This is a genomic window from Sinomonas sp. T428B (assembly GCF_056780155.1).
Genome location: NZ_JBRAZR010000001.1, coordinates 3,707,654 through 3,763,193, shown reverse-complemented (window position 1 = coordinate 3,763,193; position 55,540 = coordinate 3,707,654). Strand labels below are relative to the sequence as shown.

The 55,540-nt window shown below is 70.2% G+C and carries 55 protein-coding genes and 1 pseudogene (2 of these 56 cut by a window edge); 30 read left to right on the top strand and 26 right to left on the bottom strand.

From position 1 onward, the window contains the following. The 4 genes from ACUYMY_RS17430 to ACUYMY_RS17415 all read left to right on the top strand — a co-directional run. Positions 1–117, top strand: partial view of a bifunctional polysaccharide deacetylase/glycosyltransferase family 2 protein gene (locus ACUYMY_RS17430; RefSeq protein WP_481705094.1) — the 3' end only. The gene continues 2,109 nt to the left of window position 1, outside the view; 117 of the gene's 2,226 nt are visible here — the last part of the coding sequence; its start codon lies off the left edge, out of view; the stop codon is at positions 115–117. Positions 118–165: 48 nt separating this feature from the next. Continuing rightward, the gene (locus tag ACUYMY_RS17425; protein ID WP_481704776.1) at positions 166–510 is read left to right on the top strand and encodes a hypothetical protein; all 345 of its coding nucleotides are present in this window, start codon (positions 166–168) and stop codon (positions 508–510) included. A gap of 56 nt (positions 511–566) precedes the next feature. After that, positions 567–1,493: a helix-turn-helix transcriptional regulator gene (locus ACUYMY_RS17420; RefSeq protein ID WP_481704775.1), complete on the top strand. Its 927-nt coding sequence runs from the start codon at positions 567–569 to the stop codon at positions 1,491–1,493. 115 nt (positions 1,494–1,608) lie between these two features. Next, positions 1,609–1,878 (top strand): hypothetical protein, encoded by a 270-nt coding sequence (locus ACUYMY_RS17415; protein ID WP_481704774.1) that lies wholly within the window; start codon positions 1,609–1,611, stop codon positions 1,876–1,878. Between the two features lie 190 nt (positions 1,879–2,068). Here ACUYMY_RS17415 and ACUYMY_RS17410 read toward each other — a convergent pair whose 3' ends face one another. Further along, positions 2,069–3,316 carry an ROK family protein gene (locus tag ACUYMY_RS17410; RefSeq protein WP_481704773.1) on the bottom strand — a complete coding sequence of 416 codons (1,248 nt, stop codon included), beginning with the start codon at positions 3,314–3,316 and terminating at the stop codon, positions 2,069–2,071. Between the two features lie 134 nt (positions 3,317–3,450). Between ACUYMY_RS17410 and ACUYMY_RS17405 the strand changes: the two genes are divergently transcribed. From ACUYMY_RS17405 to ACUYMY_RS17380, 6 genes are all read left to right on the top strand, one after another. Next, positions 3,451–4,767 carry an extracellular solute-binding protein gene (locus ACUYMY_RS17405; RefSeq protein ID WP_481704772.1) on the top strand — a complete coding sequence of 439 codons (1,317 nt, stop codon included), beginning with the start codon at positions 3,451–3,453 and terminating at the stop codon, positions 4,765–4,767. Beyond that, a complete protein-coding gene (locus tag ACUYMY_RS17400) occupies positions 4,764–5,708 on the top strand; it encodes a carbohydrate ABC transporter permease (RefSeq protein WP_481704771.1) in 945 nt (314 codons plus the stop codon). Before ACUYMY_RS17405 ends, ACUYMY_RS17400 begins: the two co-directional genes overlap by 4 nt. A gap of 107 nt (positions 5,709–5,815) precedes the next feature. After that, entirely contained in the window at positions 5,816–6,616 is an 801-nt protein-coding gene (locus tag ACUYMY_RS17395) for a carbohydrate ABC transporter permease (protein ID WP_481704770.1), read from the top strand. Between the two features lie 40 nt (positions 6,617–6,656). Beyond that, positions 6,657–8,354: a glycoside hydrolase family 13 protein gene (locus tag ACUYMY_RS17390; protein WP_481705093.1), complete on the top strand. Its 1,698-nt coding sequence runs from the start codon at positions 6,657–6,659 to the stop codon at positions 8,352–8,354. A gap of 5 nt (positions 8,355–8,359) precedes the next feature. Beyond that, positions 8,360–9,265: an ROK family protein gene (locus tag ACUYMY_RS17385; protein WP_481705092.1), complete on the top strand. Its 906-nt coding sequence runs from the start codon at positions 8,360–8,362 to the stop codon at positions 9,263–9,265. Positions 9,266–9,452: 187 nt separating this feature from the next. Continuing rightward, positions 9,453–9,887 carry a VOC family protein gene (locus ACUYMY_RS17380; protein ID WP_481704769.1) on the top strand — a complete coding sequence of 145 codons (435 nt, stop codon included), beginning with the start codon at positions 9,453–9,455 and terminating at the stop codon, positions 9,885–9,887. 9 nt (positions 9,888–9,896) lie between these two features. Here the strand turns inward: ACUYMY_RS17380 and ACUYMY_RS17375 are convergent, their stop codons facing one another. From ACUYMY_RS17375 to ACUYMY_RS17345, 7 genes are all read right to left on the bottom strand, one after another. Then, positions 9,897–10,289, bottom strand: a complete 393-nt coding sequence (locus tag ACUYMY_RS17375; protein ID WP_481704768.1) for a cupin domain-containing protein — start codon at positions 10,287–10,289, stop codon at positions 9,897–9,899. Positions 10,290–10,419: 130 nt separating this feature from the next. Next, positions 10,420–10,821 (bottom strand): cytochrome c oxidase subunit 4, encoded by a 402-nt coding sequence (locus ACUYMY_RS17370; RefSeq protein WP_481704767.1) that lies wholly within the window; start codon positions 10,819–10,821, stop codon positions 10,420–10,422. Between the two features lie 104 nt (positions 10,822–10,925). Next, the gene (locus ACUYMY_RS17365) at positions 10,926–11,444 is read right to left on the bottom strand and encodes a putative immunity protein (protein WP_481704766.1); all 519 of its coding nucleotides are present in this window, start codon (positions 11,442–11,444) and stop codon (positions 10,926–10,928) included. 63 nt (positions 11,445–11,507) lie between these two features. Next, positions 11,508–11,888: a lipopolysaccharide assembly protein LapA domain-containing protein gene (locus ACUYMY_RS17360; protein ID WP_481704765.1), complete on the bottom strand. Its 381-nt coding sequence runs from the start codon at positions 11,886–11,888 to the stop codon at positions 11,508–11,510. Then, entirely contained in the window at positions 11,885–12,121 is a 237-nt protein-coding gene (locus tag ACUYMY_RS17355) for a hypothetical protein (protein ID WP_481704764.1), read from the bottom strand. The genes ACUYMY_RS17360 and ACUYMY_RS17355 overlap by 4 nt, the downstream gene beginning before the upstream one ends. A 120-nt stretch (positions 12,122–12,241) precedes the next feature. Next, a complete protein-coding gene (locus ACUYMY_RS17350) occupies positions 12,242–12,493 on the bottom strand; it encodes a hypothetical protein (protein ID WP_481704763.1) in 252 nt (83 codons plus the stop codon). 169 nt (positions 12,494–12,662) lie between these two features. Next, positions 12,663–14,564: an FAD-binding monooxygenase gene (locus ACUYMY_RS17345; RefSeq protein ID WP_481704762.1), complete on the bottom strand. Its 1,902-nt coding sequence runs from the start codon at positions 14,562–14,564 to the stop codon at positions 12,663–12,665. A gap of 247 nt (positions 14,565–14,811) precedes the next feature. Between ACUYMY_RS17345 and ACUYMY_RS17340 the strand changes: the two genes are divergently transcribed. Beyond that, entirely contained in the window at positions 14,812–16,101 is a 1,290-nt protein-coding gene (locus ACUYMY_RS17340; protein WP_481704761.1) for a bifunctional glycosyltransferase family 2/GtrA family protein, read from the top strand. Between the two features lie 52 nt (positions 16,102–16,153). Beyond that, positions 16,154–18,172 (top strand): ArnT family glycosyltransferase, encoded by a 2,019-nt coding sequence (locus ACUYMY_RS17335; protein ID WP_481704760.1) that lies wholly within the window; start codon positions 16,154–16,156, stop codon positions 18,170–18,172. 85 nt (positions 18,173–18,257) lie between these two features. On the opposite strand, the gene ACUYMY_RS17330 is transcribed toward ACUYMY_RS17335, so the two are convergent. Then, positions 18,258–18,755 (bottom strand): flavin reductase family protein, encoded by a 498-nt coding sequence (locus ACUYMY_RS17330; protein WP_481704759.1) that lies wholly within the window; start codon positions 18,753–18,755, stop codon positions 18,258–18,260. A gap of 402 nt (positions 18,756–19,157) precedes the next feature. Between ACUYMY_RS17330 and pcaH the strand changes: the two genes are divergently transcribed. The 9 genes from pcaH to ACUYMY_RS17285 are packed head-to-tail and all read left to right on the top strand — an operon-like array spanning position 19,158 to position 26,957. Further along, on the top strand, positions 19,158–19,976 hold the full coding sequence (gene pcaH / locus ACUYMY_RS17325) for a protocatechuate 3,4-dioxygenase subunit beta (RefSeq protein WP_481704758.1): 819 nt from the start codon (positions 19,158–19,160) through the stop codon (positions 19,974–19,976). Continuing rightward, on the top strand, positions 19,969–20,538 hold the full coding sequence (gene pcaG, locus ACUYMY_RS17320; protein ID WP_481704757.1) for a protocatechuate 3,4-dioxygenase subunit alpha: 570 nt from the start codon (positions 19,969–19,971) through the stop codon (positions 20,536–20,538). Before pcaH ends, pcaG begins: the two co-directional genes overlap by 8 nt. An 11-nt stretch (positions 20,539–20,549) precedes the next feature. Then, positions 20,550–22,067 carry a lyase family protein gene (locus ACUYMY_RS17315; RefSeq protein ID WP_481704756.1) on the top strand — a complete coding sequence of 506 codons (1,518 nt, stop codon included), beginning with the start codon at positions 20,550–20,552 and terminating at the stop codon, positions 22,065–22,067. A 4-nt stretch (positions 22,068–22,071) separates the two neighbouring features. After that, positions 22,072–22,923 (top strand): alpha/beta fold hydrolase, encoded by an 852-nt coding sequence (locus tag ACUYMY_RS17310; RefSeq protein ID WP_481704755.1) that lies wholly within the window; start codon positions 22,072–22,074, stop codon positions 22,921–22,923. Continuing rightward, positions 22,920–23,423: a 4-carboxymuconolactone decarboxylase gene (gene pcaC, locus ACUYMY_RS17305; protein ID WP_481704754.1), complete on the top strand. Its 504-nt coding sequence runs from the start codon at positions 22,920–22,922 to the stop codon at positions 23,421–23,423. Before ACUYMY_RS17310 ends, pcaC begins: the two co-directional genes overlap by 4 nt. Then, positions 23,420–24,652, top strand: a complete 1,233-nt coding sequence (locus tag ACUYMY_RS17300; RefSeq protein ID WP_481704753.1) for a thiolase family protein — start codon at positions 23,420–23,422, stop codon at positions 24,650–24,652. Before pcaC ends, ACUYMY_RS17300 begins: the two co-directional genes overlap by 4 nt. Positions 24,653–24,685: 33 nt before the next feature. Next, positions 24,686–25,345, top strand: a complete 660-nt coding sequence (locus tag ACUYMY_RS17295; protein WP_481704752.1) for a 3-oxoacid CoA-transferase subunit A — start codon at positions 24,686–24,688, stop codon at positions 25,343–25,345. Between the two features lie 4 nt (positions 25,346–25,349). After that, positions 25,350–26,072 (top strand): 3-oxoacid CoA-transferase subunit B, encoded by a 723-nt coding sequence (locus ACUYMY_RS17290; protein WP_481704751.1) that lies wholly within the window; start codon positions 25,350–25,352, stop codon positions 26,070–26,072. A gap of 60 nt (positions 26,073–26,132) precedes the next feature. Next, the gene (locus tag ACUYMY_RS17285) at positions 26,133–26,957 is read left to right on the top strand and encodes an IclR family transcriptional regulator domain-containing protein (protein ID WP_481705091.1); all 825 of its coding nucleotides are present in this window, start codon (positions 26,133–26,135) and stop codon (positions 26,955–26,957) included. A gap of 256 nt (positions 26,958–27,213) precedes the next feature. On the opposite strand, the gene ilvD is transcribed toward ACUYMY_RS17285, so the two are convergent. Continuing rightward, positions 27,214–29,097, bottom strand: a complete 1,884-nt coding sequence (ilvD, locus tag ACUYMY_RS17280; protein ID WP_481704750.1) for a dihydroxy-acid dehydratase — start codon at positions 29,095–29,097, stop codon at positions 27,214–27,216. A 113-nt stretch (positions 29,098–29,210) separates the two neighbouring features. Between ilvD and ACUYMY_RS17275 the strand changes: the two genes are divergently transcribed. Further along, positions 29,211–30,056: a helix-turn-helix transcriptional regulator gene (locus ACUYMY_RS17275; protein WP_481704749.1), complete on the top strand. Its 846-nt coding sequence runs from the start codon at positions 29,211–29,213 to the stop codon at positions 30,054–30,056. Positions 30,057–30,092: 36 nt separating this feature from the next. Here ACUYMY_RS17275 and ACUYMY_RS17270 read toward each other — a convergent pair whose 3' ends face one another. From ACUYMY_RS17270 to ACUYMY_RS17255, 4 genes are all read right to left on the bottom strand, one after another. Beyond that, a complete protein-coding gene (locus tag ACUYMY_RS17270) occupies positions 30,093–30,605 on the bottom strand; it encodes a DUF3592 domain-containing protein (RefSeq protein WP_481704748.1) in 513 nt (170 codons plus the stop codon). Between the two features lie 159 nt (positions 30,606–30,764). Further along, the gene (locus ACUYMY_RS17265; RefSeq protein WP_481704747.1) at positions 30,765–31,514 is read right to left on the bottom strand and encodes a GAF and ANTAR domain-containing protein; all 750 of its coding nucleotides are present in this window, start codon (positions 31,512–31,514) and stop codon (positions 30,765–30,767) included. Positions 31,515–31,672: 158 nt separating this feature from the next. Beyond that, a complete protein-coding gene (locus ACUYMY_RS17260) occupies positions 31,673–32,290 on the bottom strand; it encodes a HutD/Ves family protein (RefSeq protein WP_481704746.1) in 618 nt (205 codons plus the stop codon). Positions 32,291–32,413: 123 nt separating this feature from the next. Beyond that, positions 32,414–33,652, bottom strand: a complete 1,239-nt coding sequence (locus ACUYMY_RS17255) for an MFS transporter (protein WP_481704745.1) — start codon at positions 33,650–33,652, stop codon at positions 32,414–32,416. Between the two features lie 170 nt (positions 33,653–33,822). Between ACUYMY_RS17255 and ACUYMY_RS17250 the strand changes: the two genes are divergently transcribed. The 6 genes from ACUYMY_RS17250 (at position 33,823) to rlmN (ending at position 40,503) form a co-directional block, all read left to right on the top strand. Then, positions 33,823–34,569 (top strand): IclR family transcriptional regulator, encoded by a 747-nt coding sequence (locus ACUYMY_RS17250; RefSeq protein ID WP_481704744.1) that lies wholly within the window; start codon positions 33,823–33,825, stop codon positions 34,567–34,569. 149 nt (positions 34,570–34,718) lie between these two features. Continuing rightward, positions 34,719–35,909, top strand: coding sequence for a 4-hydroxybenzoate 3-monooxygenase (locus tag ACUYMY_RS17245; protein WP_481704743.1), 1,191 nt, complete (start codon positions 34,719–34,721; stop codon positions 35,907–35,909). 28 nt (positions 35,910–35,937) lie between these two features. Beyond that, positions 35,938–36,417, top strand: a complete 480-nt coding sequence (locus ACUYMY_RS17240) for a carboxymuconolactone decarboxylase family protein (RefSeq protein WP_481704742.1) — start codon at positions 35,938–35,940, stop codon at positions 36,415–36,417. A gap of 223 nt (positions 36,418–36,640) precedes the next feature. After that, positions 36,641–37,249, top strand: coding sequence for a PadR family transcriptional regulator (locus ACUYMY_RS17235; protein WP_481704741.1), 609 nt, complete (start codon positions 36,641–36,643; stop codon positions 37,247–37,249). Between the two features lie 19 nt (positions 37,250–37,268). Then, positions 37,269–39,188, top strand: a complete 1,920-nt coding sequence (locus tag ACUYMY_RS17230; RefSeq protein WP_481704740.1) for an ABC transporter ATP-binding protein — start codon at positions 37,269–37,271, stop codon at positions 39,186–39,188. A gap of 103 nt (positions 39,189–39,291) precedes the next feature. After that, a complete protein-coding gene (gene rlmN, locus ACUYMY_RS17225) occupies positions 39,292–40,503 on the top strand; it encodes a dual-specificity RNA methyltransferase RlmN (protein ID WP_481704739.1) in 1,212 nt (403 codons plus the stop codon). Between the two features lie 10 nt (positions 40,504–40,513). On the opposite strand, the gene ACUYMY_RS17220 is transcribed toward rlmN, so the two are convergent. The 3 genes from ACUYMY_RS17220 to ligD form a co-directional block, all read right to left on the bottom strand. Further along, positions 40,514–41,014, bottom strand: coding sequence for a GNAT family N-acetyltransferase (locus ACUYMY_RS17220; protein ID WP_481704738.1), 501 nt, complete (start codon positions 41,012–41,014; stop codon positions 40,514–40,516). Positions 41,015–41,133: 119 nt separating this feature from the next. Then, the gene (locus ACUYMY_RS17215; protein ID WP_481704737.1) at positions 41,134–41,337 is read right to left on the bottom strand and encodes a hypothetical protein; all 204 of its coding nucleotides are present in this window, start codon (positions 41,335–41,337) and stop codon (positions 41,134–41,136) included. Positions 41,338–41,449: 112 nt separating this feature from the next. Beyond that, positions 41,450–42,478 (bottom strand): non-homologous end-joining DNA ligase, encoded by a 1,029-nt coding sequence (gene ligD / locus ACUYMY_RS17210; RefSeq protein ID WP_481704736.1) that lies wholly within the window; start codon positions 42,476–42,478, stop codon positions 41,450–41,452. Between the two features lie 67 nt (positions 42,479–42,545). On the opposite strand from ligD, the gene ACUYMY_RS17205 reads away from it, so the two are divergent. Continuing rightward, the gene (locus ACUYMY_RS17205; RefSeq protein WP_481704735.1) at positions 42,546–43,541 is read left to right on the top strand and encodes an aldo/keto reductase family protein; all 996 of its coding nucleotides are present in this window, start codon (positions 42,546–42,548) and stop codon (positions 43,539–43,541) included. Between the two features lie 3 nt (positions 43,542–43,544). On the opposite strand, the gene ACUYMY_RS17200 is transcribed toward ACUYMY_RS17205, so the two are convergent. From ACUYMY_RS17200 to ACUYMY_RS17175, 6 genes and pseudogenes are all read right to left on the bottom strand, one after another. Then, on the bottom strand, positions 43,545–45,074 hold the full coding sequence (locus tag ACUYMY_RS17200; RefSeq protein WP_481704734.1) for an FAD-dependent oxidoreductase: 1,530 nt from the start codon (positions 45,072–45,074) through the stop codon (positions 43,545–43,547). A 397-nt stretch (positions 45,075–45,471) separates the two neighbouring features. Continuing rightward, positions 45,472–46,530: a PfkB family carbohydrate kinase gene (locus ACUYMY_RS17195; RefSeq protein WP_481704733.1), complete on the bottom strand. Its 1,059-nt coding sequence runs from the start codon at positions 46,528–46,530 to the stop codon at positions 45,472–45,474. Between the two features lie 12 nt (positions 46,531–46,542). After that, positions 46,543–47,547 (bottom strand): NAD(P)-dependent alcohol dehydrogenase, encoded by a 1,005-nt coding sequence (locus tag ACUYMY_RS17190; protein WP_481705090.1) that lies wholly within the window; start codon positions 47,545–47,547, stop codon positions 46,543–46,545. Positions 47,548–47,645: 98 nt separating this feature from the next. Then, complete coding sequence (locus ACUYMY_RS17185) at positions 47,646–48,542, bottom strand: carbohydrate ABC transporter permease (RefSeq protein ID WP_481704732.1); 897 nt, start codon at positions 48,540–48,542, stop codon at positions 47,646–47,648. Beyond that, a complete protein-coding gene (locus tag ACUYMY_RS17180) occupies positions 48,539–49,507 on the bottom strand; it encodes a carbohydrate ABC transporter permease (protein ID WP_481704731.1) in 969 nt (322 codons plus the stop codon). The genes ACUYMY_RS17185 and ACUYMY_RS17180 overlap by 4 nt, the downstream gene beginning before the upstream one ends. Before the next feature lie 73 nt (positions 49,508–49,580). After that, positions 49,581–50,934, bottom strand: a pseudogene (locus ACUYMY_RS17175) (ABC transporter substrate-binding protein). A 269-nt stretch (positions 50,935–51,203) separates the two neighbouring features. On the opposite strand from ACUYMY_RS17175, the gene ACUYMY_RS17170 reads away from it, so the two are divergent. Next, complete coding sequence (locus ACUYMY_RS17170) at positions 51,204–52,073, top strand: AraC family transcriptional regulator (RefSeq protein WP_481704730.1); 870 nt, start codon at positions 51,204–51,206, stop codon at positions 52,071–52,073. 1,025 nt (positions 52,074–53,098) lie between these two features. Here ACUYMY_RS17170 and ACUYMY_RS17165 read toward each other — a convergent pair. The 3 genes from ACUYMY_RS17165 to ACUYMY_RS17155 form a co-directional block, all read right to left on the bottom strand. Further along, positions 53,099–54,004 carry a glycosyltransferase family 4 protein gene (locus ACUYMY_RS17165; protein ID WP_481704729.1) on the bottom strand — a complete coding sequence of 302 codons (906 nt, stop codon included), beginning with the start codon at positions 54,002–54,004 and terminating at the stop codon, positions 53,099–53,101. Positions 54,005–54,874: 870 nt separating this feature from the next. Beyond that, positions 54,875–55,507, bottom strand: coding sequence for a LutC/YkgG family protein (locus ACUYMY_RS17160; RefSeq protein ID WP_481704728.1), 633 nt, complete (start codon positions 55,505–55,507; stop codon positions 54,875–54,877). Then, a protein-coding gene (locus tag ACUYMY_RS17155; RefSeq protein ID WP_481704727.1) for a LutB/LldF family L-lactate oxidation iron-sulfur protein crosses the window boundary here: on the bottom strand, positions 55,504–55,540 show its 3' portion. 1,484 nt of this gene lie beyond the right edge of the window; only the last 37 of its 1,521 coding nucleotides appear in the window; the start codon falls outside the window, past its right edge; its stop codon occupies positions 55,504–55,506. Before ACUYMY_RS17155 ends, ACUYMY_RS17160 begins: the two co-directional genes overlap by 4 nt.

Below are 55,540 nucleotides of genomic sequence, written 5' to 3'. Positions count from 1 at the left end.
CACCGCATGGAGCGCTACGGGAGCCTCCGCGTTCCCCGCGCCGAGCGGGACTCTGGGGAGCGGGTGCCGGCGGAGGAGCCCTCACCGCCGGCGATTGACGCCCTCGGCCGGGGGTAGTCCTCCCGCGTGAGGGGGAGCAGCCCCACCCGAGCGCAGGAGGCCACGATGGCGGTGAAGCTGAACAAGAAGGCGTACGAGCACGCCAAGGCGCTCGTCCGCGAGGGCAAGGTCGTCTCGGACGTCCGCGACGACTGGAGCGAGCACGCGCCGTCGGCCGAGGAGCTCAGCACACTCCTCGACGAGGAGGGCGAGGGCGAGTACTCGAAGTGGTTCCTCGGGGTCGACGACGAGGAGGGCGGCACGAAGGGGCGCTACAAGTTCCCCTACAGCGACCTGAGGAAGGTGCACCGCTGCGCGGTCATCTCCGGGGAGAGCCGCGCGGGCCAGTACGACCACGACGACATCAGGGACGCGCTCAAGGACCTGCTCAAGCGGATCGACGAGGGCTGAACGGGGGTCCAGCAGGGCCTCCCTCCGCCCGAGGCTCGCGTCGTAGCGTGGTGTGCATGGACAACCGAGCCGAGGTGCGCGAGTTCCTCATCTCCCGCCGCGGACGCATCACCCCCGAGCAGGCCGGCATCGAGCCCATCGGCGGGCGCCGCCGCGTCGCGGGCCTCCGGCGCGAGGAAGTCGCCCGCCTCGCCGGCGTCAGCGTCGACTACTACACGCGGCTCGAGCGCGGGAACCTCTCGGGCGTCTCGGACAGCGTCCTCGACGCGATCGCGCGCGCGCTCGGGCTCGACCGCGCCGAGCACGACCACCTGTACAACCTCGCGCGGGCCTCGAGCAGCCCGGCACGGCGACGGACGACGGCGGCTGCCGCGCCGGCGTCGTCCGTCCGGCCCGTCCTCCAGCACCTCCTCGACGCGATCACGGGGGCTCCCGCGCTCATCGGGAACAACCGGATGGACATCGTCGCGGCCAACCTGCTCGGCTATGCGCTCTACTCGGACATGTACCGGGGCTCGACCCGGCCGGGCAACCATTCGCGGTTCATCTTCCTCGACCCGCGCTCGCAGGACTTCTACACGGACTGGAACGCGGCCGCCAACGCCAACGTGGCCATCCTGCGCCGCGAGGCGGGCCGCAGCCCGCACGACAAGCAGCTCGCCGAGCTCATCGGCGAGCTCTCCATGCGCAGCGAGGAGTTCCGCCCGCGCTGGGCGGCGCACAACGTGCGGCGGCACTACACGGGCGCGAAGGCCTTCCGGCACCCCGTGGTCGGGCTCCTCGAGCTGAGCTACCAGGTCCTCGATCTCGAGGAGGACCCGGGGCACACGCTCACGGTGTACCCTGCCGTCCCCGGGAGCCCCAGCGACGAGGCCCTGCGGCTCCTGGCCTCGTGGGCGGCGAGCGAGAACATCGCCGAGGTGGCGCGGATGGCCCCGGCGGCCCAGACCGGCCGGGCGACGTCGGGGCAGGCGACGGCGTAGGCTGTCCGCATGGCGCCGGGGGCGTGAGCCGTTTGGGTGCAGACGCCGTCGGGTACGGCACAGGCGGAGCCGGCGGCCCCCGCCGGCGACCGTGGCGAGGCGAAGGAGGCAGGACATGACTCACGAAGTGCCTGAAGCGGACGCGGTGGAGCAGAGCATCCCCGCGCGGCCGGCCGCCCAGGACGAGCCCGACGCCGGAACACCTGTCGAGGCGCCGGAGGCGGACTACCTCGAGCAGCGGCAGCCTGCCGTGCCGGACGAGGCTTCCTGGGAGGTCAACCCGGAGGCCGAGGCCTCCGAGGCGGACCTGCTCGAGCAGGCCCAGGGGCTGACGGTCGATGACGAGGACTACCCACCCGCGGGCGAGGGCGAGTTCGAGGAATAGCTGCGTCGAACGGCGTCGGTAGGTCCCCTGCCCGGCCCCCTGCTCGCCGCGGAATTGTCGAGTTGGGGTCGGTGGCGGGACTCCGCACCGGCCCCAACTCGACAATTGCGGGCGCAGAGACCAGAACCGGGGTGGTGCGCTCCTTGGGGGCCTGGGCCAGGATCCGGAGCCTCCGCCGGCCCTTGAGTGTTTACCCCGGAAGGGCCGCCGCAGGCTGATCGGGCAGGGAGTTCGGGCGCAGCTCCAGGGCGTGCTCCTCCACGTAGTCGAGTGCGTGGCGGACGGCGCCGATCGAGACGATGCTGTCGCCGAGGGTCGAGGCCTTCACGCGGGGCGGGGTGGCGGTGAACGAGGGAAGGTACTCCTCGATGGCGGGGATGATCGCGTCCGCGGACGCTGCCACGGCCCCGGCGATGACGACGAGCTCCGGATTGACGATCGTGCTCATCGATCCGATGACGCGGGCCATGCGCTCGGCGATCCGGTCGAGGATGCCGACGGCGGTGCGGTCGCCGTCCGCGGCGGCGGCGAAGACCGCCTCGGCTGAGAGCTGCTCCGGGTGGCCCCCACAGAGCTCGCGCAGCCGGGTCTTCGCGCCAGACTCGATGGCCTCCTGCCCCCACAGCTGAGCACAGGTCGCGATGCCCATGGGATCGCCGACGCCCTCCAGCTGGAAGAGGTAGCCGAGCTCGCCGAACGCGCCGCTGCTCCCATGCAGGAGGCGCCCGGATTCGAGGACGCCCGAGCCGAGGCGGTCTCCGGCCAGCACGACGGCGAGATCGTCGACGCCCTGGGCGGTGCCCCGCCAGCGCTCGGCGAGGGCGGCGAGGTTGGCGTCGTTCTCGAGGAGCACGTGCGAGCCGTGGCGCGCGAACACGGCCTTGCGGACGTCGAAGGACTTCCAGAACTCCTGGGCCGTGAGGATCTCTCCATCGCGGCTGACCGGGGCCGACACCCCCGCCGAGACGGCGAGGACGCGCTCCGGAGGCACCCCCGCCCGCTCCAGGGCATCTCTGACGGTCTGGTCCAGCACGCCGGCTCGCTCTCCGGCCGGGACATTGATCGTCCGGAAGGGCTTTGCGGCCTTGGACAGGATCGTCCCGGCCATGTCCGCCACGACGGCGGTGACCTTCCAGTTGCCGATGTCGATCCCGAGGACGAAGGCGGCCCGCTCGTTGAAGGCGAAGCGGCGGGCGGGGCGGCCCTTGACGTAGTCTCCGGCGGCGCGCTGGTTCTCCAGCTCCTGGACCCAGCCGCGGTCCATGAGGTCCTCGCAGATCGCGATCACCGTGGCCCGGGTGAGGCCGGAAAGGTCTATGAGCTCGCTTCCGGTCATGGGACCGGATTCCCGCAGGAGCCTCAGCAGCATGCCCGCATTGACCTCCCGCAGGTACTGCTGCGATGCCGCCGTAACACCCCTTGACCGCGACTCGTTCATCGACCCATACTATCTGCACCCGATATATTTACCCGCTAAATTTAGTGGCTTTCGGTTTAGCTGGCGTGCCTCTGTGGGGCATCATCCAGCCCCTCCCCATGCCCGGAGTCCCCCTCTCGGAAGGATTGACGACGATGTCCCAGCCCTCTCTCTCCCGCGCCCTCGACCGGCGCACGGTGCTGCGCACCGGCCTCCTCGGCGCCCTCGGTTTCGCCGCGGCTCCCGCCCTCGCGGCCTGCGGAGGCGGTTCTGCCCCCGGTGCATCCGGCGGCAAGGTCACGTGGGGGGCCTGGGCCAACCCCGGCGAGGGCGAGCGGTACAAGCAGTTCGCGGCGGAGCTGTCGACGAAGCTCAATGCCAAGGTCGAGTTCCAGGCCGTTGTAGGCGACTACGAGGCCAAGCTCCTCTCCCAGCTCGCCGGCGGCTCCGCCCCGGACGCCTTCTACGTCGGCGACGGATCGATGGCCAAGTTCATCGAGTCCCAGCAGATCGCGGACCTGAGTGAGTACCTGGACAGCGGGTCATCTCCCGTGACGCTCGCGGACTTCCCCGAGGGCCTCTACCAGTGGTGCAAGCCGGCCGAGGGATCCGGCATCTACGGACTCCCGGTGGACTGCAACCCCTCGGTGCTCTGGTTCAACAAGGACGTGCTCCAGGCCGCGGGTGTGTCGCAGGACCCGGCCCTGGCGTTCGAGGCCGGCTCGTGGGACTTCAACGCCCTCACGGACCTCCTGGACAAGGTCCGCGCCTCGGGCAAGAAGGGCCTCATCCTGGCCAACTGGTGGTTCAACTGGGTCTGGTCGATCACAGCCTTCGGCGGCACGCTCCAGGACGGGTCCGGCACTCTGGTCTTCGCCGACGATCCCAAGGCCCAGGAGGGCCTCGGCTGGCTGCTGGAGCAGTTCGCGTCCGGCAACATCACCTACGCGGGCTCCCTGCCCAAGGGCCAGAGCGGCGACGCCCTCTTCCTTGCGGGCCAGCTCGCGCTCAACAACGTGGGCCGCTGGGCCCTGCCGACGCTGAAGGACGCGAAGTTCGCCTACGACATCGCGCCCCTGCCCTCGCCCTCGGGCCGGGAGATCATGCCGGCGCCGGTCGCCACCGCGGCCATCGCCCTCAACGCGAAGGCGAAGAACCGCGAGAAGGCCCTCGAGCTGATCGGCAACTACGTCAGCCGGGACGGGCAGAAGTTCCGCCTCTCCGGCGGAGGCAACGCCGTCGCGTCGATCAGGGGGCTGGACGAGATCGCCACCGAGGGCGGCGTGCCCGCCCACGGCCAGTGGTTCAGCGACGTCGTCGCCAAGGGCTACGCCATGCCGACCTCCTTCATCCGGGACGTGAAGGTCTCCACCGAGCTTCCGGTCCTCGTCGACAAGCTGTTCAAGGACCCGGCGACGACGGCGGCGTCGTTCAGCGCCGCTGTCACCCGGCTGGTGGGCTCGGCCAAGTGAGCGCGCTCGCCGAGGCGCCTGCCCGCAAGCAGGCCACACCACCGCCCGCGGTGCGCCGTCCGTCCCGCCGGCGCCGCAAGGACGCCGTCGCCGCCCTCGTCTTCCTGTCCCCGCAGCTCGTCGGGCTCGTCGCCTTCATGGCCGGCCCCCTCGTGTTCGCCCTCGTGCTGGCCTTCAGCGACTGGGACGGCTTCGGCGCGGCGAGTTTCACTGGCCTGGCGAACTTCGCCGACGTCCTCTCGAACCCCCGGATCCAGCGCTCGGCCCTGAACACGCTCTGGTTCACAGCCCTGCAGGTCCCGGGCCTGATGATCTCGAGCTTCCTCTTCGCCCTGCTCATGCAGCGTGCCGGGAAGATGACGCAGGTCTACCGGCTCGCCTTCGTCGCCCCCGTCGTGACCTCCTCGGTCGCGGTCGCCGCGGTCTGGCTGTGGCTCTTCAACCCCGACATCAGCCCGGTGAACAGCGCCCTGCGGGGCCTCGGCATCCAGGCCCCGGACTGGCTGCAGGACCCGGCCTTCATCATCCCCGCCTTCGCCATCGTCGCCGTCTGGCAGGGCCTGGGCTACCAGCTCGTGATGTTCATGGCCGGCCTGCAGAGCATCGGCTCCTCGTTCCTCGAGGCCGCCGAGCTGGACGGCTGCACGGGCTGGCAGAAGCTCGTCCACGTCACGATCCCGCTGCTGTCCCCGACGATTCTGTTCCTCTCGATCACCTCGGTCATCGGCTCCTTCCAGATCTTCGACTACATCTACGTCTTCATGGATTCCAACGCCCCCGAGGCCGCCCGCACGATCGTCTACGAGATCGTCCAGATCGCCTTCCGCGAATTCAGCTTCGGCCAGGCCGCGGCGCTGGCCTTCCTCCTCCTGCTGTCCCTCCTCGGCGTCACCGCCCTGCAGCTGGCAGCCCAGAAACGATGGGTGCACTACGCAGAATGAGCACACTCACCACATCCCGAAGCACTCGAAGCGCCAGGACCGCCCGGACGTCCACCGCCCCGCCGGCGCCCAGGACCACGCCCCTGGGGCGACTCGCCGGCCGCGCCGTGCTGCACCTCGCGCTCGCCGCCTGCGCCGTTGTCATGGCCCTGCCGTTCGTCTGGATGCTGCTGTCCTCGTTCAAGCCCATCGCCGAGATCTTCGCCCAGCCCCCGGCGCTCTTCCCCGTCGAGTGGACGATGGAGGGCTACGACAAGGCCCTGGGCGGGGCCGACTTCGTCCGCGGCTTCTGGAACAGCACGTACATCGCCGTGACCGTCACCGTGGTGTCGCTGCTGACCTCGGCCATGGCTGCCTACGCCTTCGCCCGGATCGAATTCCGCGGCAGCAAGCCCCTCTTCATGGTGTTCCTGGCGACGATGATGGTCCCCGCGCAGCTGACCATCATCCCGCTGTACATCATCATGGGCTGGCTCGGCTGGGTGGACACCCACGCCGCCCTCATCGTCCCCGCGGCCCTGTTCAACGCGTTCGGCGTCTTCCTGCTGCGCCAGTACGTCAGGGGGATCCCGAAGGAGCTCGAGGAGGCCGCCGAGATCGACGGCGCGAGCCGCTTCCGGATCTTCACGACGATGATCCTGCCGCTGCTGCGCACCCCGCTCACCGCCCTGGGGATCTTCACCTTCCTGGGCCAGTGGAACAACTTCTTCGGCCCGCTGATCTTCCTCAACAGCGATGCGAACTTCACCCTGCCGCTGCTCGTGAACCAGTTCAAGGGCCAGTACGGCGCCGACTGGACCGCCCTCATGGCCGCCACGACCCTCGCGGCCGCCCCGCTGCTCGTCGTGTTCGGCGTCGCGCAGCGCCAGATCGTGGAGGGCATCGCCCTCTCCGGCTCCAAGTCCTGAATCGCCCACCCCCCAGTCCAAGGAGACTCCAGACGTGTCCATGACCAGCACCTTCACCGCCCCGAACCCCGTGGGCACGGCCAGCGACGCCGACTGGTGGCGCCAGGCGGCGGTCTACCAGATCTATCCGCGCAGCTTCGCGGACGCGAACGGCGACGGCGTCGGCGACCTCAAGGGGATCATCTCGCGGGTGCCGTACCTCAAGGAGTTGGGGGTCGACGCCGTGTGGCTGAGCCCGTTCTACCCCTCGGCCCTCGCGGACGGCGGCTACGACGTCGACGACTACCGCGACGTCGACCCCCGCATCGGCACCCTGGCGGAGTTCGACGAGATGGTCGCGGCCCTCCACGAGGCCGGGATCAAGGTCATCGTGGACATCGTCCCGAACCACTCCTCGGACCGGCACGCGTGGTTCCAGGAGGCCCTCGCCTCGCCGAAGGGGTCGCCGGCCCGCGACCGGTACATCTTCCGCGACGGCAAGGGCAAGGACGGCGAGCTCCCGCCCAACGACTGGACCTCGATCTTCGGCGGCGGCGCGTGGGAGCGCATCACCGAAGCTGACGGCAGCCCGGGTCAGTGGTACTTCCACCTCTTCGCCAAGGAGCAGCCCGACCTCAACTGGGACAACCCCGAGGTGCGCGAGGACTTCCTCACGACCCTGCGCTTCTGGGCCGACCGCGGCGTCGACGGCTTCCGCATCGACGTCGCGCACGGGCTCACGAAGAACCTCGACCCGGCCTTCGACGCGGTCAGGACCATCCTCGGCGGGCACGACGCCTTCCGCGACGGCGAGCACCCCATCTGGGACCGCGACGAGGTGCATGAGATCTACGCCGAGTGGCGGAAGGTCTTCAACGAGTACGACCCGCCGCGCACCGCCGTCGCCGAGGCCTGGGTGCAGAGCCACCGACGCGCCCGGTACGCCTCGCCCGAGGGGCTGGGCCAGGCCTTCAACTTCGACCTCCTCCAGGCCGACTTCGACGCCGCGCAGTTCCGGAAGATCATCGAGGACAACCTGGCCTTCGCCGAGGAGTCCGGCGCCTCCTCGACCTGGGTCTTCTCCAACCACGACGTCGTCCGCCACGCCACCCGCTACGCGCTCCCGAAGGCGTCCGGCGCCGGCGGAACGGACGGGAAGTCGTGGCTCCTCGACGGCGGTGACCCCGCCGAGCTGGACATCCCGATGGGCCTGCGTCGGGCCAAGGCCGCGACCCTGCTCATGCTCGCGCTTCCCGGCTCCGCCTACCTCTACCAGGGCGAGGAGCTGGGCCTCCAGGAGGTCGGCCGGATCCCGGAGGCCGACCGCCAGGACCCGTCCTTCTTCCGCAACAGGGGCGTCGAGATCGGCCGGGACGGCTGCCGCGTCCCCCTGCCGTGGGAAGCCGCACCTACCGAGGGTTCCTCGTTCGGCTTCGGCCCTGGCGGGGCCCACCTTCCCCAGCCGCGGTGGTTCGCCGACTTCGCCGCCGGCACCCAGGCGGGGGACCCGGCGTCGACCCTCTCGTTCTACCGCTCGGCGCTCGCCCTGCGGCGCGAGCTCCAGGGCGAGGAGCGGCTCGACTGGATCGAGTCGGACAGCCCCGAGGCGCTGCACTTCGCCCGCCCGGGCGGCTGGCACGTCGTCGCCAACTTCGGCGACGCCCCCGTCGAGCTGCCCGCGGGCGAGGTGCTCCTCGCGAGCGCGGCGCTCGAGGACGGCAGGCTCCCGGGCCAGGCCACCGCCTGGATCCGGACGTGACGTCGATGGCCTGCTCGCTCGGCCTCGACGTCGGCGGCACCAAGATCGCTGCGGCGATCCTCGACGGAGACGGCACCGTCCTGGAGACCGCCACTGTTCCCACTCCGCGCGAGGGGGACGCGGTCGTCGACCTCATCGCGGACATCGTCGCCGCCCACGCCGCGGCAAGGCCGCTGGCCGGGGTCGGTCTGGCCGTCCCGGGCGATGTCGACCCGGCCACGGGAGTTATCGCCTCGGCGCCGAACATCGGCTGGGCCGACGTGGATATTGCGGGGCGGATTGCCGACCGTGTCCCCGAGGGCGCATTCATCCACGTGGCCAACGACGCGAATGCGGCGGCTTGGGCGGAGTACCGCTTCGGCGGGCACCGGCGCGGTGACGCCTTCGCGCTGATCACGGTCGGGACTGGGCTCGGGGGCGGCTTCGTCCTCAACGGGCGGCTCCTTTGCGGGGCCACCGGGGCCGCGGGGGAGATCGGCCACCTGCCGCTCGTGCCCGGCGGGGAGGCGTGCACGTGCGGGTCCCGGGGCTGCTGGGAACGCTATGCGAGCGGCGGCGCCCTCCACCGGGCGGCCGTGGCGGCGGGATGGGGTGGCCCGAGCGCGAGCCACCACGTCCTCGCCGCCGCCGACGCCGATCCGGCGGCCCGCGCCGTCGTCGAGGCGGTCGCGGGGCACCTCGTGCGCGGGATCTCCTTCCTCGCCGCCGCCCTGAACCCCGACATTGTGGTCCTCGGCGGTGGACTCGGCACTGACCCGCGGTTCCTCGCCGTCGTGCAGGAGGCCCTCACGGCCGTCGAGGTCACCCGGCCACGCTCCCGCCCGACGCTCCAAGCCGCGACCCTCGGCCCCCTCGCCGGGGCCATCGGGGCCGCGGATCTCGCCCTCGCGCCCCAGCCGGCGGCCGCCTGACGAAGCGGCCGAGCGGCGTCGTCGGCCGCATCTGCTGCCTTTCGCCGCATCTGCTGCCCTGATCAGGGCAGCAGATGCGGGCCAGGGAAGCACATGCGGGCCAGGGAAGCACATGCGGGGGAGGGCAGCTGGGCTGGCGGTCTGAAAGGCTGTCCGATAAGGATCTGGCCTACGAGAGGAAAGCCCTGTGGCTATTGAGCGGATGGACAACGTCGCGATCGTCGTCGATGACTTGGACGCGGCCGTCGCATTCTTTACCGACCTCGGCATGGAGATGGAAGCGAGGGCGCCGATCGAAGGCGTCTGGGCGGACCGCACCGTGGGGCTCGACGGCGTCCGCAGCGAGATCGTGATGATGCGGACGCCGGACGGCCACGGCAGGCTCGAGCTGACCAAGTACCACGCCCCCGCCGCACTGGCCGCGCCGGAGAGTCCGCCGAACACCCTGGGCCTGCATCGCGTCATGTTCGCCGTCGAAGACATCGACGGCACCCTCGCCCGCCTGCGAGGCCACGGCGCGGAGCTCCTCGGCGACGTCGTGCAGTACGAGGACGTGTACCGGCTCTGCTACCTCCGCGGCCCGGCGGGCATCATCATCGCCCTAGCGGAGAAGATCGGCTGAGGCGGGCCGTCAGTCCGCCTTGGCGTAGGTCGCGGCGCTGACGAACTCGAGGCCGACGAACTTCTCGTCGCCGTTGACCCACGCGTCGTGCCCCGGCGGGATGGTGTAGGAGTCGCCGGCCTTGACCGTGGCCTCCTCGCCGCTGACGAGGCGGACGGTGAGCGAGCCCGAGACGCAGTACCCGACGTGATTGTTCTGACAGCTGTCAGTGCCCACGACCGGCTTGATGCACTCCGACCAGCGCCAGCCGGGCTCGAAGGTGAACCGGCCGATCGTGTAGTCGCCCACGTGGACGATGTCGATCTGGGACTTCTCGGGGCTCCGCCGCTCGTCAGGCTCGTCGTGGGACTTCTTGCTCAGGGTCGTGACGAGGATCGGGGTGCTGCTGGGGTTGGTGGACATGGCGCGCTCCTTCGGCGTCGACACCGCCTCGCCGGGCCCCAGCGTCCCAGCGGGCGATTCACTCGGGACCGCTACAGGGTAAGGGAGGCCGGGCCCGCCACAGAAGGCCCCGCGCAGGTCCGGCGTGGGCTCAGTGCGCGTGGTCTCCGCGGCTGTACTCGAACACCCAGCCGATGAGCCCCACGAGTGCTACGCCTGCCCCGATGAAGAGGAGCCACCAGCCGATGGCCACGCCGAGGAGCGAGATGGCGGCCGCGCCCCCGAGGGTGATCGGCCACCAGCTCCACGGGCTGAAGTGGCCCTGCTCGCCGGCGCCCTCATGGATCTCGGCGTCCTCGCGGTCCTCCGGCCGGCTTCCGACGCGCCGGGAGGTGACCATGAGGTAGGAGCCGATCATGATGGACAGTCCGCCCAGCAGGAGCAGCCCGATGATGCCGACCCACTCCGACCAGTCGGTGAGCCATCCGTAGATGGCCGCGAGCGGGATGAAGATGAACGCTCCCGTCCCAAAGAGCCAGGATTCGACCTTCATGGGTGGCCGTCCTTCCGGTCGTCTACGCCACCGACGATACGCCGGGGCGCCTCCCGCGTCAGCCCTCCGATCAGCCGAGCACAGCCCTGGGGCGTTCGCCAGGCTCAGTCGTCGAACGCGTTCCAGCAGATCGAGCTCCGGCGCCGCTGATCATCGAGGACGAGGTCCCGGACCTCGAGGGGGATGCGCTCCCGCTGCCAGTCCCTTTCCCGAAGGCGGGCTGACTCTCCCTGGCCTGCCGGCGCTGAGGCTGCGGCGGCCCTGATGGCATAGGCTGCGGCCCCGAGATCATGGGCCGCGACATGGGCCACGGCCACCGCCTGGCCGGCAGCAAGGGCCGCGAACTTCGCCGGGTCGGGCAGCCCGCGCCCAGCGGCGTTCGCCACGAAGGCGGCCTGATGCGCGCTGCGCATGTGCACCTCGCCGCGGATCCAGGAGCGTGCGATCGCAAGGGCGTCACGGGGCCTCGAGTCCTGAGGCTGCTCGTGCTCGAAGAGGGGAAGGACGTGCTCGGCGCAGAGGGCCGCCCACGCGGCGAGGAGCCTATGGTGCTCGTCGGTCAGAGTACCGCCCCGGCGCAGGGTGATGAGGCGGGGGTCACGATCTGCGGGGAGGATGGGCACGAGGGCATTCTCTCCCGCATTGGGGCCAGCCGGCGGCATATAGCGCCCGGCCAGGCCGATACGTCAGGCTGTGGGCTTGTGGTGCAGCGCCCGCCGGGTGGCCGCGCGGAGCTGGATGATCCGCACCGCGCCGACGACGGCGACGAGGACTCCGCCGGCGACGGCGGCGATGAACAGCGCGAGGCCGAGGGGAACGGCGCCGTCGAACCCGAGGAACCGCACGAGCACGAGGTCCTGGTTCTGGATGAAGAACACGACCAGGAGGACGAAGAGGACCAGGGCCCCGACGACGGCGACCCACATGACGCTGGCCCTCGTCACGCGCGGCTCGGCCGGGCGGCGCGGGGTGGGGCCCGTGCCGGACCCGGCGCCGGAGCCCGCGCCTGGCCCGCCCCCGGACGGGGGAACCGGGCGGTCGGGGCTGCCGGGATTCGAAGCCGTCATGGCTGCCCCTCCTCGGCGCCGCTGTCCGTCTCCAGCTGCGCCTGCTCTATGGGGATGGTCTGGTTGACGTTCGCGGCCGAGATGTGCCGGCGGAGGCGGGCGGGGCCAGGCGTCGAGGTGTCCACGTCCAGCTCCTCGTCGGAGCCGTCCGGGGCCGCGACGGGCTCGTTCGTGGACGCCTCCTCACCGGCGGTCCCGTAGGGGTCCTTGCTGTCGTCGTGTGCGGAAGCCATGGCTCCTCCTCAGGCGAGTTCTGGGCGCGTCGTCTGGACTCGTCCACCCGTCTTTCCCCGCGCGCACCTGGGGCAAACGGTCGGCCCCCCTCCGGCCGTGACCCCGCCCGATGCCGAGGCTCACTCGATGCTGGGCTCGCCCTCGGGTCCCTCGGGCCCCTTGGATGCGGATTCCTGCATCCCGGCGTCCGGGCCGAGGTCCCGCTCCATGGCGGCGCGGGTCTCGACGTCGTCCGTGTCGTCCGGGAAGGGCTCCGTCTGGCGGAACTCCTCGCGGTGGGCCGGCTGGCCGCCCTTCACGGCCGGGTCCGACTCGTGCTTCATCTGGTCGTCCAGATGCGGTCCGTGCTTGTCGCTGCCGCGCTCGATCATGGCGCACTCCTTCGGCTCATGCCTGTCCTGCCGGTGTCTGTCCCTGCTGGGAGGCCGGCGGCGTCGCCCCCATCCTGCGACGGCAGCCGCCGTCGGCCTCCCGCACGCGACCGTTACCCCGGCCACGGGCTCCCAAGCCCCCGCGGCACATCCGGCGAAGCGGCAGGGGTCAGGCGGAGGCCGTGGCGCGGCCCTTGAGGATGCCCGCGAAGAACGCGCCGAGCTCCGCCGTCGCCGTGAGCGGCAGGACGTTGGCCACGTACTGGTCCGGGCGCACGACGACGACAACGCCGCCGCGGTCGATCCCGCGCACCTCGAAGATGTCCTCGCCCGGCAGCGTCGCGTAGACCTTCTCGAGGTACGTGAGCTGGAACGGCCCCACCGAGGGCTTGAACACCGACGGGACGGCGTTGATGTCGACGTCCGCGTGCTTCTGCTGGTACACCACCTTGACGTCGAACCACGCGTCGCGGTCCAGGTCCTCGGGCGTCGCGGCGAGGGGCGACTCCGGCGAGGCCGAGAGCCACTCCGCGAAGTCGGCGACGGCGGACTGCTCGCCTGCCGCGGCGGCGTCGGCGAAGACGTAGATGCGCCAGCGGCCGTCCGCCGTCGCCTGGTGGCCGAGGTGCAGCGGGTTGGTGTCGCAGACCCGGGCCACGCGCGCGGACTTGAAGCGTTTGCCCACCGGGAAGCCCGTCGCGAGGTCCTGGTGGGTGGCCTCGGCGGTGAGCATGGACGGCGCGTACTGCGTCATGAATCCGGCTGGAAACTCGGCGGTGCGCACGTAGAAGTCGGCGAGGTCCGAGGGGTTCTCGAACTCCTCCGGCTTCTTCGCCATGAGGGTGGACCACTCCTTGTCGAAGTCGATGAGGTTCTGCGCGATCACCTGGCGCTCGGCCGAGTAGGTCGCGAGGAGGCTCTCCGGGCTGCGGCCCTCGAGCACGTGGCCGAGCTTCCAGCCGAGGTTGAAGCCGTCCTGCATCGAGACGTTCATGCCCTGGCCGGCCTTCGCGCTGTGCGTGTGGCACGCGTCGCCGGCGATGAACACGCGCGGTGTGCGCGCCCCCTTCTCGGCGGGCACGACGTCGTCGAACCGGTCCGTGAGGCGGTGGCCCACCTCGTAGACGCTGTGCCAGGCGACGTTGCGCACCTCGAGCGTGTAGGGGTGGATGATCTCATTCGCCTTGCGGATGACCTCCTCGAGCGGGGTCTTGCGGATCGCGCCGTGGTCGTCCGCTGGCACGACGCCGAGGTCCACGTACATCCGGAAGAGGTGGCCGCCCTCGCGCGGGATCAGGAGGATGCTGCCGCCGTCGTGCGACTGGATCGCGCACTTGGTGCGGATGTCCGGGAAGTCGGTCACCGCGAGGACGTCCATGACGCCCCACGCGTGGTTGGCCTGGTCCCCGGCCAGCGTGCAGCCGATCGACTCGCGGACCTTGCTCCGCGCGCCGTCGGCCCCCACGACGTACTTGGCGCGCACCGTGCGCTCGCGGCCCTCGAGCTCGCCCGCCGTGTGCAGGAGGGTGACGACGACGGGGTACTCGCCCTCGCCGGTGACCTCGAGGGAGCGGAACTCGTAGCCGTAGTCCGGCGTCAGGCGAGTGGGCGAGTTCTTCGCGAACTCGGCGAAGTAGTCCAGGACGCGGGCCTGGTTGACGATCAGGTGCGGGAACTCGCTGATGCCCATCTCGTCGTCGACCGCGCGGGAGCTGCGGACGATGTTGGAGGGGTTGGCCGGGTCCGGGACCCAGAAGTTCATCTCGGTGATGTGGTAGGCCTCGGCGGTGATCCGCTCGGCGAAGCCGAAGGCCTGGAAGGTCTCGACGCTGCGGGCCTGGATGCCGTCCGCCTGGCCGATCGCGAGCCGCCCGGGGCGGCGCTCGACGATGCGGGTGGTCACGTCGGGGAACTGGGCGAGCTGCGCGGCGGCGATCATGCCCGCGGGGCCGGTGCCCACGATGAGGACGTCGACCTCGTCGGGGAGCTCCTCGGGCCGGTCGATGCCGACGCCGGCGGCCGGCTGGACGCGCGGGTCGCCGGATACGTAGCCGTGGTGGTGGAACTGCACGGGGTTTCCTCACTTCTCTGTGGGGTGGCGACCTCTCGCCAGCCAAGCTGTGCTCGATTCAACGTGTTCGATAATAGAACTCAACGTTCTAATATCGCTCACACAATGCTAAGCCTGACCAGCCCCCGCGACAAGACGCCGTCGTGAACCAGCCCACACTGAGGCGACCTCGTCGGCCTCGGGGAGTCACAGCGGCCGCACAGCTGGGGGATACGCGAGGCACAACCCGGGCCCGGACAGTCGAGGCATGACACTCACGGACTCCCCGTCCCAGGCAGGCCGGACGCTCCCGTCGACGCCCGGGACGGCGCTCGACCTCGCCGCGCTGGCCGAGCTGGGCATCCCAGTCCTCGACGTCACGATCCCGGTGTACAACGAGGAGAAGGACCTCGAGGAGTGCATCCGCCGCCTCCATGCCCACCTCTCGCGGGACGTCCCGCTCACCTTCCGCATCACGGTCGCGGACAACGCCTCGACGGATGGGACGCTGCGCGTGGCGGAGCGGTTGGGCCGCGAGCTGCCGGAGCTGCGGGTGGTCCACCTGCCCGAGAAGGGCCGCGGCAACGCCCTGCGCCAGGTCTGGCTGTCCTCGGACTCGCCCGTGCTCGCGTACATGGATGTGGACCTCTCCACGGACCTCAACGCGCTGGGGCCGCTTGTCGCCCCGCTCGTCTCGGGCCACTCGGACCTCGCGATCGGAACCCGGCTCGCGCGGACGTCCCGGGTCGTCCGCGGCCCGAAGCGCGAGTTCGTCTCCCGCTCCTACAACTTCCTCCTGCACTCGGTGATGGGAGCCCGCTTCAGCGACGCGCAGTGCGGCTTCAAGGCGATCCGCGCCGACGTGGCCCGCCACCTCCTGCCGCACACCCTGGACAAGGCCTGGTTCTTCGACACCGAGCTGCTGGTGCTGGCCGAGCGCTGCGGGCTGCGCTGCCACGAGGTCCCCGTGGACTGGACGGACGATCCGGACTCGAAGGTGGCCATCGTCCAGACCGCCGTGGACGACCTCCGCGGCATGTGCCGCATGTCCGTGGACATGGCGCGCGGCCGCATCCCCCTCGGCCAACTCCAGGCGGCGCTCGCGCGAGGGCCGCTGCCCGCCGTCGCGCGCACCGAGGAGGCCGGCGTCCGGCAGAGCCTGTTCGGCCAGCTCGTGCGCTTCGGCGCCATCGGCGTCGTCTCCACGCTGGCCTACATGGGCCTCTACATCCTCGGGCGCGATTTCTTCGACGCCCAGGCCGCGAACTTCGCCGCGCTGCTGATCACCGCCGTGGCCAACACGGCCGCCAACCGCCGATTCACCTTCGGTGTCCTGGGCGCCGCACAGCTTGCCCGACAGCATCTGGAGGGCCTCGTCGTCTTCGGCCTCGGGCTTCTGCTCACCTCGGGCGCGCTCGCCTGGGTCCACGGGCTCACGACGCCGGGACGCTGGCTCGAGATCGGAGTGGTCACCGCCGCGAACCTCGCCGCGACCGCCGTGAAGTTCCTCCTCTTCCGGCTCTGGGTCTTCCGGCGCCGCCGCACAGCGGCCCGATGACGCCCGCTGCCTCCCTCGCCCAGACCCGTCCCCAGCAGACCGAAAGAAGGACATGACTGCCGACCTCGCCCGGGAGCCCCTGCGCCCCGTGGACAGCCCCGCCCACGCCGATGCCCGCCCTCGACGCGAGGCCGCGGCGCGGCCCCGGTGGGTCCGGCCCTCCGCCGCCGCCCTCCTCGTGGCCACGGGCCTGCTCTACCTGTGGAACCTCACCAACTCGGGCTACGCCAACAGCTTCTACGCCGCCGCCATCCAGGCCGGAACCAAGGACTGGACGGCCTGGTTCTTCGGCTCCCTCGACGCCGGCAACGCGATCACCGTGGACAAGCCGCCGGCCTCCCTGTGGATCCCCGGCCTGCTCGGCCGGGTCTTCGGCTTCAACTCCTTCACGATGCTCCTGCCCGAGGCCCTCATGGGCGTGGCCGCGGTCGCGCTGCTGTACGCGGCCGTGAAGCGGGTCGGCGGCCCGGCCGCGGGCCTCATGGCGGGGGCCGCGCTCGCGGCCACGCCCGTCGCGGCGCTCATGTTCCGGTTCAACAACCCCGATGCGATGCTGACCTTCCTCGTCGTCCTCGCCGGATACCTGACGGTGCGCGCGATCGAGAAGGCCGGCTGGACGTGGCTCGCTGCCGCCGGGGCCGCGATCGGGCTGGCCTTCCTGACCAAGATGCTCCAGGGCTTCATCGTGGTCCCGGGGCTCGCCCTCGCCTACCTGTGGGCCGCCCCGACCACCCTCGGCCGGCGCCTCGCGCATCTGGGCGCGGCCCTGGCCGGAATCGTGGCAGTCGCCGGCAGCTACGTCCTCGCCTTCCAGCTGACACCGGCCTCGGCGCGCCCGTACATGGCGGGCTCGCAGACCAACAGCTTCCTCGAGCTGACCTTCGGCTACAACGGCCTCCGGCGGATCTTCGGCGGCGGCAACGGTGATGCGGACTTTGCCGGCAGCGGCGACTTTGCCCGTGGTGCTGCCCAGGGCGGTGTGGACCCGGGGAGTGCTGAGGCCTTCGGGGGCCTGGGAGTGCATGGCGGGTTCGGGGGCTCGCCGGGGCTGACACGCATGTTCGGCCCCGCCTTCTGGCTCGAGATCTCGTGGCTGCTGCCCGCCGCACTCATCCTGCTCGCCGCCGGGCTCTGGTTCACGCGCCGCGCCCCGCGGACCGACCTGGTCCGCGCCTCCCTCGTGCTCTGGGGCGGCTGGACGCTGCTGACCGCGACGGTCTTCAGCTTCATGAGCGGCACGATCCACTCGTACTACTCCATCGAGCTCGCCCCGGGCATCGCCGCCCTCGTCGGCATCGGCGCCACCGAGCTCTGGAGGCGGCGCGCCGGCTGGCCCGCCCGGGCGACCCTCGCCGCCGTCGTGCTCGCCGCGGGCATCTGGAGCGGGATCCTGCTCGGCCGCGAGGAGACGTGGCTGCCGTGGCTCAAGGTCGTCGTCATCGCCCTGGGCGTCCTCGCGGCCCTCGGCCTGCTCGTGCGCTTCGACCGGCTCCGGCTCGGCGCCGTTGCCATCGCCGTGTCCGCGCTGCTCGCGGGGGGCCTCGGCTCCGCCGCCTACGCCGTGGCCACGGCATCGGTGGGCCATACCGGCTCCAGCCCCGCCTCGGGCCCCACCGGGGCGAGCGGCCTCGGCGCGATGGGTGCACGTGCAGGAATGACCGACGGCGGGACCCTCCCCAACGAGGGCTCGGGAGAGCGCGCCGGCGGTGCGCCCGGCGGGTTCGGTGGCGAGACCGCCTCGAACGCCGAGCTGAACGCGCTGCTGGCGTCCACCACCACCAAGTGGTCCGCCATCATCACGGGCGCGCCCTCCGCGGCGAGCCTCGAACTCGCGACGGGCACGAGTGTGATCGCCCTCGGCGGCTTCAGCGGCGGGGACCCGTACCCCAGCCTGGACCAGTTCAAGCAGATGGTGGCCGACGGGCAGATCGGCTACTTCATCGCCGGCGGCGGCATGGGCGGCATGCGCGGCGGCCCCGGCAGGAACTCCGAGATCGCGGCCTACGTCGCGGAGAACTACGAGGCGACCGCGGTCGGGGGCGCGACCGTCTACCGGCTCACGCCGCGGTAGGCCTCCTTCTGGGCTGCCGGCTCCCCGGCGGGCACGACGGCGGGTGCCGCCGCCCGCCGTCGTGCGCGCGGGGGTAGGCGCCCCCTCAGGCCAGCGGGCGGAAGGACGACTCGTGGTAGACGAGCGGGGCTGACGGCCCGACAGGGAGGCCCTTGACCTCGAGGACGACGATCTGATGGTCGCCCGCGGGGATCTCGGACCGGATCTCGCAGTCGAGCTGGACTGCTGCCCCCGCGATGAAGACGGCGCCCTGGTCGGTAAGCCTCGTGTCGATCCCGCCGAACCGGTCCCCGGTGCGTCGGGCCAGCTGGAGGCAGGCCGCGGCCTGGTCATGGGCCAGCACCGAGACGCCGAGCCGCGGGGCCAGACGCAGCCTGGGCCACGTCGTCGACGTGTTCTGGACGGCGAACGTGACGAGCGGCGGTTCGAGCGAGACGCCGACCGTGAACGACGAGGCGACGAGGCCGGCCTTCTGGCGTCCGTCGACGGCGGCGATCGCGACGACACCGGTCGGGAACCGTGCGAAGGCCTCCTTGACGTCTGCGGCGTCGAGTGTGGTGGCCTCTTCCATTGCTGCGGCCATGTGGGCCTCCCATCGGCATTCTCGGCTTCTGTGCTCTTGCCGGGAATTCTCGCGCGGGCTGCGGCGCGAGCCGAGGTGGATGACGGGCGAGGTCTCGCGATGTAGTCCCGTGACGTGTGCATGACGAAAGGCACGACGCCCCGCGGCGAATCGTTGCCTCGCGTGACTCCAGATCACCTGCGCGCCCATCCCCTCGAGGATTTCCGTTGAACGGAAGATCCATAGCCCCCACCGTGAGCCGCGGCCTACGCTGACAGGACCGCCCCGAACCCGCCCGGGCTCCTCATTGCGTTCGCATCGCGAACACTTGTGCAGAATGCGAACAGCGGTCTACCCTGAACGAGGATGCCGTGCCAAGCGCGGGGCAGTTGGCAATGAAGCAAGCAACCGTGAGGAGAGTCCATGGGCGAGCCCGTCAAGTCGTCGGACGCCGCGGCTGACAATCAGGCGATTGTCAGCCGCGAGATTCGGGACATCGAGGAGTCCTACAAGGCGTCGGTCGCAGCCGGCGCGCCCGCGGAGACGCAGCCGCGCGTCGACTACCCGCCCTACCGCAGCTCGATCCTGCGGCATCCCACCAAGAGCCTGCACCACGCGGACCCGGAGACCATCGAGCTCTTCAGCCCCGCGTTCGGCCACCAGGACGTGCACGAGCTCGAGTCGAACCTGACCATCCAGCACGGCGGCGAGCCGCTCGGGGAGCGCATGATCCTCAAGGGCAAGGTGCTCGACGGGGACGGGCGCCCCGTCGCGGGCCAGCTCGTGGAGATCTGGCAGGCCAACTCGGCCGGCCGCTACATCCACAAGCGCGACCAGCACCCGGCCCCGCTCGACCCGAACTTCACCGGCGTCGGCCGCTGCATCACTGGCCCCGACGGCTCGTACGAGTTCCTCACGATCAAGCCGGGCGCCTACCCGTGGAAGAACCACCTCAACGCGTGGCGCCCCGCGCACATCCACTTCAGCCTCTTCGGCACGGAGTTCACGCAGCGCATCGTGACTCAGATGTACTTCCCGGGCGACCAGCTCTTCCCGCTGGACCCGATCTACCAGTCGATCGTGGACCAGGACGCCCGCGACCGCCTCGTGGCGACGTACAACCACGACCTCACCTCGCCCGAGTGGGCTCTCGGCTACGAGTGGGACATCGTGCTCACCGGCCCGAAGCGGACGTGGACCGAGAACGAAGCCTACGGAGAGCAGGGCGAAGACCATGAGTGAGCAGGCACAGAAGCTGACCCCGACCCCCGGCCAGACCGTCGGCCCCTTCTTCGGCTACGCGCTGCCGTACGAGAAGGGCGGCGAGCTCCTGGCGCCCGGCACGCCCGGCAGCATCCGCCTCACCGGCACGGTCTACGACGGCAACGGCCAGCCGATCCCGGACGCGATCCTCGAGATCTGGCAGGCCGACGCCGAGGGCAACATCGTCAAGGAGACCGGCTCGCTCGTGCGGGACGGCTACACCTTCACGGGCTTCGGCCGCACGCCCGTCGGCAACACGGGCAAGTACACCTTCACGACGGTCAATCCGGGCCCGACCGAGCCCGGCAAGGCGCCGTTCATCGCGATGGCGGTCTTCGCCCGCGGCCTCATGAACCGCCTCTTCACCCGCGTGTACCTCCCCGAAGACGCCGAGGCCCTCGCGAACGACCCGCTCCTGTCCTCCCTCGAGCCGGCCCGCCGGAAGACCCTCGTCGCCGAGCGCCTCGCCGACGGCTCGCTGCACTTCGACGTGCGCCTCCAGGGCGAGGACGAGACCGTCTTCCTCGAGTTCCAGGGCTAGGGCTGGCCCGGATGACGACGGATCCCGCTGCCGGTGCCGACGGCGCCTTCGCGCACGCAGACCTCGCGCATGCCGACCTCGGCCTGCTCGCCCCGGTCTGGGCGGACCCGGCCGTGGCCGGCCCGACGGGCGACGCCGCGATCGCCGCCGCGTTGCTCGAGCTCGAGGCCGCCTGGGCCGAGACGCTCGAGTCCGCGGGGCTCGCGGTCGCGGGTGCCGGGCAGGCCGTGCGTCAGGCGGTCAAGGCTCTGCAGAACGCGCAGCACGGCCCAGCGCACGACGCCGGCCTGGTCGCCTTGGTCGCCCGGCTCGCCGAGGCGGCCCAGGGCGGCGGGAACCCGGTCATCCCCCTCGTGAAGGAGCTGCGGGACGCGGTCGCGTCCGCCGAGCCGAACGGCCCGGGCCCACGGTCCCTCTACACAGCAGCCGTGCACCAGGGCCTCACGAGCCAGGACGTCCTGGACTCGGCCCTCATGCTCGTCGCGCGGCGGGCCGTCGCGGGCATCGCGGCGGACCTCGGGGCGGCGGCCCACGGGCTCGCGGACCTCGCGGCCCGGCACCGCACGACCACTCAGGTGGCCCGGACCCTCGCCCAGCACTCGCTGCCCTCGAGCTTCGGGCTCAAGGCCGCGAACTGGCTCCAGGGCGTGATGCACGCGCAGGCCGGCCTCGGGGCGCTGCGCTTCCCCGTCCAGTGCGGGGGAGCGGCGGGCACCACTGCGTCCCTCGTCGCGCTCGGCGCCGAGCCGGCCGCGCTCGCCACGGACTGGGCGCACCGCGCGGGGCTCCACCCCGCCGTCGCCCCCTGGCAGACCTTCCGCGGCCCGGTCACGGACCTCGGGCGTGCGCTCGCGGCGGCCTGCACGGCGGCCGGCCACGTCGCGAACGACGTCATGCTCCTCTCGCGCCCCGAGATCGGCGAGCTCGGCGAGCCCCTCGCCGCCGGACGCGGCGTCTCCTCGGCCATGCCGCAGAAGCAGAACCCCGCGCTCTCGGCACTCATCCGCTCCGCCGCGCTCCAGGCCCCCGCGCACGCGATGCAGCTCGAGCTCGCCGCTGCCCTGAGCGAGGACGAGCGAACCGGCGGCGCATGGCATACCGAGTGGCCCGCCCTGCGCGCCGTCCTGCGACTCGCCGCCGGCGCGGCGGCCGCGCTGCGCGAGCTCGCCGAGGGCCTGCGGGTCTTCCCCGATCGTATGCGCGCCAACCTCGCCCTCTCGGGTCCGCTCCTGGTCAGCGAGCGCATCATGCTCGAGCTCGCCCCCCATGCCGAGGGCGGCCGCTCGGGCATCCAGTCCGCGGTCGACGCCGCGCTCGCGGCAGGGGCCGACGCCCCGGGCACTGCCGAGTCGGGCAGTGCCGAGCGCCAGGCGAGCGTCCTGCGCGAGCGGCTGCGCGCCGTCGTCCGCGAGGAGGACGTGAGTGACGCGCGGCTCGACGAGCTCCTCGACCCCGCCCACTACCAAGGCGACGCCGCCGGGATCGTGGACCGCATCCTCGCCCACTACGACCAGATGCAAGGGAAGTGACCAGATGAGCATGCCCATCATCAAGGCCGTGCGACTGAGCCCCCGGGAGCAGCTCGGCGAGCGGGAGCTCGTGGTGCTCGGGCCGTCCCTCGGCACGTCGACCGCGATGTGGGACGCCGCGGCGCGCCTGCTCGGCGGGGACTACGACATCCTCGGCTGGGACCTCCCGGGCCACGGGGTCTCCCCGGCCATGACCCCCGAGGACGCCGCCGCGCCCGGCGCGTTCACGCTCGCCGAGCTGGCCGAGGCCGTCGTCGCCCTCGTCGACTCGATCGTCCCGGGAACTGAGTCTTCACCTACGGCATTCCACTACGCCGGCGACTCCGTCGGCGGGGCCGTCGGCGCCGAGCTCGCGCTCGCGCACCCCGACCGGCTCCTGAGCCTCGCGATGCTGTGCTCCTCGCCCAGGTTCGGCGCCCCCGAGCCATGGAACGAGCGGGCCGACGCCGTCGCCGCCCAGGGCACCGCGATCCGCATCCAGCCCTCCGCCGAGGTCTGGTTCGCGCCCGGCTTCCTCGGCGAGCACCCGGCCGAGGGCTCGCGCCTCCTGCACGCCCTGCGCGACGCCGACCGCTTCGGCTACGCGGCCGTGTGCCGCGCCATCGCCCGCTACGACGTGCGCGAGCGCTTCGGCGAGATCGCCGTCCCGTTCCTCGCGATCGCCGGCGAGCACGACTCCGTGAGCCCCTCCTCGGACGCGCGGTGGATGGCCGAGCACGCCCAGGACGGCACTGCCGTCGAGCTCCCGGACGTCGCCCACATCGCCCCGACGGAGGATCCCGTGACGGTCGCGGACCTCCTGCGCACGCACTTCCGCGCGGCCGTCTCGCGCCGCGCCGAGGAGACTGCCCGATGAGCTTCCAGCAGCCAGTGAACTTCCAGCAGTCCGGCGAGAACTGGACGGACAACCCCCGCGCGGGCGCCGTCCAGCCCGACGCGACGCAGCGCGAGCTGTACGACGGCGGGATGGCCGTCCGGCGCGAGGTGCTCTCCGACGAGCACGTGGACCGTGCGAACGCGAACACCACCGAGTTCACGGCCGAGTTCCAGAACATGATCACCCGCATCGCGTGGGGCGGCATCTGGACCCGTCCCGGCCTGACCCGGCAGATGCGCTCGGTCGCCGTCCTGACCGCGATGATCGCGCACGGCCACTGGGAGGAGTTCGCGATGCACGTCCGCGCGGCCCTCCGGAACGGGCTCACGCGGGACGAGATCAAGGAGGTGATCCTGCAGTCGGCCATCTACTGCGGGGTGCCCTCCGCCAACACCGCCTTCAAGGTCGCCCAGCAGACGCTCGACCAGTTGGATTCAGACCAGGTGGATTCAGACCAGATTGATGAGGACCAGCAGTGACTGAAGCATTCGTCTACGACGCCATCCGCACGCCGTTCGGCAAGTTCGGCGGCGGGCTCGCCGGCGTCCGCCCCGATGACCTCGCCGCGCACGTCGTCCGCAGCATCGTCGACCGGGCTCCGGGCCTCACCGAGGACGCCCTGGAGAACGGTGCGATCGACGAGGTGGTCTTCGGCAACGCCAACGGCGCCGGCGAGGAGAACCGCAACGTGGGCCGCATGGCCACGCTGCTCGCGGGCCTCCCGGTCTCGATCCCCGGCACGACCGTCAACCGCCTGTGCGGCTCGTCCCTCGACGGGGCGATCATCGCCTCGCGCCAGATCGCGGTGGGCGACGCCGACGTCGTCCTCGTGGGCGGCGTCGAGTCCATGTCCCGCGCGCCATGGGTCCTGCCCAAGACGGAGAAGCCGTACCCCCCGGGGGACATGACGCTCGCCTCGACGACGCTCGGCTGGCGCCTCGTGAACCCGAACATGCCCCAGGAGTGGACCGTGTCCCTCGGCGAGGCCACGGAGCAGCTGCGCGAGCGGCACGCGATCGGCCGCGACCGCCAGGACGAGTTCGCCGCTCGCTCGCACAACCTCTCCGACGCCGCGTGGAACGAGGGCTTCTACGACACCCTCGTCGTCCCTGTGCCCGGCACCGAGCTCACGCGCGACGAGGGCATCCGCCCCGGCTCCTCGGCCGAGAAGCTCGCGGGCCTCAAGACCGTCTTCCGCCAGGACAACGGCGACCGATCCGGCACGACAGCGGGCGGCACCGTGACCGCGGGCAACGCCTCGCCCCTCTCCGACGGCGCCTCCGCCGTCCTCCTCGGCTCCGAGGCCGCGGCCGGGACGCTCGGCCTCGAGCCGATTGCGCGCATCGCGGGCCGCGGAGCGGCGGGCAACGAGCCGCAGTTCTTTGGATTCGCCCCGGTCGAGGCCGCCAACCGGGCCCTCGCCAAGGCGGGCATCGGCTGGGACCAGGTCGGCGCCGTCGAGCTCAACGAGGCCTTCGCCGCGCAGTCCCTCGCGTGCCTCGACGCGTGGAAGATCGACCCCGAGATCGTCAACCGCCACGGCGGCGCTATCGCGATGGGCCACCCGCTCGGCGCGTCCGGCGGCCGCATCCTCGGCACCCTCGCCCGCTCGCTCCAGGCCAGCGGTGAGCGCTGGGGCATCGCCGCCATCTGCATCGGCGTCGGCCAGGGGCTCGCCGTCGTGCTCGAGAACGTCACCGCGGCCTAGGTAGCCGCGGCCAAGTTAGGACAGGGACCAGGAATGCTGGAATTCAAGGACACCGTCGCGGAGGCCGTGGCGGGGATCGAGGACGGCTCCACCGTCATGATCGGCGGGTTCGGCAACGCCGGGCAGCCGTTCGAGCTCATCGACGCGCTCCTGCAGAGCGGCGCGACGGGCCTGACGGTCGTGAACAACAACGCCGGCCAGGCCGACGAGGGCCTCGCGCTCCTCATCAAGGAGGGCCGCGTGCGCAAGATGATCTGCTCGTTCCCCCGGCAGAGCGACTCGTGGCACTTCGACGCGAAGTACCGCGCCGGGGAGATCGAGCTCGAGCTCGTCCCGCAGGGCAACCTGGCCGAGCGCATCCGCGCCGCCGGCGCCGGGATCGGGGGCTTCTTCACTCCGACCGGCTACGGCACCATGCTCGCCGAGGGCAAGGAGACCCGCTTCCTCGACGGCAAGTGGCAGGTCTTCGAGACGCCGATCCACGCCGACGTCGCGCTCGTCAAGGCGCTCAAGGCCGACGGCAAGGGCAACCTCGTCTACCGCAAGACCGCCCGGAACTTCGGCCCGATCATGGCCGCCGCCGCGAAGCACACCATCGTGCAGGTCTCCGAGATCCTCCCCACCGGCGGGCTCGATCCGGAGAACGTGGTCACCCCCGGCATCTACGTCAACACGATCGTGAAGGTGGGCTGAAAGCATGAGCGAGCAGACGACGTCGAACATCACCTCCGCGGCGACTGCGCCTGGCGCTGTATCCCAGTCCAGCGCGGTGCCCCAGACTTCGGGCGCGCCCCTCGGTCGCGACGACCTGGCGCGGCTCGTCGCTCGGGACATCGCGCCGGGCTCGTTCGTGAACCTCGGGATCGGCCAGCCGACCCTCGTCTCGAACTACCTCACCGACGAGCAGGACATCACGCTCCACACCGAGAACGGCATGCTCGGCATGGGTCCGGTCGCGACCGGGGACCAGATCGACGAGGACCTCATCAACGCGGGCAAGATCCCCGTCACCGAGCTGCCCGGGGCGAGCTACTTCCACCACGCCGACTCGTTCGCGATCATGCGCGGAGGGCACCTCGACGTGTGCGTCCTCGGCGCGTTCCAGGTCTCCGCGGGCGGCGACCTCGCGAACTGGCACACCGGCGCGCCCGACGCGATCCCCGCCGTCGGCGGCGCGATGGACCTCGCGACCGGCGCGAAGGACGTCTACGTCATGATGACGCTGCTGACCAAGGACGGGAAGCCCAAGCTCGTGTCCGAGCTCACCTACCCCGTGACCGGTGTGGGCTGCGTGACGCGCGTGTACACGGACCAGGCCGTCTTCCTCATCACGGCCGACGGCGTGCGCGTGCGCGAGACCTTCGGCATCACCTTCGAGGAGCTCGCGGGGCTCATGGAGATCCCGCTGATCGCGGGCTGAGCAGCGCATCGGTGGTTGGATGGAGGGACTGTGACAGATCCAGACACGCCGGACCCCAGCCTGGGGCCGGTCGACTACGCCCACCCGCCGGTCCCGGTCGCGAGTGACCAGTTCGTGCAGTCGCTCGCGCGCGGGCTCGCCGTGATCCGGGCGTTCGATGCCCAGCACCCCGAGATGACCCTCTCGGAAGTCGCGGCGCGCACGTCGCTCACGCGGGCGACCGCGCGACGGTTCCTCCACACACTCGTCGGGCTCGGGTACGTGCGCACCGACGGGCGGGTCTTCGCGCTTGCGCCGCTCGTGCTCCAGCTCGGCTACGCGTACCTCTCGGGGCAGCGGCTGCCCGAGCTTGCCCAGCCCATCCTCGAGGAGCTCTCGCACCGGCACGGCGAGTCGACGTCGCTCGCGATCCTCGACGGAACCGACATTGTGTACCTCACCCGCATCCACACGCGCCGGATCATGACGGTCGGGATTTCGCCGGGGACGCGGTTCCCCGCGCATGCGACGTCGATGGGCCGTGTCCTGCTCGCGGGGCTCACCCCCGGCGAGCTCGAGGACTATTTCGCCCGCGCCGAGCTCGCGCCCTTGACGCCCCGGACGCTCACGTCGCGGGAGGCGATCGAGGCCGAGCTCGCGCGCGTGCGCGAGGCGGGCTACGCCGTCGTCGACCAGGAGCTCGAGGTGGGGCTGCGCTCCGTCGCCGTGCCCGTGCCAGGTTCGGACGGGCGCACCGTCGCGGCGATCAACGTCGCGCTCTCGGCGCGGCTCGACGGCGCCGGACACGCCGAGGAGCGCGACGCCGAGGTGGCGCGCCTCGTCCCCGAGCTGCGTGCGGCGGCGGCCTCCATCGCCGATGCCGCCCGGGCCGTCGGCGCCGTCTGAGCCCCCGCCGCCGCAGCCCGCCCAGCAAGAATCCGGGGTCACCTCTCAGCGTTGCGGGGTCACGTCTCAAGGATGCGGGGTCATCTCTCTAGAATTCCGCCCTCAGGCGCTAGAGACGTGACCCCGCATCGCAGGAAGGTGACCCCGCATCGCAGGAAGGGGACCCCGCATCGCAGGAAGGGGACCCCGCATCACAGGAACGTGACCCCGCATCGTGGGAAGGTGACCCCGCATCGTGGGCGGGGTTACCTTCTCGCTAGGCCACAGGCTGCGGGGACGTGATCCTCGTGAGGGAGTCGACGTCGCGCACGGCGCCCTTGTCCGCCGAGGTGGCCATCGCGGCGTAGGCGCGCAGCGCCGCCGACACCGGGCGCTCGCGGTTCGCCGGGTGGTAGCCGGTCGTGGCCTCGAGCCGCTCGCGGCGGGCGTCGAGCTCGGCCTGGTCCACGACGAGCTCCATCGAGCGGTTCGGGATGTCGATGCGGATGAGGTCGCCGTCCTCGACGAGGGCGATCGTGCCGCCCGAGGCCGCCTCGGGGGAGATGTGCCCGATCGAGAGGCCCGAGGTGCCGCCCGAGAAGCGGCCGTCGGTGATGAGCGCGCACTTCTTGCCGAGGCCGCGGCCCTTGAGGAACGAGGTCGGGTACAGCATCTCCTGCATGCCCGGCCCGCCCTTCGGCCCCTCGTACCGGATGACGACGACGTCGCCCTCCTTGACCGTCTTGTTCAGGATCTTCTCGACGGCCTCGTCCTGCGACTCGCACACGACCGCCGGGCCCTCGAAGGTCCAGATCGACTCATCGACGCCCGCGGTCTTCACGACCGCGCCGTCGACGGCGATGTTGCCGCGCAGCACGGCGAGGCCGCCGTCCTTCGAGTACGCGTGCCCGACCGAGCGGATGCAGCCGCCCTCGGCGTCGGTGTCGAGCGAGGTCCACTCGTTCGACTGCGAGAACGCCGTCGACGAGCGCTGGCCGCCCGGCGCGGCGTGCCACAGCTGCTGCGCCTCCTCGGTGGCCTTGCCGCCGCGGATGTCCCAGGCGTCGAGCCACGAGGTGAGGTCGGGGGAGTGGACCGAGTGCACGTCGCGGTGGAGCAGGCCGCCGCGGTCGAGCTCGCCGAGGAGCGCGGGGATGCCGCCCGCGCGGTGCACGTCCTCCATGTAGTACGTCTTGTCCTTCGCGACGTTCGGCGCGACCTTCGCGAGGCACGGCACGTTGCGGGACTTCGCGTCGATCTCTGCCAGGCCGTAGTCGACGCCGGCCTCCTGGGCCGCGGCGAGCAGGTGCAGGATCGTGTTCGTCGAGCCGCCCATCGCGATATCGAGGGCCATCGCGTTGTCGAAGGCCTTCGCGGTGGCGATCGACCGCGGCAGCACCGACTCGTCGTCGTGTGCGTAGTAGCGGGTGGCGAGGTCGACGACGGTCGCACCGGCGCGCTCGTAGAGCGCCTTGCGCGCGGTGTGGGTCGCGAGGACCGAGCCGTTGCCCGGGAGCGAGAGGCCGATGGCCTCGGTGAGGCAGTTCATCGAGTTGGCCGTGAACATGCCGGAGCACGAGCCGCACGTGGGGCACGCGTTCTGCTCGATGAGGTCGATGTCGGCGTCCGAGATCGACTCGTCGACGGCGTCGGCGATCGCGTTGACGAGGTCGAGTGAGCGGACGGAGCCGTCGGTGAGCGTCACCCGGCCGGCCTCCATGGGGCCGCCGGAGACGAACACCGTCGGGATGTTGAGCCGCATCGCGGCCATGAGCATGCCCGGGGTGATCTTGTCGCAGTTCGAGATGCAGACGAGGGCGTCGGCGCAGTGGGCGTTGACCATGTACTCGACCGAGTCGGCGATGAGGTCGCGCGAGGGCAGCGAGTAGAGCATGCCGCCGTGGCCCATGGCGATGCCGTCGTCGACGGCGATCGTATTGAACTCGCGCGGGACGGCGCCGGCCGCGAGGATCGCGTCCGAGACGATGCGGCCCACCGGGGCGAGGTGCGTGTGGCCGGGGACGAACTCGGTGAAGGAGTTGGCGACGGCGATGATCGGCTTCCCGATGTCGGAGTCGGCGACGCCGGACGCGCGCATCAGTGCGCGGGCGCCGGCCATGTTGCGGCCATGGGTCACGGTGCGGGAGCGAAGAGCTGGCATTGGACCAGAACATCACGCGCGCGCAGGGGGCTGCCAGTCTGCGTTGGTACTAGTAGTGAGAGTGCTAGCGTTGAGGGGTGGGCAGCGCGGGACCTGACGATCGGCTTGAGAGCGTGAGCGCCCTCGAGGACCGGCGCAAGGAGCTGGGCGCCTTCCTGCGGAAGCGCCGGGAGCGGCTCGTCCGCGCCGAGTACGATCTCCCTCCCGTGGGCCGCGGGCGCACGCTCGGGCTGCGCCGCGAGGAGGTCGCGTTCCTCTCCGGGGTCTCGGTCACCTGGTACACGTGGCTCGAGCAGGGCCGGGACATCAACCCCTCGCGCCAGGTGCTCGACGCCGTCGCGGTCAACCTCCGCCTGACCGCCCCCGAGCACGACTACATCCTGGGCCTGAGCGGCTTCGCCCCCGCCCCGCGGCAGGTGCCCGACGCCCCGGGGCCCGTCCCCGAGCACATCCAGCACCTGCTCGACGCCCTCGACCCCTCGCCGGCATTCGCCCTCACCTCGACGTGGGCCATCGGGGCCTGGAACCGCGGATACGAGGCGCTCTTCCCGGGCATCGCGACCGTCCCCGCCCGCGACCGCAACCTCCTTCGCCTGACCTTCACCGACCCCTACGTCCGCGGGATGCTCCCCGACTGGGAGGTGACGAGCCGCAGCTTCCTCGCCGACTACCGCGCCGAGGCCGGGTCGCACGCCGACCGTGCCGCGCACGTCGAGCTCATCACCAGGCTGCGGGAGGACAGCGAGGACTTCGCCCGGGTCTGGGACGACCACGAAGTGCGCCGCTTCGCCTCCCGCGCCCGGACGTTCCTGCACCCCCTCGCCGGGCGCCTCGACTTCGAGCAGCACCAGCTCGTCCCCTCCGACGCGCCCACCCTGCGCATCGTCGCCTATCTGCCCGCCCCGGGCACCGACATGGGCGAGCGCATGGCCAGGCTCGTCGCGGAGACGAGGGGGTAGAGGACCCTCCGGTTTCCCTCGCAAATCTGCGCGAGGCTACGCCTTCTCGGCAGCGGCCATGCGGCGCTTCCTCCTCCGGGAGATGGCCCGCGCGGTGACGGCCGCGGGTGCGACGATGCCGCACAGGACTGCGCCCGCTGCCCCTCCCCAGGCCCAGAGCTGCTGGTCTGACGTGCGCTCGAGCGTCGCCATGCCAGGAAGGGAGGGGTTGTACCGGACCGCCATCGCCTCCCCGGGACGCTTCTCGCAGGGGCCGTCATCGAGACCGCGGACCTTATAGGACGCTCCGGCCACGGTGTAGGAGACCATGAGCGAGCATTCGATGCGCGTGCGCTTGTTCCACGGCCTCCGCTCCTCCTCGACGCCAACGACCTGCCCCTGGACGCTCGCGAAGCCGGCCTGCGTGCGGAGGTTGGAGAAGGACGTCGCGGAGAGAAAGAGGAAGGCCGCCGCAATCATGAGGAGGACCAGCATCGCCTTGGCGTAGCCGCCATGGCTTCGGGCCTGGCTGCTGGTCCCGGCGCTGCGGCCGAGGATCGACGTCGACATGCGTCTGAACCTACCGACGTGCGCGAGCCTACGCCTGTCATGCCGCCGGACCTGTGGATAACCCGCACCCGGGGCGCGACGGACGACGGCGTGAACGCCTCGGGCGGGAGGCCGACGGCGGACGCCGGGGGGGCACGGCGTCGGGTACGGAGCCGGCGGCTAGCTGAAGCTCGTCGTCGGGTCCGATTCATCGAAGCGGGCCAGAACCGCGGCTGCGACGTCCCGCAGCTTGAGGTTCCGGTGGTTCGAGGCCTTCTTGAGCACCTCGATCGCCTGGGCCTGCGAGTAGCCGGACTGGGCCATGATGACGCCCGCGGCCAGGTTGATCGCCGTCCGGGACTCGAGGGCGGCGGCGAGGTCCGCGGACTTGTCGGTCTCGTTCTCGAACTTCACGGCGAGGTGCACGGCCTTCGAGACGAGGGCAGCGAGCTCCTCGGCCCGGGCCTGGAGCCGGGGCGGGAAGCCGTCGACGGCGGAGCTGTAGCAGTTGAGCGCCGCCTCGGCCTTCGAGCTCGCCGGCAAGGGGATGGGGGCGGCGAAGACCGAGCGCAGGTCGGAGTCCGAGAGGGCAGCGGCATACCGCGGATAGCGCCGATCGGTCTGGAGGTGGGGGACGTAGACGGGCTTCTGCGTCGCGACCGCCTCCGTGCAGGGGCCCTGGCCGCTCGCATACTGGCGCTCGTCCATGGAGGTCGCGATGGCGTCGCTGCTGCCCACCGTTTCCCGGCGGTTCTTGCGCCCCACCGTCACGCTGCAGTGGACGCTGCCCGCGGAGTCGGACTCCTCGGAGAGGTCACGGGCGGCGATCTCCGAGACCCGCGTCAGGAAGGCCGCGAGATCCGTGCTGTCGAGGAGCAGGTCCAGCAGAATCTCTGGACCGGATCCGTCCAGATGTGGACTCTCCGCCATCGCACCTGCCTCCACGGGGGGAACGGTGGGGATTCGCGCCCCAGCCCTCTGGTCCTGTCCAACCATCTCGTCCATGGCGGTGCCTCCCTGAAATGGTGCGAACGGAGTCGATGCATTCCCCAGATTACGCCGTGCTCGACGCGGCGCTACCGTGCCTTCTAGGACTCCGGATCCGAGGACGAATCGCCCTCGGCCTCGAGCGACACGACGGCGAAGAAGCCCCGTCCCGTCACGAGCGGGGAGGGCTCACCCCCGAGGACGGTGTCGTACCGCCCAAGGCGAGTGCCGCCGTCGTCCGCCCCGCCTGCCCTCTCCGAGTCGACAGCATCGGTGACGACGGCGTCTCCCTGGAGGAGGACGCCGAGCTGGCCCGCCGCGAGCGGGAGGGGGCGCTTCTTGGAGAGCTCGAGGATCGTCACGTACCCCGCGAAGGCGCCGCGGCGGGTGATGAGGTTGAGGTCGCGGATCGAGCCGGTGGGCAGGACCGCGCTCGCGGGGGCGCCGCCGTCGAACCTGAAGGGGCGGTAGCGCTCGAGCCCGTGCTCGCGGCCGTCCACGGTCAGGACCATGAGCTCGCCCTCGATCACGGTGAGGACGCGGTCCATGCCCTCGAACGCGGAGAAGTCCCCGGCCCGCTCGACGTCCGCGATGCTCAGCCGCCAGCCCCAGTCCTCACCGGAGCCGCCCGGGCCGCTCGCGATCTCGACCGTGGTGCCGCCGCCGTTGCGCCAGCGCGTGGGAGTCAAGTCGGAGAAGCGGATGATGTGCGCAGCCATGGGCGTCCCTTCCGTCGGTCCTCCAAGGCTACGCGTGGGAAACTGCACAACTCGCGGCGTCTGGGGGCCGAAGACCCGGCCGAGGACCCGCGAGTTGTGCAGTTTCGTGCAGGTTAGGGGCCGTCAGAGGTCCCTGCGCCCCGGGACGACGTGCGGGACGGCGACGAGGGCCAGGACGGCGAGCACCGCCGCGACCGCGAAGACGTAGAAGCCCCACGGGTAGGCGATGCCGAGCGCGACGAGCGTGCCCGTCACCGCCGGGCCGAGGATGGCGCCGATGCGGCCGACGCCGGCGGAGAAGCCGAGCGCCGTCCCGCGCAGGTGGGCCGGGAAGATCTGCCCGACCCACGCGTAGACGAGCACCTGGGCGCTGAAGACGAACACGCCCGTGACGAAGACGGCGGCGTTGAGCAGGAGCTCGTTCTGCATCTTGATGCTCAGGACGGCCAGGAACGCCGCCGAGAGGCCGAACCACAGCAGGACGATCCGCTTGGTCCCATGCTTGTCCGCGAGCCAGCCCGCGAGGACGAGGCCCGCGACGGCGCCGACGTTGAGCACGAGCAGGAGCGTGAGGGACGAGCTGAGCGAGTAGCCCGCCGAGCCCATGAGGGTCGGAAGCCACGTGTTGAGGCCGTACACGAGCAGGAGGCCCATGAAGGAGGCCACCGCGATGCCCAGCGCCACGAGGGGATAGGGCTTCTGCACCAGGGCGCGGAACCCGAAGGACCGTGCCTCCTCAGCGACCTCGGCCGGCTCGAGGGTGCCCTCGGGGGCGGCCTGGGAGGGCAGCGACTCGGGGAGCTTGACCCACAGGAACGGGAGCAGCGCTAGGCCAGCGACGCCGCCGATGATGAACATGAGCCGCCAGTCCGGGATCACGAGCAGGGCGAGGAACGCCGTCGCGACGGCGCCCACGTGGTAGCCCGTCATGGTCCGGGTCGTGGCGCTCGCGCCGGAGCCGGGGCGGGCGTAGTCGTTCATGTAGGCGAGGGCGGCGGGGAGGCACGCGCCGAGGCCGGCGCCCGCGAGCAGGCGGAAGACGCCGAACACGGCCACGTTGGGGGCCACGGCCACGGCCAGGGTGAAGAGCGAGAACCACGCGACGCACGCGATGAGCAGGCGGCGCCGGCCGAACCGGTCCGAGAGCGGGGCGATGAAGAGCGCCCCGAGCCCGACGCCGACGAGGGAGATCGTCGCGGCGAACGTCGCGCCGACGGCGTCGAAGCCGAGGTCCTGCGTCCTGATGAGGGTGGGGATGACGGTGCCGAGGACCACGAGGTCGAAGCCGTCGAGGACCATCGCGAGCCAGCAGAGCCAGACGGGCCATTGGGATCGTTGCTTGGAGGAGAGGGGCGTCGTCATCGACATGGGGACCTCGGGGGTTGGGTGGAGCTGCGGGACGCTCATTCGGTGGCGGCCCAGTACGTGAGAGTTGTATCACCGGCGCCTATGGTGCGCGACACGTGTAACCATTGAATGGAATCTCAATCCGATCTGTCGTGGGCGGCAGGGACCAGCAGCAAGGGAGCGCGATGGCCAACTCAGCGTCCGGGGACTCGGTGGTGGACCGCATCGTGCGGATCCTCGAGGCGTTCCCCGAGGGGATCAGCTCGCTGCCGCTGGGGGAGCTCGCCGAGCGCGCGGGCCTGCCGCTCACGAGCGCGCACCGGATCGTCAAGCAGCTCGCCGAGCACCGGCTCCTCGAGCAGGCGCCGGGCGGGAAGGTCCAGCTCGGGCTGCGTCTGTGGGAGCTCGTGAACCGCAACTCGCCCACGCTCGTCCTGCGCCAGGCGGCGCTGCCGTTCATGGACGACATCCACCAGGTGCTCAACCAGAACGTCAACCTCGCCGTGCTCCAGGGCGACGACGTGCTCTTCGTCGAGCGGCTCTCCCGCCGCGGGTCCGTGGCCAACCGGGCGAAGGTCGCGGGCCGCATGCCCGTGCACATCTCCTCGGCCGGGATCGCGCTCATGTCCGCACAGCCGCCCCACGTCCAGGCCGGCTACCTCGGGCGCTTCCGCGACCCGGTGGGCAAGACGACGACCGAGCACGTCCGCCAGCTCCTCGCCGCCGCCTCGGCGCAGGGCTACGCGGAGCTCGCCGGCGTCGTCGACCCGGACACGTGGGGCATCGCCGTCCCCGTGCACGACCGCCAGCGCCGCCCGGTGGCGGCGATCGGCGTCGTCGTGCCCCTCGCCGAGGTCCGGATCCCGCAGATCGTGCCCGCGCTGCGGACGGCGGCCCGGGGGATCGGTCGCCAGCTCGGCGCGCCGGCGTAGCACGCTCTCGATTTCAGGCCGGGATTCCGTTCAACGGTATTCCGGTTCTGCCAGGGGACGCGCCGCGCCACACTCGAAGCAGCCGCGCCGCCCCGGGAAGCTCCTGGCCCCGGGCCGGCGAGAAACCACCGCCAACGTAAGGAACGATCATGGGCGATCGCACCGTCATCACCACCCAGGTGGCCATCATGGGCGCAGGCCCCGCGGGCCTCATGCTCTCCCACCTCCTCGCGCAGTCTGGCATCGAGAACACCGTCGTCGAGATCCGCTCCCGCGCCGACATCAGCGCGACGATCCGCGCGGGCATCCTCGAGGCGGGCAGCGTGGACCTCCTTGTCGACTCGGGCGTGGACAACGTGCTCCGCAACGGCCACGAGCACGAGGGCACCGAGTTCCGCATCAACGGCGAGGGCCACCGCATCGACTTCAAGCACCTCGTGGGCCAGTCCGTGTGGCTCTACCCGCAGAACGACGTCTTCGACGACCTCTCCGCCCGTCGCGAGGCCGACGGCGGGGACGTCCGCTACTCGTGCTCCGACGTCTCCACGGCTGACCTCACGGGCCAGCCGAGGGTCTTCTTCACCGACGGGAACGGCGAGCGGTTCGAGCTGCGCGCCCAGATCCTCGTCGGCGCCGACGGCTCGCGCAGCCACTGCCGCTTCCAGATCCCCGAGAGCGAGCGGACCTGGTACTTCAACGAGTATCCCTTCGCGTGGTTCGGCATCCTCGCCGAGGCTCCGCGCAGCGCCCCTGAGCTCATCTACGCCAACTCGGACGCCGGCTTCGCGCTCATCAGCCAGCGCACCGACACCGTCCAGCGCATGTACTTCCAGTGCGACCCGAAGACCAGCGCCGCGGACTGGTCCGACGAGCAGATCTGGGAGCAGCTGCGTGCCCGCGTCAACGGCAACGGCTTCGAGCTCAAGGAGGGGCCGGTCCTGGACAAGATGGTCCTGCCGTTCCGCTCGTTCGTGAACGCGCCGATGCGGTACGGGAACCTCTTCCTCGCAGGCGACGCCGCGCACACCGTCCCGCCGACCGGCGCCAAGGGCCTCAACCTCGCGCTGCACGACGTGCGGCTGCTCTTCGAGGGCCTCGACTCGTTCTTCACGACCGGCTCGTCCGCCCTCCTGGACTCCTACTCGGACCGGGCCCTGGACCGAGTGTGGAAGGCGCAGAACTTCTCCTACTGGATGACGACGCTCCTGCACACCGTCCCGACCGAGGAGAACCACGCGTTCTTCCGCGCCCGCCAGCTCGGCGAGCTCCGCTCCCTCCTCGGGTCCGAGCACGGCCGCGCCTACATCGCCGAGTGCTACACGGGCTGGCAGACGAAGTAGGCCCCGGAGCCCGTGCGATGATGCCCGGGTGAGCCACAACGAGCGCGACCCCGAGGACACGCCCGCCTTCTACCTCGACAAGTCCAACCCGCCGATCTGGAAGGCGCTCAACGCGCTCGCCCTCGCCGTGCGGAAGGCGACGGACGACGCCGGGCTGCCGCGCGGCGTCGTCGAACTCGCCTCGGTGCGCATCTCCCAGATCAACGGGTGCGCGTACTGCCTGGACCTGCACGGGCGGCTCGCGGTCGAGGCCGGAGTGCCCGAGCGGAAGCTGCACGTGCTGCCCGCGTGGCGCGAGGCCGGGATCTTCACGGTGCTCGAGCGGGCCGCGCTCGACGTCGCCGAGGCAGTCACGCTCCTGCCCGACGACGAGGTGCGGATCGAGGCGCTGGCCCGCGCGAGGGCCGAGCTCGGGGACGAGCGCTACGCCGCCCTCTCGTGGGCGGCGATCTCGATGAACGCGTTCAACCGGGTCTCGATCGTGAGCCGCCACAAGGTCACGCCGTAGCCCACGCCCGCCGGCATCTGCTGCCCTGGGCCGCTTCTCCTTGGTGAATTCATTCAGGAGAAGCGGCCCAGGGCAGCCGATATTTAAGGGCAGCGTCAGCCTATTGTTCTCCGACATTCAGCGATATATCGTTAAGTGTCGGTTCCGCTCTGAGCCGACTGATGCGACCATCGATCAGGAGGACGCCATGTGCGGAGACCCGCGGCACCATCATCATGAATCAATGCACCACCACGACGGGCCCCGCCGTCCGGGCGGACGCGGCTTCGGCCCGGGGGGGCCGGGCGGCTTCCCGGGCTTCGCCCCCGGGTTCGGCGGCCACGGCTTCGGGCCCGGCCCCGGGGGACACATGGGCCACGGCTTCCCGCCCGGCTTCGGCCCGCGCGGCGGCCGCCGGGCGAGCCGCGGCGACGTCCGGGCCATGGTCCTCTCGCTCCTCGCCGAGCAGCCCCTCACGGGCTACGGGATCATCCAGGCCGCGAGCGCCAAGACCAACGGCGCGTGGCGGCCCAGCCCCGGCTCCGTGTACCCGACGCTGGCCCAGCTCGTCGACGAGGAGCTCGTCGAGCAGGCGGGGGAGGGCAAGCGCACCGAGTACGCCCTCACGGACGCGGGCCGCGAGTACGTCGCGGACCACGCCGAGGACCTCACGAAGGCCTGGGACGCCGCCCCCGGAAGAAGTGAGGCCACTGAGGCGTTCATGGAGAGCGTGGGGAAGTTCATGGGCGTCCTGCACCAGTTCCGCACCGCGGCGACGGACGAGCAGCGCGCCCAGGCGGCCGCGAGGATCGACGAGGCCCGCAAGGCCCTGTACCTGATCCTCGCGGAATAGCCCCCAGTCAGGAGAAGCCATGTCCATGCACCCACCCGGGCGACCCCCCGCCGTCGTGCGCGGCGGGCGCATTGGATCAGGCGACGTCGCGCTGCAGAAGAAGCTCAACGCCGAGGCGCCGAAGATCCCCCACCTGCTGGGGCGGATCGCCGAGCTGTTCCGCCCGCACCGCGGGGCGCTCGCGCTCACGGTCGTGCTGGTCCTCGCGGGGGCGGCGCTCTCGGTGGCGCCGCCGCTGCTCACCCAGCGCATCTTCGACGACGGGCTCTTCCCCCCGGCCGGCGGGCCGGACATCGGCACGCTCGTCGAGCTCGTGGGCCTCATGGTCGGGGCGTACGTGCTGTCCGCGCTGCTCGGGGTCTGGCAGACGTACCTGACCTCGACCGTCGGGAACGAGGTGATGGGCGCGCTGCGCGTGCGGCTCTTCAGCCACCTGCAGTCCATGGAGCTGAGCTTCTTCACGCGCACCAAGACGGGCGTGATCCAGTCGCGGCTGCAGAACGACGTCGGCGGGGTCGCCGGGGTGCTCTCGAACACCGTCTCCGGGGTGGTCGGCAACATCGTGACGGTCATCGCGGCGTTCGTCGCGATGGTGGCGCTCAACTGGCAGCTGACGCTCATCGCCGTCGTCCTCATGCCGTTCCTCGTCGTCGCACAGCGGCGCGTCGGGCAGGTCCGCGCGCGGATCGCGACGAAGACCCAGGAGTCCCTCTCCGACATGACCGCGATCACGCAGGAGTCCCTGAGCGTCTCGGGGATCCTGCTGTCGAAGAGCTTCAACCGGCAGCCCGACGAGATCGCGCGGTACTCGAAGGAGAACGAGAACCTCGTCCGGCTGCAGGTGCGCCAGACCATGAGCGGGCAGTACTTCTTCGCGCTCGTGACGATCTTCATGTCCTCGATCCCCGCGATCGTGTACCTCGTCGCGGGGTGGCTGCTGACCGGCGGGGCGGGGCCGGCCGGGGGCGGGCCCGGCGCGATCACCGCCGGAACCATCGTGGCCTTCACGACCGTCCAGGCCCGGCTCCTGTTCCCGCTCATCGGGCTCATGCGCGTGGCCCTGGACCTCCAGACGTCCGGCGCGCTGTTCGCGCGCATCTTCGAGTACCTCGACCTGCGCCCCGCGATCGCGGACGCGCCGGACGCCGAACCCCTCCCCGACGATGCGCCTCGCCTCGGCGAGGTCGCGTTCGAGCACGTGACGTTCCGGTACCCCGACGCCCGCGGCGAGGAGCGCGCCACCCTCGAGGACGTCTCCTTCACGATCGAGCCGGGGCAGTACGCCGCGTTCGTCGGCCCGAGCGGGGCCGGGAAGACCACGGTCTCCTACCTCATCCCGCGGTTCTACGAGGCGAGCTCGGGGTCGGTGCGCTTCGCCGGGCGGGATGTGAGGGAGATCCAGCGCGAGTCGCTCGTGGCCCACATCGGCGTCGTGAGCCAGGAGACCTACCTGTTCCACGCGACGATCGCCGAGAACCTGCGGTATGCGAAGCCCGGCGCGACCCTCGAGGAGCTCGAGGCCGCGGCCCGCGCCGCGAACATCCACCACACGATCGCCTCCTTCCCCGATGGCTACGACACGGTCGTGGGGGAGCGCGGCTACCGGCTCTCCGGCGGGGAGAAGCAGCGCATCGCGATCGCCCGCGTGCTGCTCAAGGACCCCGAGGTCCTCATCCTCGACGAGGCCACGAGCGCGCTCGACACGGTCTCCGAGCGCGTCGTCCAGCGGGCCCTCGACGCCGCCTCGCACGGCCGGACCACGATCGCGATCGCGCACCGCCTCTCGACGGTGGTCGGCGCGGACGTGATCTACGTGGTCGACGGCGGGCGGATCGTCGAGCGCGGCACGCACGCCGGGCTCCTCGCTGCCGGCGGGGTCTACGCGAGGCTCCATGCGGAGCAGTCGGCGGCGCCCTCCCCGGCCCGGGGGATCGCCTGACCCTGCGCGCCGCCTTCGTGTGCACCGGCCCGAAACCCGCGGGAGAGCGGAATCATAGTCTTCGATTCCGGAAACCCCAAACGGCCATGGGATGATGGACAGGATGACTTCTCGCCCCAGCACTCCCGACACCCAGTCCGAGGCCACCCGCGCGCAGGTCCTGCCCCAGACCGAGGGCTGGGAGCAGCAGCGCACCCCCGAGGGCCGCCCGCTCCTGCAGTTCGCGTCCCCGCGCGTCAAGCAGCCTCCGCAGCACCTCGCGGACCTGAGCCTCGCGGAGCGCCAGGCGAAGCTCAAGGAGCTGGGCCTGCCCGCGTTCCGCGCCAAGCAGCTGAGCACCCACTACTTCCAGCACTGGACCACCGACCCCGAGCGCATGAGCGACCTGCCCAAGGCCGGCCGCGAGGAGCTCGTCGGCGAACTCTTCCCGCCGCTGCTCACCGAGGTCCGTCGCCTCAAGACCGACGACGGCAACACGATCAAGTTCCTCTGGCGCCTCTTCGACGGCGCGCTCGTCGAGTCCGTCCTCATGCGCTACCCCGGGCGCATCACCCTCTGCGTGTCCTCGCAGGCCGGCTGCGGCATGAACTGCCCGTTCTGCGCGACCGGCCAGGCCGGCCTGACCCGCAACATGTCCACGGCGGAGATCGTGGACCAGGTCGTCGCGGCGAACCGTCTGATCGCGGCCGGAGAGCTGGGCGAGCGGGAGCACGACGACGAGCGCGTCACCAACATCGTCTTCATGGGCATGGGCGAGCCGCTCGCGAACTACAAGCGCGTCATGGCCGCCGTGCACCGCTTCGTCGACCCGGCCCCCGAGGGCCTGGGCATGAGCGCGCGCAACATCACGGTCTCGACCGTCGGCCTCGTCCCCGCGATCCGCAAGCTCGCCGACGAGGACCTGCCGGTCACCTTCGCGCTGTCCCTCCACGCGCCGGACGACGAGCTGCGCGACGAGCTCATCCCGGTCAACACGCGCTGGAAGGTCGACGAGGCACTCGACGCCGCCTACGACTACTTCAAGAAGACCGGCCGCCGCGTGAGCATCGAGTACGCGCTCATCAAGGACATGAACGACCACGCGTGGCGCGCCGACCTGCTCGCGAAGAAGCTCAACCAGCGCGGCCGGGGCTGGGTCCACGTCAACCCGATCCCGCTCAACCCGACCCCGGGCTCGATCTGGACGGCGTCCGAGCGCGAGGTCGCGCAGGAGTTCATCGAGCGCCTCCGCGCCGCGGGCATCCCGACGACGCTGCGCGACACGCGCGGCAAGGAGATCGACGGCGCCTGCGGGCAGCTGGCCGCGGCGGAATAGGCGCTCGCCGTCAGCTGACGGCGTGCACCCGCACCGGGGCCATGACCGGCTTCGCGTAGCAGATCGAGTCGTCGACCTCCTGGTACGGGCCGAAGTTCGGCACGCGCCGGTAGCCCGCCGCCTCGTAGAACATCCTCCCGTCGGGCTGGGCTGAGCCGGCCTCGGCGAGGACGAGGGTGATGCCGGCGTCGTGCGCCTCCGCCTCGAGCGCGAGCAGGAGCGAGCTCGCGATCCCCGCGCCCCGCGCGTAGGGGAGGACGTAGACCCGCTTGACCTCCGCCGTCGTCCTGTCGACCCAGCGCAGGCCGCCGCAGCCGAGCGGCTGCCCGGTGGCGCGTTCGTAGGCGATGAGGAAGACGGCGAGGTCCGCGGCCGACGGCGGGCCGCCCGCCTCGTGCTCGGGGTGCCCGTAGCGCGCGTCCAGCTCGGCCTGCTGCGCGGCGCGGAGGTCGCGGCCGACGGGATTGGACCACGGGACGCGGCGGATGGTCAGCTTCGGATGGGTCTGCATGGCGCCTCCTTGTCGAAGGGTATGCAATGACACGCTACGGACCCGGGATTTCCGCGGCGTTACGGTCCTGTGAGGAGTGAGGAACGCCTCGGCTGGCCCCTGCTCCATATGCGCCGGCCTCACTCCTGATCCGCGATGGCCTCGGGATCCTCCTCCGGTTCGAACGTGTTGTCATCCTCGGACGCGCCCAGGCCCACGCCCTGTCCCCCGCTCGGGATCGTGTCGTGGCGGTGGCGAGCTTTGGCGTGCTCGGTCTCGCCGTCGCGCTCGGTACCGGGCCCGCTCTCCATGATGGGCTCGCGCTCCTGCGGATTCATTCCCATGATGTCCAGCTCCTCTCGTGAGGTTCGCGCTCTCGCGCCTGCCACGCCCACTATCACCCCGCCGTCGTGCCCGATCCAGAGTCGCGGCAGCCGAGCTGGCTGTGGCCGGGGTTCAGTCGTTGCCGTTCTTCTTCGCCCGGCTGGGCTGGACCCGGGGCGGTTCCCCCGGCATCTTGGGGTAGTCCGGGGGGAAGGGCAGCTCGCCGAGCCCGGAGTCCAGATCGCGCTGCCACCACGCGAGCAGCGTGTCGATCGTGCCCGGGCTCTCGTGGAACCTGGCCCAGGGGTCTCCGATGGACCGCAGCCGGTCGGGGACGGTCAGGAGGGTGAGGTCCCTCGGGTTCACGGACCCGAGCTCCTCCCATTCGATCGGGCATGACACGGGTGCGTGGGGGAGGGCCCGGGGGCTGTAGGCGCCGGCGATCGTCCGGTCGCGGTTCGCCTGGTTGAAGTCGACGAAGACCTTCTGCCCGCGCTCCTCCTTCCACCAGGACGTCGTCACCTTCTCCGGCATGCGCCGTTCGAGCTCGCGGGCCGCGGCGATCACGGCATGCCGGACGTCGAGGAACTCGCGCACGGGTTCAATCGGAGCGTAGACGTGCAGGCCGCGGTTGCCGGAGGTCTTGAGGAAGGCGGTGAGCCCCGCCTCGCGCAGGACGTTCCGCAGCTCGAGGGCGGCGGGGACGGCGTCGTCGAAGTCCGTGCCCGGCTGCGGGTCCAGGTCGATGCGCAGCTGGTCCGGGTTGTCCGAGTTGTCCGCCCGGGAGGGCCACGGATGGAAGACGACCGTGTTCATCTGCGCGGCCCAGACCGCCGCCGCGGGCTCGTCCAGCACGAGCTGCGGGTGGGACCGCGCGCTGGGATAGGTGACCATGACCGAGCGGATGAAGTCGGGGGCTCCCTTGGGCGGGTTCTTGGAGAAGAACTGCTCGCCGTCGATGGTGTCCGAGAACCGCTGCAGGGCGAGCGGGCGGTCTCCGTTCGCCGCGATGAACGCCTCGCCGACCTCCACGAGGTACCTGGCCAGATCCAGCTTGGTGATCCCGAGCTCGGGCCACATCACGCGGCTCGGACTCGAGATGCGCACCTCCCGGGTTCCGTGGGGGCCCTCTACGGACAGGACTGTCGCCTCGGCTGCCATGGGAACGACTCTATGCTGGTGCGTGACCTGAGTCACCGAGCTACCGAAGCCGCCCGGGAGGAACCCTATGGAATACCGTCGCCTCGGCAGGAGCGGCATGTACATCTCCGAGATAGCCTACGGCAACTGGATCACGCACGGCGCCCAGGTCGGCAACGAGACGGCAATCGCCTGCGTACGCGCGGCCCTCGACGCCGGGATCACGACCTTCGACACGGCGGACGCCTACGCGAAGACGCGCGCCGAGAGCGCGCTCGGGGAGGCGCTCGACGGCGTGCGGCGCGAGTCCGTGGAGGTCTTCACCAAGGTCTTCTTCCCCACGGGCGAGGGGAAGAACGACCGCGGGCTCTCGCGCAAGCACATCATGGAGTCGATCAACGGCTCCCTCCGCCGGCTCCGCACGGACTACGTGGACCTGTACCAGGCCCACCGGTACGACTACGAGACGCCCCTCGAGGAGACGATGCAGGCGTTCGCCGACGTCGTGCACGCGGGCAAGGCCCACTACATCGGCATCTCTGAGTGGCGGCCCGAGGAGATCCGCGAGGCGGCTGCCCTCGCCTCCGAGCTCAACATCCAGCTCGTCTCGAGCCAGCCGCAGTACAGCATGCTGTGGCGCGTGATCGAGCCGGAGATCGTCCCCGTCTCGGAGGAGCTCGGCCTGGGCCAGATCGTGTGGTCGCCGCTCGCGCAGGGCGTGCTCACCGGGAAGTACCTCCCCGGGCGGCCGGCCCCCACGGGCTCGCGCGCCGCGGACGCGCACAGCCAGCATGTCGTCGAGCGGTGGATGCGCGACGACGTCCTCGAGCGCGTGCAGCGGCTCGTCCCGCTCGCCGAGGAGGCCGGGCTCACCCTGCCGATCATGGCGCTCGCGTGGGTCCTGCAGAACCAGAACGTCTCCGCCGCGATCATCGGCGCGTCCCGGCCCGAGCAGGTCACGCAGAACGCCGCGGCCTCCGGCGTGACGCTCGACGACGACCTGCTCGCCTCGATCGACGAGGTCCTCGAGCCGGTCATCGAGCGGGACCCGGACAAGATCGACGTGTTCGAGGAGCGCGCCTGAGGCTCAGTCCTGTCCGAACTGCCCATGCAGGGGCCTGGCCGGGAGGTCCTTCTCCGCCGGGCCCTGGATCACCCTGCCGTCGAGGGCGAAGCGCGAGCCGTGGCAGGGGCAGTCCCACGTGGACTCGCCGCCGTTGAACTCCACCGTGCAGCCCAGGTGGGTGCAGCGGGCCGAGAGGGCGTGGAGGCTCCCGCCGTCGTCCGCGTAGACTGCGGTCGCTCGGCCGTCGACGTCGAGGACCGTCCCCTGGCGCGGTGCGAGGCGCGGGAGGGGGTGCGGCGCACGAGGTTCCCCGGCCGGCGTCGTGCGCGGTTTCCCCCGCGTCGGGGCGCGCCCGGCCACGGCGCGCGTGCTGTCCAAGAGCCGCGCCCAGGGGCTGTCGACCCCGGTGATCAGGTCGGCGACGACGAGTGCCCCGGCCGTGCCGTTCGTCAGGCCCCACTTGCGCAGGCCGGTGACGGTGTAGAGATGTTCCGCTGAGGGGAACAGCGGCCCCGCGAGGGGCAGCCCGTCCGCCGGGAGCGTGTCCTGGGTGGACCAGCGGTAGGCGGGCTCGCCGGTGCCGAGGCGCTCGCGCGAGAAGGCCGCGAGCCGGGCGAACCGATCCCTTGACACTCCGGAGTGTCCCCCACCCGGGACCGGGTGGCCCTCGCCGCCCACGAGCACGTAGTCGGTGCCGTCGTGGCGCGTGGTCAGGATCGAACGGAGGGGCTCGTCGGCGCTGATGAAGGTCGCGTCGGCCATGCTCGTCGTGGCGGGGCCCGCCGCGGGACTTGCGACGATGTAGGAGCGGTGCAGTGTGAGCAGCGGCCCGAACCGGCCCCCGTCGCCGAACGGCACATTGGTCGCGACGACGATGTCCCGTGCCCGTATCGTGCCGCGGTCCGTCTTGGCCATGGCGGGCGAGCCGTCCCGGAGCGTGTGGACCATGGATCGCTCGAAGACCGCGCTGCCGCCGCCGTCGACGGCGCGGGCGAGCCCGAGCAGGTACCGCACCGGATGGAACTGCGCCTGCTCGTCGAACCGGACCGCGCCCCGCGTCGCGAAGGGCAGGGGGACGTCGGTGACGAAGGACGCCGGCAGGCCGAGCCGGCGGGCGAGCTCGGCCTCGGCGTGGACCCGGGCCAGCTGCTCCTCGTCCTGGGCATATGTGTAGTTGACGACCCGGCGGAAGCCGCACTCGATGCCCTCCGTCGAGACCGTCTTCGCGATGTGCTCGATGGCGGCCTCGTTGGCCTGGCCGTAGGCGCGGGCGGCGTTGTCGCCGTGGTCCGCCGCGAGCTGCGTGTAGGCGAGGCGGTGGAACGAGGTCACCTTGCCGGTCGTGTTCCCCGTGACCCCCGTGGCGATCCGGGCGCCCTCGACGACCGCGACCGCCAGGCCCCGGCGCTTGAGGGCAAGCGCCGCCGTCAGGCCCGCGATGCCGCCGCCGATGACGGCGACGTCGACCTCGACCTCTCCCTCGAGGCGCGGATAGCCGGCGGGCTCCGGCAGGGCGAGCCACAGGGAGACGGGTCTGCTCTCGGGTGCCATGGTGCCCTCCCATCTAAAATTGTGTTAGGCCATTTTAGATCTGGGAGCGGCAAGAGAGAAGGGCTGGCATGATCCACCAGGTTCTGTCCTTGGAAGTGCTGCTTCACTGGCGTGATCAGGCCCGGTGCAGTGTGGCGAGATCGAGGCCGAGCGCTGGCCGCCTGTTGCACCATGTCTAGGGCATTGCACGCTTCTGTTGCAGGCTGGACGTGGAGCTGAGCGAGGACGAGCTCGAGCGGCGGCGGCGCGAACGGAACCCACCGGAGGACAACACCTCGAGAGGATTCCGCCGGCTCTGCATCGACCACGTGCTCCAGGCCGACGAGGGACTCGTAGATGCGCTTGCCCGCGGTCCGAGAATGGCTCGGGGCGCGGGGAGGCAGCCGAGGGCTGCCAGCTATTCAGAGGTATACCACGCCGATTTATCTGGCAGCTCGGCCCGCCTGGGTGCTCGAGGCGGGACCGCAGGCGGCGTTCCGATAGGGGCGGGGATCGAGACTGAGCCGAGCTCGTCGAGCCGGGGCGGGTTTGCTCCCTGGCGGGAGCAGGTGATGGCGGCTGCTCTGGTGGCGTACGTGATGACCGCCACGAGGGTTTCGCGGTCGAGCCCGTGGAGGTCCTCTCGCTTCGAGGTGCCGAGGAGGTCCAGTTGGGCCAGCGCTGCGATGAGGGCGGCCATGAACGAGTCGCCGGCCCCGACGGTGTCGGACACAGCCGTGGGATGTGCAGGCACGGCGACACGGGCGGACCGCGTGAGGGCAATTGGCCCCAGCACTCCTCGGGTCACGACGACGAGCGCGGGACCCAGGTCGAGCCAGGCGGCCATGGCCTCTTCGAGGGACTGATCGGGGTAGAGCCATCCGAGGTCCTCGTCGCTGGCCTTCACGACGTCGCTGAGGCCGACGAAGAGCTCGGCCTGCTGGCGCGCGAGAACGGCATCGGGCACGAGGACGGGCCGGCAATTGGGATCGTAGCTCACGGTGGCGCTTCCCCTGGCTGAGTCGACTAGGGCATGGACCGTCTGGGCGCCCGGGTGGAGCATGGCAGCAATCGAGCCGGTGTGGACGTGGGCGGAGGCCTCGATGCTCTCCATGGCGGGGAGGGAGGCGTCGGCGATGTCCCAGGCCAAGGAGAACGCGTAGTCCGCCGCCCCGTCCGCGCCGATGGCAGCGGTAGCTGTGGACGTAGGTCCGGCGCCGCCGACAATGGCGTCGACCAGGTCGCGGTGGAGGTGGTCGGCGATGAGCCGGCCGTGCATGTCCTCGCCGTAATGGGTGACGAGCCGCGTGGGCAGGCCGAGTCGGGCACAGCCTATGGCGACGTTCAGGGGGCTTCCTCCCACATGCTCGGCGACGCGAGGTGTCCCGGCGCTTGAGTGGATGCGGTCGATGAGGGATTCGCCGATGATCGTGACGTTCGTCTCCGAGTAGGCTTCGTCCCGTTCGCCACGGTGCATGGTCAGGACCCTCTACTTTCCCGGGTAGACGACGGCCTTGAGCTGGCCGGGCTGCTTCCCAGCATTCAGCGCCTCTTCGGCCTGCTCGAGGGGGAACCGGCCGGTGACGAGGACGTCCAGATCGACCTTGCCGTCGGCGATGAGCTGGATGGCCAGCGGCCAGGTGTTGGTGTAGCGGAAGACCCCGGAGAGCCAGATCTCGCGGTTCTGGATGAAGGAGACGGGGAGCTCGACGTCGTCGGCGCCGAGGCCGACGAGGATGACCTTGCCGGCAGGGGCGACGGCCTTGATGCCGGAGCGCACGGCCGGGGCCGCGCCGGAGGCGTCGATGAATGCGTCCACGTCCAGGCCCTCGACGGCGTCGGTCCTGGCGTGGAGGGCGTGGGTCGCGCCGTGCTCGAGGGCGAACGCGAGGCGGTCCTCAGCGATGTCGGAGATGTAGATTTCAGTGGCGCCGAAGGCGCGGGCGGCCTGGGCGGTGATGACGCCGATGGGGCCGGCACCGGCGATCAGGACACGGCTGCCGGGGCGGATGCCCGCGCGCTGGCAGGCCCAGATACCGACTGAGAGCGGCTCGATGAGTGCGGCGGCCTCGTCGCTGACCGTGTCGGGGATGTCGAAGGCGAAGTCGCTCTGAATGGTCACGTACTCGGCGAAGGCCCCGTCGATCGGGGGCGTGGCGTAGAACTCGATGTCCGGGCAGAGGTTGTATCTGCCGGCCTTGCACTGGGCACAGGTCCGGCAGGGGCGCTGGGGCTCGACGGCGACGCGGCATCCGATGCGGGCGGCGTCGACCCCGCTCCCGACGGCGGCGATCCGGCCGGAGAGCTCGTGGCCGAGGATGAGCGGGTGGTTCACGATGTAGGGTCCGATGCGCCCGTGCTCGTAGTAGTGGACGTCGCTGCCGCAGACGCCCACGGCGGCGACCTGGACGAGTACCTGGTCGGCGTCCAGCGCCGGGAGGGGCAGGTCCTGCAGGACCATTTCGCCCTGGCGCTGGAGGACGTTGGCGCGCATGGTGGTCGGAAGCTGCTGGGTGCTGGCTTCCTGGACGGGGACGTGGGCAGTCACGGGAGGCTTCCTTGGGTTCGGAGGGGCGTTGGAGGGGCCGGCGGCTACTTGACGGCGCCGAGCGAGAGGCCCTGGACGAGCTTGTCCTGTGCGGCGAAGCCGGCGATGAGCACGGGCAGGGAGATCACGACGGCGGCGGCGCAGATCTTGGCCAGGAACAGGCCTTGGCTGGACACGAAGCCGGTGAGGAATACGGGGGCCGTGCCTGCGACGACGCCGGTGAGGACGCGGGCCATGAGGAGCTCGTTCCAGCTGAAGATGAAGCAGATCAGGGCGGTCGCGGCGATGCCGGGCATGGCGACGGGGGCGATGACCTTGCGCAGCGTCAGGATCAGGTTCGCCCCGTCCAGCTGGGCGGCCTCGAGCATCTCGACCGGCACCTCGGCGAGGAAGGAACGCATCATCCACACCGCGATGGGCAGGTTCATCGACGTGTACATCAGGATGAGGAACCAGATGTTGTCCAGGGCCCCGGCACTCTTGGCAAACAGGAACAGCGGCAGGACGGCGGCGACGACCGGCATCATCTTGGTGGAGAGGAAGAAGAACAGTACGTCCGTCCACTTCTTCACCGGCCGGATGGACAGCGCGTAGGCGGCCGGGATGGCGAGCGCGAGCACCAGGACCGTAGAGACCACCGAGGCCATGGCCGAATTGATCAGCGGTGGCCAGGGGCTCACCCCGGACGTGGCGCCGAAGAACTCCCCATAGGCCTCAAGCGTTAGGGGCGCGCCCACAGAGGGCGGATTGGTCGCCGCGTCGGTCTCCGAGTGGAAGGACGTGAGGACCATCCACAGCACGGGCGCGGCGAAGAGCAGCGCCAGCACCCATGCCGCCAGGCCGGCGGCCGTCTTGTTCCGGGTCGAATCCATGGGCGACTTGCGGCGCCGGAGTGCGCGTGCGGCATCGCCGTTATGGGTAGCGGGGGCCAGAGCGGTCATTGGGCTGCCTCCTTCTTGAAGAGCGAGAACACGGTGCGCAGGGCGAAGGTCGCCACGATGATGGTGGCGATCACGACCACGACGCCGGCGGCGGAGGCCAGGCCGTACTCATTGGCGAAGTAGAAGGTCTGGTAGATGGCGTAGGGCAGGTTGGCAGTGCCCAGACCGCCCGAGGTGAGGGTAAAGACGGCGTCGAAGTTCTGCACGATGTAGATCGCCCCGAGGAGGCCGCCGAGCTCGAGGTACTGGCGCAGGTGGGGAAGGGTCAGGTGGCGGAAGATCTCCCACGGATTGGCGCCGTCCATCTGCGCCGCCTCGACCACGTCGCCGGGGCGCGACTGCAGCCCAGCTAGGAGGATGAGCATCATGAACGGGGTCCACTGCCAGACCAGGGACAGGATGACGGCCAGCAGAGGGGTCTGTGAGAGCAGGTCCGGCTGCGGCGGGGTGCTGCTGCCGGACAGCGACCAGACCCAGGTCAGTGTGCCGTTGATGAGCCCGTAGACCGGGTTGAGGATGGCGTGCTTCCAGACCAGGGCGGCGGCGACCGGCACGACGAGGAAGGGCGCGATGAGCAGGGTCCGGGCCAGGCCGCGGCCGATGAACTTCTTGTCCAGCAGCAGGGCCAGGCCGAGGCCGATAGCGAGGCTGGCCAGGACCACAGACACGGTCAGGACGATCGTGGTGAAGATTGCCTGGCGCAGGTCAGCGTTGGTGAGGACCTGGACATAGTTGTCAAAGCCCGCGAAGCCCGTCTGGTCCGGGCGGAGGCTGTTCCAGTTCAGGAACGAGATGACCAGCGTCGCGGCGAACGGCAGCTGCGTGACGACGATCAGGAAGACCAGGGCCGGCAGCAGCGGCGCGCGTCTGGCCCAGGCGAGGGCCCTCTCACGCGATCTGGTGTTGGCTGCGGGCTCCTGTGCCCTCAGCCCAGCAGCGGGGGAGAGCGTACGTGCATAGCTCATGGTTTTTCTTGTCTCCTCGACGGTGCCCGCCGCCCCGCCGGTTAGGCGGGGCAGCGGGTGGACCGTGGTGGGGCTACTTCTGGGCCTTGTACTTGTCGCCGACCTTCTGCGCGGCCTCCTGGCCCTTGGCCAGGGCGTCGGCAACAGAGCCCTGGCCGGCGATTGCGGCGCTCACGCCCTGGGACACCGTGGTGCCGAGGTCAGCGAATTCGGGGATGCCGACGAACTGGATGCCCACGACGGGGCGCTCCTGCACGCCGGGATTCTTCGGGTCGGCGTTCTCGATGGCGGAGCGCTCGGCCTTGAAGAACGGCGCGGCCCTCTGGAAGTCAGCGTTCTCGTAGGTGGAGATGCGCTTGCCGGAGGGGACCTTGGCCCAGCCCAGCTTGGACGCCACGAGCTCCTCGTACTTCTTCGAGCTGGCCCAGGCAATGAACTTGCCGGCGGCATCCTGCTTCTTCGACGCCGCCTGCACACCCCAGGACCAGGTCCACAGCCAGCCGGAGGAGTCCGTTTCCTTCACCGGCGCCTGGGCGTAGCTGATCTTGCCCTTCACGGGCGAGGATTCGGCCTCCAGTGCCCCGGCTGCCGAGGTGGCGTCATACCACATCGCGACCTTGCTCTGGCTCATGTTGTTCAGGCACTCGGTGAAGCCAGCCTGGGCGGCGCCGGCCTCGCCGTGCTTGCGCACGAGGTCGACGTAGAACTGCGTGGCCTCGGTGAACTCGGGGGCGTTGACCCGTGCGTTCCAGTCCTTGTCGAACCAGGTGCCGCCGAAGGTGTTTACCACCGTGGTCAGAGGGGCGAAGACCTGGCCCCAGCCCGGCTGGCCGCGCAGGCAGATGCCCTTCATGCCAGGCTCGGCGCCGTCGGCCTTGGCCGCCAGATCAGCGACCTCATCCCACGTCGGCTTCTCGGGCATGGTCAGGCCCTTGGCGTCGAAGATGTCCTTGCGGTACATCAGGAAGGACGACTCCCCGTAGAAGGGCTCGCCGTAGAGCTTGCCGTCCTTGCCTGTCAGTGAGGCGGTGTATGCCGGGAGGATGTCGCCCTGGTCGAACTCGGGGTCCTTGGCCACATTGTCCAGGGGCGCCAGCCACTTGTTCTCCGAGTAGAACGGGATCTCATAGTTCGACAGGGAGGCCACGTCGTACTGGCCGGCCTGACTGGAGAACTCCTGGCTGATCTTCGCCCGGACGTCGTTCTCCGGCAGGACCGTGTAGTTGACCTTGATGCCGGTTTCCTTGGTGAAGTTGTCCGCGGTCAGCCTCTGGAGGTCTTCCATCTGGGGGGTTGTTCACCATCAGCACATTGATGCTGTTCTGGTCTCCCGCTGCGCCGCCGCCGGCGCCGGAGCAGGCCGAGGCAGTAAGGGCCACACAGAGGGCGCCTGCGGCCAGAGTGGCGGCGCGCATTCTCGAGCGCATAAAGGACTCCTTTGTTCTTCGTGGGCAGGGCGCAGCGCATCGACGTACAGGGTTCGAGGTGCGATGCCATCTGGGCGGTTCCTGATCGTGCTCTGCCGCCCTTGGTGTCCCCTCAACAGTAGATTCGGGCGCACGGGACAACTAGCGCCGTCCTTGCCGAATTCTGATACTTATTTTCCAACGTGTCCGTGCAGAGAGGACGGAGGGACCTGATGACCATGTTGGAGGGTCCAAACGCGTCCGCCCGGCTGGCGCAGAGGCTGGTCGGCATGAGGGCGAACCGGGAGGTCATCCCGCCGGACCCGCAGCACTGCGTGCGCTGGCACGAGCACGACTACCCGAGCCCGATCGCCCGGTGGAACTACCACCCCGAGTACGAGATCCACCTCATCCGAAAGGGCACCGGACGTTTCATCGTCGGCGACCACATCGGCACCTTCGAAGCAGGGCAGGTGTGCCTCATCGGCTCCGGGCTGCCGCATGACTGGGTCAGCGACCTCGAACCCGGGGAGGTGCTCCGGAATCGTGACGCTGTCATCCAGTTCGACGGCAAATGGCTCGAGCAGTGCACCGGGCTGATCCCTGAGCTCGCGGAGATGGCGGCCCTGCTCGAGCAGTCCTCCCGGGGTATTGAGTTCCTCGGCCAGACGGCGCATGACGCCGCAGCCCGGATTGAGGCCATGGGCTCGACCCACGGGCTGCAGCGGCTGCATCACCTCTTCGAGCTCTTCGCCGGGCTTACCCGGGCCCCCCAGGAAGACCGGCGGTACCTGGCGGACGCATGGTTCAAGCCGGAGCTGGACAGCGAGGCCGCCGCGGTCGTCGACATCGCGCTCGAATACCTCTTCACTCGACATGCGGGCAGTGTCCGCATGTCAGAGGCAGCTGCGCTCGTCGGAATGACCGAACCGACCTTCTCGAAGCACTTCAAGCGCTCCACAGGCCAGAATTTCAGCGACCTGCTCCGCAAGCTCCGCCTCGCCCACGCCCGTCAGCTCCTGGAGCGGACGGACTCCCCGATCTCGGAGATCTGCTACGAAGTCGGCTTCTCCAACCTGTCCAACTTCAACAGACACTTCCTCAGGGAAACGGGGACAACCCCGCGGGAGTACCGGCGGAATGCTGTCCGGCCCCACTGATAGCCCGACGGCGGACCTTCAGACATTGCAATGCAGCGCCAGAGCCTGAATGGGCTTGCTAGATCCCGGAGGCGCTGTGCGAGTGGCTGAAGACAACTGCGACGAGCCGACACTAAGCCGACATTCTCCGTCCGAACTGCCAACCAAGGGTCGTCACTGGATCGAGACCAGGAGGCCATCTCTGGGGCCGCGGGGTCGCCGAAGTGGCCTAAGAAGCCTGGGGATTGCTCGGGAGGCCACTGTGGGTTGGCCTGGCGTTGCGCGGGGTGGGACATGGCAAGCGGGTGAGGCAAAAAACTGCTCAATCAGGAGCTCACGACGCTTCTTTCCGCAAATCTCGTGAATCAGGGCCATGAGTCTGATCTCCAGCTAGTCTGGTGCATATGACGCAACAGGCCGCGGTGCCAAATTCGGGATCGAGTCGCCCGGCTCGGTGGTTTCCCCCTGATTCAGAGCACTTGAGGCCGGCCTCGGCGGTCGCAAACGTCCTTCCCACAGGCAGTTTCAGCATGAACACGGTGATCGACTATCCTATTCACCCGCAATACGTTTTAGAGGGTCTGTGCCTTTCTCGGGGACGAGGAGTTCTTCGCGGGCAGGCTCGAAAACACGTTCCCACATCTGCAGGCTCTCTTCGTAGCGCATACGTCCAGGCGTGCCAGGTGGATCCAAAGCACTTCCAATAGGGCTCACAATGAAGCACGTTTGTCCCGCCCAAGGCACTTCTTCCACTTCCGCCCCCAAATCAAAGTCATGCGGCTAGTGCAACTCTACCGGCCGGGCGGAAGTGGCAGTCCGCATCAACAGCACTTGGACAGGCCCCTCTCGGACTCGACCAAGTCCGCCCCGTCCGGGGCCCAAGGGCTGGAGATAGATTCCGGGGAGAAGCGTCCGAAAAGCGATTGGAGGGCAAGGCTGGCATCCACCACGGTCAGTCTCACCGCTTCCGAAGACAGGCCGCTTTGAGTAGCACCCGGGGTGCCGCGAAGGAATCCGGGCGCTACATTAGCTTGACGTCATATCGGCTATCGCGCATTACGAGGTGGTCGGGCAGCCATGGCCAAGCTCGTTGGTGGGTGCAGGTCCTGAGGGCTCGCCCTGGAGACCATCAGCCGCCCGACTTCCTGGAGTAGGACTTTGCGGACTTGTTCGTGGCTGTAATGATCCCTGATGGCAGCCGCGGCATTGTCGCGCAAGCGTTCAACGGCCGGGCCGCTCTCGAGCGCCCGGCGCAAGCAGTTGCGAAGGCTGCCGATGGAAGGCTCAGCCCAGGTCTGACCGCGAAAGTACGGCCACTCCCGCGCGGCTGATTCCGGGACGGGCACGAGTTCAAAGTCGACCAGCAGCGAGTTGTTGGCGTTCATAAAGTCCAGATGGCCGCCCCAGGCCGTGCCGATAGTGACTAGTCTGCAGGCCATGGCTTCCATGAAAGGCCGCCCCCATGCCTCCCCGCGTGTAGGCAAGACGAAGGCGTGGGCTGCAGCATAGAGTTTCTTCATCCCTGATGGAGGGAGAGGATTCGGGAGTATCTTCAGCCGGGGAGGCCGGTGTGGACGGACCTTGCGGACCATTGCTGTGATGGCTGAATCGATGTCAGGGGTGAGGGGGCCGAACGGATCGACTCGCAGGATGAGTTCGACGTCGTCTTCGGCGCCAAACTCCTGCAGGTATGCCTGCAGGAGAACGTCCCATCCCTTACGTTCCTGCCAGCGGAAGACAGAGAGAAATTTGAAGTCGCCGCGCCCGGTGTAGGGGGCGGCAGTTACCTGCAGCCAGCTAGGGTCCACGAACTCGGGCACTATCCTCACCTTATTCCGGTCCACGCCGGCGGCGGTGAAAGTTCTGGCGTTGAAATGGGATGGAACCCAGACTCCATCGACCTCGGCGAGCCGTTCCAGCCATTCCGGGGGCACTGAGGCTGTCTCGAACATGGCCCGCCACACGACCTTTCCGGAAAGGTTCTCCCACCCGTGGTCATGCCAGGGCAAATGGACCACGGTGAGACCCGGGCAAGGCCTGCGGATCTTCTCCATCCGGGGCTCGAGGCCGCCGTCAGGGCGAGGAGTAACCCGCTCTTCCAGGACACGGTACCCCGTTTCCCGCAGAGCCCGAATAAGACTCCGGCCCTCAACGGCGTATCCGCTGTGCCCATCAAGGCGTCCTCGCCACTGGATGCAGCCCTTGTCCATCTCCATTCGTGCTTCGTCCTTGCTAGGATGGCGCTTCACTCCGCGGCCGGCATCTAGGCGGACCCGAGTGCTATCAAGGTACGCCCGCCGCGGCTGCAGCAGAAGGGCGTCCCTTGCGACCGCAACAGCCCATGCAGGATGTAACCAGCCTTGCCGATTTCCTCGAGAACCAGCCAAGCGGGCTCAAACGCCGCCACACCAGCGTCGTCACATTGCGAAAGTGCTTGAACAAGCTGCTGAGCGAGCCTGCCAGGGGCCAAAGACGCACTTTGGCCGCTGAGATAACCTCGCCGCTTGAAGCGGCGCGCCCTCCGAGCCGCTCTCATTAGTCCAGATCTGAGCCGCCAACACCGGCTATCGGCTTTCCGGGGCAGGAGGGAGAAGGCTGCAATACATGAGGAACGGGCCGCCGTCCGGTAAGGAGGTTCGTGCAATCCTGGAAAAAGCCAAGAAAGGATAGCCATAGCTCCCGTAGTAAGCCTTGTCAGGCCAATGCCCGGGTTGACGAAATCTCCGCTACCGGCGTTTCGGAAATCCTCTCGGTCTGTGGGGCGCTGGCGCGCTGAAGGCCTAAATCCTGCAAGTTCCTCAGTGCCCTGCGCAGAGCTTCGGCTATGCAACGATCACAACATCGAGGCGCCGGGGGCCGTGGACGCCCTCGACGCGCTCGAGCTCGATGTCGCTGGTGGCGCTGGGGCCGCTGATCCAGGTCATCGGCCTGATCGGGTCTATCCGCCGGAGTGCCTCAGGCAGGATCCCCACGATATCCGCGGCGCGCAGCACACAGACATGGTGGTCGGGGACAAGACTGATCGCGCGACGGCCCTGGTTCGGACTGCCGTCCAAGATGATGGTGCCCGTCTCCGCAACCGCCACGGCAGCGCCGGTGACCACGGCGGCGATGTCGTCGAGCTCCTCGACTCCCAGCGGGGCGTCCGCTGCGTCGATCCGTTGCCGCCCGGCGTCGTCCGGGACCCCGGTCAGCCATGCGCGGTCGAGCCCCTCCGGCACCACGTAGCTCTCCGCGTCCGCAAGCAGCGCGGCCACCCGGGCGGGCACCTCGGCCGCCGGGACGACGGCGACGCCGGCCTTGTAGTCCACCAGCCGGTCCACGAGGAGATCGAGCAGCTCCTCCGAGGACAGCGTCGACTCACGCCGATAGGAGCGTTCGACGGCGGGCGGCTCCGGCGCGTCGTCGAGTGCGGCGCGGATGCGGTTCAGGATATCCTCGCGGGCGCTCCTCACTGCTCCTCCTTCGTGCCGGTCTTCTCCGGGCCG

Coding starts and splice junctions, on each gene's coding strand:
- ACUYMY_RS17425 (WP_481704776.1), top strand. CDS start 166: ATGGCGGTGAAGCTGAACAAGAAGGCGTACGAGCACGCCAAGGCGCTC.
- ilvD (WP_481704750.1), bottom strand. CDS start 29,097: ATGCCAGCTCTTCGCTCCCGCACCGTGACCCATGGCCGCAACATGGCC.
- ACUYMY_RS17200 (WP_481704734.1), bottom strand. CDS start 45,074: ATGGCACCCGAGAGCAGACCCGTCTCCCTGTGGCTCGCCCTGCCGGAG.
- ACUYMY_RS17360 (WP_481704765.1), bottom strand. CDS start 11,888: ATGACGGCTTCGAATCCCGGCAGCCCCGACCGCCCGGTTCCCCCGTCC.
- ACUYMY_RS17165 (WP_481704729.1), bottom strand. CDS start 54,004: ATGTTCGAGACAGCCTCAGTGCCCCCGGAATGGCTGGAACGGCTCGCC.
- pcaG (WP_481704757.1), top strand. CDS start 19,969: ATGAGTGAGCAGGCACAGAAGCTGACCCCGACCCCCGGCCAGACCGTC.
- ACUYMY_RS17205 (WP_481704735.1), top strand. CDS start 42,546: ATGGAATACCGTCGCCTCGGCAGGAGCGGCATGTACATCTCCGAGATA.
- ACUYMY_RS17350 (WP_481704763.1), bottom strand. CDS start 12,493: ATGATCGAGCGCGGCAGCGACAAGCACGGACCGCATCTGGACGACCAG.
- ACUYMY_RS17245 (WP_481704743.1), top strand. CDS start 34,719: ATGGGCGATCGCACCGTCATCACCACCCAGGTGGCCATCATGGGCGCA.
- pcaH (WP_481704758.1), top strand. CDS start 19,158: ATGGGCGAGCCCGTCAAGTCGTCGGACGCCGCGGCTGACAATCAGGCG.
- ACUYMY_RS17370 (WP_481704767.1), bottom strand. CDS start 10,821: ATGAAGGTCGAATCCTGGCTCTTTGGGACGGGAGCGTTCATCTTCATC.
- ACUYMY_RS17235 (WP_481704741.1), top strand. CDS start 36,641: ATGCACCACCACGACGGGCCCCGCCGTCCGGGCGGACGCGGCTTCGGC.
- ACUYMY_RS17290 (WP_481704751.1), top strand. CDS start 25,350: ATGAGCGAGCAGACGACGTCGAACATCACCTCCGCGGCGACTGCGCCT.
- ACUYMY_RS17385 (WP_481705092.1), top strand. CDS start 8,360: ATGGCCTGCTCGCTCGGCCTCGACGTCGGCGGCACCAAGATCGCTGCG.
- ACUYMY_RS17190 (WP_481705090.1), bottom strand. CDS start 47,547: ATGCGCGCCAACGTCCTCCAGCGCCAGGGCGAAATGGTCCTGCAGGAC.
- ACUYMY_RS17415 (WP_481704774.1), top strand. CDS start 1,609: ATGACTCACGAAGTGCCTGAAGCGGACGCGGTGGAGCAGAGCATCCCC.
- ACUYMY_RS17260 (WP_481704746.1), bottom strand. CDS start 32,290: ATGGCTGCGCACATCATCCGCTTCTCCGACTTGACTCCCACGCGCTGG.
- ACUYMY_RS17310 (WP_481704755.1), top strand. CDS start 22,072: ATGAGCATGCCCATCATCAAGGCCGTGCGACTGAGCCCCCGGGAGCAG.
- ACUYMY_RS17420 (WP_481704775.1), top strand. CDS start 567: ATGGACAACCGAGCCGAGGTGCGCGAGTTCCTCATCTCCCGCCGCGGA.
- pcaC (WP_481704754.1), top strand. CDS start 22,920: ATGAGCTTCCAGCAGCCAGTGAACTTCCAGCAGTCCGGCGAGAACTGG.
- ligD (WP_481704736.1), bottom strand. CDS start 42,478: ATGGCAGCCGAGGCGACAGTCCTGTCCGTAGAGGGCCCCCACGGAACC.
- ACUYMY_RS17340 (WP_481704761.1), top strand. CDS start 14,812: ATGACACTCACGGACTCCCCGTCCCAGGCAGGCCGGACGCTCCCGTCG.
- ACUYMY_RS17330 (WP_481704759.1), bottom strand. CDS start 18,755: ATGGCCGCAGCAATGGAAGAGGCCACCACACTCGACGCCGCAGACGTC.
- rlmN (WP_481704739.1), top strand. CDS start 39,292: ATGACTTCTCGCCCCAGCACTCCCGACACCCAGTCCGAGGCCACCCGC.
- ACUYMY_RS17250 (WP_481704744.1), top strand. CDS start 33,823: ATGGCCAACTCAGCGTCCGGGGACTCGGTGGTGGACCGCATCGTGCGG.
- ACUYMY_RS17405 (WP_481704772.1), top strand. CDS start 3,451: ATGTCCCAGCCCTCTCTCTCCCGCGCCCTCGACCGGCGCACGGTGCTG.
- ACUYMY_RS17185 (WP_481704732.1), bottom strand. CDS start 48,542: ATGACCGCTCTGGCCCCCGCTACCCATAACGGCGATGCCGCACGCGCA.
- ACUYMY_RS17355 (WP_481704764.1), bottom strand. CDS start 12,121: ATGGCTTCCGCACACGACGACAGCAAGGACCCCTACGGGACCGCCGGT.
- ACUYMY_RS17295 (WP_481704752.1), top strand. CDS start 24,686: ATGCTGGAATTCAAGGACACCGTCGCGGAGGCCGTGGCGGGGATCGAG.
- ACUYMY_RS17195 (WP_481704733.1), bottom strand. CDS start 46,530: ATGCACCGTGGCGAACGGGACGAAGCCTACTCGGAGACGAACGTCACG.
- ACUYMY_RS17270 (WP_481704748.1), bottom strand. CDS start 30,605: ATGTCGACGTCGATCCTCGGCCGCAGCGCCGGGACCAGCAGCCAGGCC.
- ACUYMY_RS17215 (WP_481704737.1), bottom strand. CDS start 41,337: ATGGGAATGAATCCGCAGGAGCGCGAGCCCATCATGGAGAGCGGGCCC.
- ACUYMY_RS17265 (WP_481704747.1), bottom strand. CDS start 31,514: ATGGCGGAGAGTCCACATCTGGACGGATCCGGTCCAGAGATTCTGCTG.
- ACUYMY_RS17180 (WP_481704731.1), bottom strand. CDS start 49,507: ATGAGCTATGCACGTACGCTCTCCCCCGCTGCTGGGCTGAGGGCACAG.
- ACUYMY_RS17315 (WP_481704756.1), top strand. CDS start 20,550: ATGACGACGGATCCCGCTGCCGGTGCCGACGGCGCCTTCGCGCACGCA.
- ACUYMY_RS17220 (WP_481704738.1), bottom strand. CDS start 41,014: ATGCAGACCCATCCGAAGCTGACCATCCGCCGCGTCCCGTGGTCCAAT.
- ACUYMY_RS17255 (WP_481704745.1), bottom strand. CDS start 33,652: ATGACGACGCCCCTCTCCTCCAAGCAACGATCCCAATGGCCCGTCTGG.
- ACUYMY_RS17170 (WP_481704730.1), top strand. CDS start 51,204: ATGAGGGCGAACCGGGAGGTCATCCCGCCGGACCCGCAGCACTGCGTG.
- ACUYMY_RS17335 (WP_481704760.1), top strand. CDS start 16,154: ATGACTGCCGACCTCGCCCGGGAGCCCCTGCGCCCCGTGGACAGCCCC.
- ACUYMY_RS17375 (WP_481704768.1), bottom strand. CDS start 10,289: ATGTCCACCAACCCCAGCAGCACCCCGATCCTCGTCACGACCCTGAGC.
- ACUYMY_RS17390 (WP_481705093.1), top strand. CDS start 6,657: ATGACCAGCACCTTCACCGCCCCGAACCCCGTGGGCACGGCCAGCGAC.
- ACUYMY_RS17410 (WP_481704773.1), bottom strand. CDS start 3,316: ATGAACGAGTCGCGGTCAAGGGGTGTTACGGCGGCATCGCAGCAGTAC.
- ACUYMY_RS17230 (WP_481704740.1), top strand. CDS start 37,269: ATGTCCATGCACCCACCCGGGCGACCCCCCGCCGTCGTGCGCGGCGGG.